This window comes from Roseixanthobacter glucoisosaccharinicivorans (assembly GCF_043195095.2).
Lineage (GTDB): Bacteria > Pseudomonadota > Alphaproteobacteria > Rhizobiales > Xanthobacteraceae > NCEH01.
On the sequence record NZ_CM195538.1, the window covers coordinates 4598632 to 4656302 of the forward strand.

The 57671-nt window shown below is 67.2% G+C and carries 45 protein-coding genes and 1 pseudogene (2 of these 46 only partly in view); 35 read left to right on the plus strand and 11 right to left on the minus strand.

Annotated elements, in window-relative coordinates; genetic code table 11:
* From truB to pnp, 3 genes are all read left to right on the plus strand, one after another.
* A protein-coding gene (gene truB / locus V5F78_RS21250) for a tRNA pseudouridine(55) synthase TruB (RefSeq protein WP_509276823.1) crosses the window boundary here: on the plus strand, positions 1 to 104 show its end. 1009 nt of this gene lie to the left of the window's left edge; only the last 104 of its 1113 coding nucleotides appear in the window; its start codon lies beyond the left edge, outside the window; the stop codon is at positions 102 to 104.
* 461 nt (positions 105 to 565) lie between these two features.
* Positions 566 to 835, plus strand: a complete 270-nt coding sequence (gene rpsO / locus V5F78_RS21255) for a 30S ribosomal protein S15 (RefSeq protein WP_394046515.1) — start codon at positions 566 to 568, stop codon at positions 833 to 835.
* A 254-nt stretch (positions 836 to 1089) separates the two neighbouring features.
* On the plus strand, positions 1090 to 3276 hold the full coding sequence (gene pnp, locus V5F78_RS21260; RefSeq protein WP_509276353.1) for a polyribonucleotide nucleotidyltransferase: 2187 nt from the start codon (positions 1090 to 1092) through the stop codon (positions 3274 to 3276).
* Positions 3277 to 3377: 101 nt separating this feature from the next.
* Here pnp and V5F78_RS21265 read toward each other — a convergent pair whose 3' ends face one another.
* Positions 3378 to 4238 (minus strand): EamA family transporter, encoded by an 861-nt coding sequence (locus V5F78_RS21265; RefSeq protein ID WP_509276354.1) that lies wholly within the window; start codon positions 4236 to 4238, stop codon positions 3378 to 3380.
* Positions 4239 to 4426: 188 nt separating this feature from the next.
* On the opposite strand from V5F78_RS21265, the gene V5F78_RS21270 reads away from it, so the two are divergent.
* Entirely contained in the window at positions 4427 to 5773 is a 1347-nt protein-coding gene (locus V5F78_RS21270) for an aminotransferase class I/II-fold pyridoxal phosphate-dependent enzyme (protein ID WP_509276824.1), read from the plus strand.
* Between the two features lie 21 nt (positions 5774 to 5794).
* Here the strand turns inward: V5F78_RS21270 and V5F78_RS21275 are convergent, their stop codons facing one another.
* Both V5F78_RS21275 and V5F78_RS21280 read right to left on the minus strand, forming a co-directional pair.
* Complete coding sequence (locus V5F78_RS21275) at positions 5795 to 7816, minus strand: methyl-accepting chemotaxis protein (RefSeq protein WP_509276355.1); 2022 nt, start codon at positions 7814 to 7816, stop codon at positions 5795 to 5797.
* Positions 7817 to 7893: 77 nt separating this feature from the next.
* On the minus strand, positions 7894 to 8670 hold the full coding sequence (locus tag V5F78_RS21280) for a bestrophin-like domain (RefSeq protein ID WP_509276356.1): 777 nt from the start codon (positions 8668 to 8670) through the stop codon (positions 7894 to 7896).
* A gap of 242 nt (positions 8671 to 8912) precedes the next feature.
* Between V5F78_RS21280 and V5F78_RS21285 the strand changes: the two genes are divergently transcribed.
* Positions 8913 to 9905, plus strand: coding sequence for a hypothetical protein (locus tag V5F78_RS21285; protein WP_509276357.1), 993 nt, complete (start codon positions 8913 to 8915; stop codon positions 9903 to 9905).
* An 86-nt stretch (positions 9906 to 9991) separates the two neighbouring features.
* Here the strand turns inward: V5F78_RS21285 and fabI are convergent, their stop codons facing one another.
* From fabI to V5F78_RS21305, 4 genes are all read right to left on the minus strand, one after another.
* On the minus strand, positions 9992 to 10840 hold the full coding sequence (fabI, locus tag V5F78_RS21290; protein ID WP_509276358.1) for an enoyl-ACP reductase FabI: 849 nt from the start codon (positions 10838 to 10840) through the stop codon (positions 9992 to 9994).
* Positions 10841 to 11020: 180 nt separating this feature from the next.
* Entirely contained in the window at positions 11021 to 12238 is a 1218-nt protein-coding gene (gene fabB / locus V5F78_RS21295) for a beta-ketoacyl-ACP synthase I (protein ID WP_394015509.1), read from the minus strand.
* A gap of 54 nt (positions 12239 to 12292) precedes the next feature.
* Positions 12293 to 12823 (minus strand): 3-hydroxyacyl-[acyl-carrier-protein] dehydratase FabA, encoded by a 531-nt coding sequence (gene fabA, locus V5F78_RS21300; RefSeq protein ID WP_394084069.1) that lies wholly within the window; start codon positions 12821 to 12823, stop codon positions 12293 to 12295.
* Positions 12824 to 13120: 297 nt separating this feature from the next.
* A complete protein-coding gene (locus V5F78_RS21305; RefSeq protein WP_509276359.1) occupies positions 13121 to 14587 on the minus strand; it encodes an oligosaccharide flippase family protein in 1467 nt (488 codons plus the stop codon).
* 179 nt (positions 14588 to 14766) lie between these two features.
* On the opposite strand from V5F78_RS21305, the gene V5F78_RS21310 reads away from it, so the two are divergent.
* Together V5F78_RS21310 and V5F78_RS21315 are read left to right on the plus strand one after the other, a co-directional pair.
* The gene (locus V5F78_RS21310; RefSeq protein ID WP_509276360.1) at positions 14767 to 15696 is read left to right on the plus strand and encodes a glycosyltransferase; all 930 of its coding nucleotides are present in this window, start codon (positions 14767 to 14769) and stop codon (positions 15694 to 15696) included.
* Positions 15697 to 15842: 146 nt separating this feature from the next.
* A pseudogene (locus V5F78_RS21315) lies at positions 15843 to 16403 on the plus strand (GntR family transcriptional regulator); the annotation flags it as partial.
* Between the two features lie 137 nt (positions 16404 to 16540).
* Here V5F78_RS21315 and V5F78_RS21320 read toward each other — a convergent pair.
* Together V5F78_RS21320 and V5F78_RS21325 are read right to left on the minus strand one after the other, a co-directional pair.
* Positions 16541 to 17605, minus strand: coding sequence for a quinone-dependent dihydroorotate dehydrogenase (locus V5F78_RS21320; protein ID WP_509276362.1), 1065 nt, complete (start codon positions 17603 to 17605; stop codon positions 16541 to 16543).
* A 10-nt stretch (positions 17606 to 17615) separates the two neighbouring features.
* Positions 17616 to 18314, minus strand: coding sequence for an orotate phosphoribosyltransferase (locus V5F78_RS21325; RefSeq protein ID WP_509276363.1), 699 nt, complete (start codon positions 18312 to 18314; stop codon positions 17616 to 17618).
* Between the two features lie 409 nt (positions 18315 to 18723).
* On the opposite strand from V5F78_RS21325, the gene V5F78_RS21330 reads away from it, so the two are divergent.
* From V5F78_RS21330 to V5F78_RS21360, 7 genes are all read left to right on the plus strand, one after another.
* Positions 18724 to 19758: a glycosyltransferase gene (locus tag V5F78_RS21330; RefSeq protein ID WP_509276365.1), complete on the plus strand. Its 1035-nt coding sequence runs from the start codon at positions 18724 to 18726 to the stop codon at positions 19756 to 19758.
* A gap of 36 nt (positions 19759 to 19794) precedes the next feature.
* Positions 19795 to 21306 (plus strand): O-antigen ligase family protein, encoded by a 1512-nt coding sequence (locus V5F78_RS21335; RefSeq protein WP_509276366.1) that lies wholly within the window; start codon positions 19795 to 19797, stop codon positions 21304 to 21306.
* Complete coding sequence (locus tag V5F78_RS21340) at positions 21296 to 22432, plus strand: glycosyltransferase (protein ID WP_509276367.1); 1137 nt, start codon at positions 21296 to 21298, stop codon at positions 22430 to 22432. Before V5F78_RS21335 ends, V5F78_RS21340 begins: the two co-directional genes overlap by 11 nt.
* 107 nt (positions 22433 to 22539) lie before the next feature.
* Positions 22540 to 23301 (plus strand): hypothetical protein, encoded by a 762-nt coding sequence (locus V5F78_RS21345; protein ID WP_509276368.1) that lies wholly within the window; start codon positions 22540 to 22542, stop codon positions 23299 to 23301.
* Entirely contained in the window at positions 23298 to 24776 is a 1479-nt protein-coding gene (locus tag V5F78_RS21350) for a GumC family protein (RefSeq protein WP_509276369.1), read from the plus strand. The genes V5F78_RS21345 and V5F78_RS21350 overlap by 4 nt, the downstream gene beginning before the upstream one ends.
* 185 nt (positions 24777 to 24961) lie before the next feature.
* A complete protein-coding gene (gene tssJ / locus V5F78_RS21355; protein ID WP_509276370.1) occupies positions 24962 to 25501 on the plus strand; it encodes a type VI secretion system lipoprotein TssJ in 540 nt (179 codons plus the stop codon).
* Between the two features lie 195 nt (positions 25502 to 25696).
* Entirely contained in the window at positions 25697 to 27628 is a 1932-nt protein-coding gene (locus tag V5F78_RS21360; protein WP_509276371.1) for a protein kinase domain-containing protein, read from the plus strand.
* Here the strand turns inward: V5F78_RS21360 and V5F78_RS21365 are convergent.
* A complete protein-coding gene (locus V5F78_RS21365; protein WP_509276825.1) occupies positions 27590 to 28405 on the minus strand; it encodes a nucleotide-binding protein in 816 nt (271 codons plus the stop codon). The genes V5F78_RS21360 and V5F78_RS21365 overlap by 39 nt on opposite strands.
* Before the next feature lie 16 nt (positions 28406 to 28421).
* The gene (locus V5F78_RS21370; RefSeq protein WP_509276373.1) at positions 28422 to 28832 is read right to left on the minus strand and encodes a hypothetical protein; all 411 of its coding nucleotides are present in this window, start codon (positions 28830 to 28832) and stop codon (positions 28422 to 28424) included.
* A gap of 484 nt (positions 28833 to 29316) precedes the next feature.
* Between V5F78_RS21370 and tssH the strand changes: the two genes are divergently transcribed.
* The 21 genes from tssH to V5F78_RS21475 form a co-directional block, all read left to right on the plus strand.
* Positions 29317 to 31950, plus strand: a complete 2634-nt coding sequence (tssH, locus tag V5F78_RS21375; protein ID WP_509276374.1) for a type VI secretion system ATPase TssH — start codon at positions 29317 to 29319, stop codon at positions 31948 to 31950.
* Positions 31951 to 32007: 57 nt separating this feature from the next.
* Positions 32008 to 32391 (plus strand): PAAR domain-containing protein, encoded by a 384-nt coding sequence (locus V5F78_RS21380; RefSeq protein ID WP_509276375.1) that lies wholly within the window; start codon positions 32008 to 32010, stop codon positions 32389 to 32391.
* 5 nt (positions 32392 to 32396) lie between these two features.
* A complete protein-coding gene (locus V5F78_RS21385) occupies positions 32397 to 33491 on the plus strand; it encodes a methyltransferase domain-containing protein (protein ID WP_509276376.1) in 1095 nt (364 codons plus the stop codon).
* Positions 33492 to 33611: 120 nt separating this feature from the next.
* Positions 33612 to 34088 carry a type VI secretion system tube protein Hcp gene (locus V5F78_RS21390; RefSeq protein WP_509276377.1) on the plus strand — a complete coding sequence of 159 codons (477 nt, stop codon included), beginning with the start codon at positions 33612 to 33614 and terminating at the stop codon, positions 34086 to 34088.
* 130 nt (positions 34089 to 34218) lie between these two features.
* Positions 34219 to 36309 carry a hypothetical protein gene (locus tag V5F78_RS21395; protein WP_509276378.1) on the plus strand — a complete coding sequence of 697 codons (2091 nt, stop codon included), beginning with the start codon at positions 34219 to 34221 and terminating at the stop codon, positions 36307 to 36309.
* A gap of 73 nt (positions 36310 to 36382) precedes the next feature.
* A complete protein-coding gene (locus V5F78_RS21400; RefSeq protein WP_509276380.1) occupies positions 36383 to 36859 on the plus strand; it encodes a type VI secretion system tube protein Hcp in 477 nt (158 codons plus the stop codon).
* Between the two features lie 175 nt (positions 36860 to 37034).
* The gene (locus V5F78_RS21405; protein ID WP_394071967.1) at positions 37035 to 39101 is read left to right on the plus strand and encodes a type VI secretion system Vgr family protein; all 2067 of its coding nucleotides are present in this window, start codon (positions 37035 to 37037) and stop codon (positions 39099 to 39101) included.
* A gap of 11 nt (positions 39102 to 39112) precedes the next feature.
* On the plus strand, positions 39113 to 39700 hold the full coding sequence (locus V5F78_RS21410) for a DUF6931 family protein (RefSeq protein ID WP_394071966.1): 588 nt from the start codon (positions 39113 to 39115) through the stop codon (positions 39698 to 39700).
* A gap of 17 nt (positions 39701 to 39717) precedes the next feature.
* Positions 39718 to 40782 carry an FHA domain-containing protein gene (locus V5F78_RS21415; RefSeq protein WP_394071965.1) on the plus strand — a complete coding sequence of 355 codons (1065 nt, stop codon included), beginning with the start codon at positions 39718 to 39720 and terminating at the stop codon, positions 40780 to 40782.
* Entirely contained in the window at positions 40779 to 42113 is a 1335-nt protein-coding gene (gene tssK / locus V5F78_RS21420; RefSeq protein WP_394071964.1) for a type VI secretion system baseplate subunit TssK, read from the plus strand. The genes V5F78_RS21415 and tssK overlap by 4 nt, the downstream gene beginning before the upstream one ends.
* Positions 42114 to 42245: 132 nt before the next feature.
* The gene (gene icmH, locus V5F78_RS21425; protein ID WP_394071963.1) at positions 42246 to 43739 is read left to right on the plus strand and encodes a type IVB secretion system protein IcmH/DotU; all 1494 of its coding nucleotides are present in this window, start codon (positions 42246 to 42248) and stop codon (positions 43737 to 43739) included.
* 34 nt (positions 43740 to 43773) lie between these two features.
* A complete protein-coding gene (tssM, locus tag V5F78_RS21430; protein WP_394071962.1) occupies positions 43774 to 47319 on the plus strand; it encodes a type VI secretion system membrane subunit TssM in 3546 nt (1181 codons plus the stop codon).
* A 182-nt stretch (positions 47320 to 47501) separates the two neighbouring features.
* The gene (tssA, locus tag V5F78_RS21435; RefSeq protein ID WP_394071961.1) at positions 47502 to 48623 is read left to right on the plus strand and encodes a type VI secretion system protein TssA; all 1122 of its coding nucleotides are present in this window, start codon (positions 47502 to 47504) and stop codon (positions 48621 to 48623) included.
* A 76-nt stretch (positions 48624 to 48699) separates the two neighbouring features.
* Positions 48700 to 49218 carry a type VI secretion system contractile sheath small subunit gene (gene tssB, locus V5F78_RS21440; RefSeq protein ID WP_394071960.1) on the plus strand — a complete coding sequence of 173 codons (519 nt, stop codon included), beginning with the start codon at positions 48700 to 48702 and terminating at the stop codon, positions 49216 to 49218.
* Between the two features lie 2 nt (positions 49219 to 49220).
* Entirely contained in the window at positions 49221 to 50717 is a 1497-nt protein-coding gene (tssC, locus tag V5F78_RS21445) for a type VI secretion system contractile sheath large subunit (protein ID WP_394071959.1), read from the plus strand.
* Positions 50718 to 50759: 42 nt separating this feature from the next.
* Positions 50760 to 52346, plus strand: a complete 1587-nt coding sequence (gene tssC / locus V5F78_RS21450) for a type VI secretion system contractile sheath large subunit (RefSeq protein ID WP_394071958.1) — start codon at positions 50760 to 50762, stop codon at positions 52344 to 52346.
* 23 nt (positions 52347 to 52369) lie between these two features.
* Positions 52370 to 53200, plus strand: a complete 831-nt coding sequence (locus V5F78_RS21455) for a type VI secretion system accessory protein TagJ (protein WP_394071957.1) — start codon at positions 52370 to 52372, stop codon at positions 53198 to 53200.
* Positions 53197 to 53661: a type VI secretion system baseplate subunit TssE gene (gene tssE / locus V5F78_RS21460; RefSeq protein WP_394071956.1), complete on the plus strand. Its 465-nt coding sequence runs from the start codon at positions 53197 to 53199 to the stop codon at positions 53659 to 53661. The genes V5F78_RS21455 and tssE overlap by 4 nt, the downstream gene beginning before the upstream one ends.
* Complete coding sequence (gene tssF, locus V5F78_RS21465; RefSeq protein WP_394071955.1) at positions 53654 to 55483, plus strand: type VI secretion system baseplate subunit TssF; 1830 nt, start codon at positions 53654 to 53656, stop codon at positions 55481 to 55483. The genes tssE and tssF overlap by 8 nt, the downstream gene beginning before the upstream one ends.
* The gene (tssG, locus tag V5F78_RS21470; RefSeq protein WP_394071954.1) at positions 55447 to 56541 is read left to right on the plus strand and encodes a type VI secretion system baseplate subunit TssG; all 1095 of its coding nucleotides are present in this window, start codon (positions 55447 to 55449) and stop codon (positions 56539 to 56541) included. Before tssF ends, tssG begins: the two co-directional genes overlap by 37 nt.
* A gap of 46 nt (positions 56542 to 56587) precedes the next feature.
* A protein-coding gene (locus V5F78_RS21475; RefSeq protein ID WP_394071953.1) for a methyltransferase regulatory domain-containing protein crosses the window boundary here: on the plus strand, positions 56588 to 57671 show its 5' portion. The gene runs 479 nt beyond the window's last position; 1084 of the gene's 1563 nt are visible here — the first part of the coding sequence; the start codon lies at positions 56588 to 56590; its stop codon lies off the right edge, out of view.

Here is a 57671-nt window from a genome sequence, read left to right on the forward strand (position 1 = left end):
GCAGCCTGATCGCCATCGGCGACATGGTGGAAGGCGAGATCCGCCCGCACCGCGTGTTCAACTGGTCCCGCGCCATGCCCCGCGCCCTGCCGCGCACGGCGTGAGGGCTCCGGCCTGAGGGGCACCGGGGATCGCGCTCTCCCTCCCCCCTTGCGGGGGAGGGCGGGGCGGGGGGTATCTCTCCGCCAGCACCGTGTCGCCGGAGGGTGGGCCGCACCCCCCCTCCCCAACCCTCCCCCACAAGGGGGGAGGGGGCTCACGGGGCTTTCGGCGCCATCATCTCGCGGCCGCACCCAATCCCCTCTCCGCTTGCCGGGAGACCTCGCGCCGCCGGTTGCAAGAACCGCTGGCGCTTGAGGGGCTTTCGTGTATGGTGCCCGCGTGCAGAGCCCTGGAGTTTTCCAGGATTTGCGCACGCCCTTCTTTTGACCGCGCTGGACGACATCCCGGCCCGGCCGAATGGGCAAGGCCCCCTCGCCACCGTGTTCCGCAGCCCGTTTTCGCAGCTGCGGCCCGTGTGCCAAGGCGGAGCCTTTCGTTTTCTTCTGACTGAAAGGATCATCCGATGTCGATCACGGTCGAGCGCAAGCAGGCGCTCATTCAGGATTTCGGTGCCAAGGCTGGCGACACGGGTTCGCCGGAGGTCCAGGTTGCGATTCTGTCCGAACGCATCTCCAACCTGACCGAGCACTTCAAGTCCCATAACAAGGACAACCATTCCCGCCGCGGCCTGCTGAAGCTGGTCTCCACCCGCCGCAGCCTTCTGGACTATCTGAAGCGCAAGGACGAAGCCCGCTACAAGGCGCTGATCGAGCGTCTGGGCCTGCGTCGCTGATGCCGGCGGAGCCTGCCGCGGTCGAAAAGGTCGGACCTTTTCCGGGGCAGGCTCCGGTGCTTCGCCCGTGAGGCGGGGCACGACGTGTCGGGCATGGGGCCCGCCGCGCAAAAGCGAAGCTCAAGGGAAAGTCATGGCAGGATCGCCGGACGCAACCGTCGCACGCCTTCCCGATGCGGGAAGCGCAGGCGCGCGGTGCGTCCGGCCGTCTTGCTCATGGCTCTCCCGCTTCGAAGGACGAGAGAGATAATTCCATGTTCGATATTCATCGCGAGGAACTGGATTGGGGTGGACGTACCCTGATTCTCGAAACCGGCAAGATGGCCCGCCAGGCCGATGGCGCGGTTCTTGTCACTTATGGCGACACCAAGGTTCTCGCCACCGCCGTTTCCGCCCGTGAGGCGAAGCCCGGCATTGATTTCTTCCCGCTGACGGTCAATTACCAGGAAAAGACCTATGCGGCCGGCCGCATTCCCGGCGGCTATTTCAAGCGCGAAGGCCGTCCGAGCGAAAAGGAGACCCTGGTCTCCCGCCTGATCGACCGCCCGATCCGCCCGCTGTTCGCCGACGGCTATCGCAACGAGACCCAGGTGGTCATCACCGTGCTGGCGCACGATCTGGAGAATGATCCGGACATCGCCGGCATCGTCGGCGCCTCCGCCGCGCTCACGCTCTCCGGCGTGCCCTTCATGGGCCCCATCGGCGGCGCCCGTGTCGGTTTCATCGACAATGAATATGTGCTGAACCCGACCACCGACGAGCTGAAGGAAAGCGCGCTCGACCTCGTGGTCGCCGGCACCGGCGATGCCGTGCTGATGGTGGAATCGGAAGCCAAGGAGCTGCCCGAGGAAATCATGCTCGGCGCGGTCATGTTCGGCCACCGCCATTTCCAGCCGGTGATCGAGGCCATCATCCGCCTCGCCGAGAAGGCCGCCAAGGAGCCGCGCGCGTTCGCGCCGGCCGACAATTCCGCGCTCGAATCCAAGATCCGCGAGATCGCGGAAGCCGATCTGCGCGCCGCCTACAAGATCGTGCAGAAGCAGTCCCGCTATGAAGCGGTCGGCGCTGCCAAGTCCAAGGTGAAGAAGTATTTCGAGGAACTGGCCATGGACGGCCAGGCGGCGCCCGCCAGCCAGCAGGTCGGCGAAGTGCTCAAGGCGCTCGAAGCCAAGATCGTGCGCTGGGCCATCCTCGACGACGGCATCCGCATCGACGGCCGCGACGTGCGCACCGTGCGCCCGATCGTCTCGGAAGTCGGCGTGCTGCCGCGCGCCCACGGCTCGGCTTTGTTCACCCGCGGCGAGACCCAGGCGCTGGTCGTCGCCACGCTGGGCACCGGCGAGGACGAGCAGTTCATCGACAGCCTGGAAGGCACCTACAAGGAGCACTTCCTGCTGCACTACAACTTCCCCCCCTTCTCGGTGGGTGAAGCCGGCCGCATGGGTTCGCCCGGCCGCCGCGAAATCGGCCACGGCAAGCTCGCATGGCGCGCCATCCGCCCCATGCTGCCGCCGAAGCATGAATTCCCCTACACCCTGCGCGTGGTCTCCGAGATCCTGGAATCCAACGGCTCGTCCTCCATGGCGACCGTCTGCGGCGCCTCGCTCTCGCTGATGGATGCGGGCGTTCCCCTGCGCCGTCCGGTGGCCGGCATCGCCATGGGCCTGATCCTGGAAGAGGGCAAGTTCGCCGTTCTTTCGGACATCCTGGGCGACGAGGATCACCTCGGTGACATGGACTTCAAGGTGGCCGGCACCGATCGCGGCGTGACCGCGCTCCAGATGGACATCAAGATCGCCGGCATCACCGAGGAGATCATGAAGGTCGCCCTCGGCCAGGCCAAGGAAGGCCGCGCCCACATCCTCGGCGAGATGGCGAAGGCGCTGACCTCCGCCCGCTCCGAGCTGGGCGAGCACGCCCCGCGCATCGAGGTGATGAACATCCCGGTGGACAAGATCCGCGAAGTGATCGGGTCCGGCGGCAAGGTGATCCGCGAGATCGTCGAGAAGACCGGCGCCAAGATCAACATCGAGGACGACGGCACCATCAAGATCGCCTCCGCCAATGGCGAGTCGATCAAGGCGGCGATCAACTGGATCAAGTCCATCGCCTCCGAGCCGGAAGTTGGCCAGATCTATGACGGCACGGTCGTGAAGGTCGTGGACTTCGGCGCCTTCGTGAACTTCTTCGGTTCCAAGGACGGCCTGGTCCACATCTCCCAGCTCGCCAAGGAGCGGGTGAACAAGACCTCCGACGTGGTCAAGGAAGGCGACAAGGTCAAGGTCAAGCTGGTCGGCTTCGACGAGCGTGGCAAGACCCGCCTGTCCATGAAGGTGGTCGACCAGACCACCGGCGAGGACCTGGAAGCCAAGGAAAAGGCCGACCGCGACGCCGCGCGCGACGCGGCCAAGGAAGAGACCGAGGCCGGCGCCGCCGAGTGATCGGCCGGTCCGCCACGGGACATCTGAACGGAAAGGGCGGCCCTCGGGCCGCCCTTTTCTTTTGCGCTGCGCTGTCGGGCTCCGCGCCGTCCGCGTCCGGCTCACCCATAGCGCCGGCTGCCGGCGACGCAGAGCACCACCACGGCGGCCGCCGCCACCATGGTCCACGCCACCGGTTCGTCCAGCAGCAGCGCCGCGAGCGCGAGCCCGAAGAAGGGCTGGAGCAATTGCAGCTGGCCCACTCCCGCGATGCCGCCCAGCGCCAGGCCCCGGTACCAGAAGACGAAGCCCACCAGCATGGAGAAGACGGAGACATAAGCGAGGCCCAGCCACGCCGGGCCACCAATGCCGCTCCAGGCCTGCGGCACGGTGAAAAGCGCAATCACCGCCATCACCGGAAGGGCGAGGACCAGCGCCCAGGAAATCACCTGCCATCCGCCGAGGCGGCGGGAGAGGCGGGCGCCTTCCGCATAGCCGAGGCCGCAGACCAGGATCGCCGCGACCATCAGCAGATCGCCGGCCAGCGAAGCCGAACTGCTGCCCGCGAGGGCGAACCCCGCGACTGAACAAGCCCCGGCCACCGAGAACAGCCAGAAGGCCGGCTTCGGCCGCTCGCCGCCCCGGATCACGCCGAACAGCGCGGTCGCCAGCGGCAAGAGGCCGATGAATACGATCGAATGGGCAGAGGTGATGTGCTGGAGCGCCAGGGCGGTGAGCAGCGGGAAGCCGATCACCACCCCGAGCGCCACCACGGCCAGGGGCGGCAGATCGCTGCGTGCGGGGCGCTTCTGGCGCAGCAGCAGCAGCAGGGCGGCGCCGAGCAGAGCGGCGATGACCGCGCGGGCCGAGGTGAGGAAGACCGGAGAAAATCCGCCCACCGCCACCCGGGTCGCCGGAAGCGAGCCGCTGAAGATGAGGACGCCGAGGAGGCCGCTGCCCCAGCCGTCGGTCGCGCGCTGCATGGTGGTGTCCCTCGCTTGTCCCGCCGCGATAGCGCGGCGGGGATTGCGGAGACAGCCACACACCCATACGCTTATACCGAACAGTATGGATCATGGAGGCCATACAGTTGGCGAACAATCCTGCGGACGGCCCGGCGGCAGACGGTGCGGCGGGGGAGGGCGCGCGCGCGCCGCGGACGGTTTCGGTGATGGCCGAGATCCGCCGCCGCATGGCCAGCCGGATCCTGACGGCGGGGGAAAAGCTGCCCTCGATCCGCAAGTTCGCCCGCGACATGCAGGTCTCGCCCTCCACCGTGGTCGAGGCTTTCGACCGCCTCGCGGCGGAAGGGCTGATCCGCTCGCGTCCCGGCTCCGGCTTTTACGTCGCCGGCGCGGTGCCGGCCGGGGCGCTGCGGGAGGTGGCGCCGACGCTCGACCGCGCCATTGATCCCTTATGGATCTCCCGCCAATCGCTGGATGCCGCACCTGCGATCCTGCGGCCGGGCTGCGGCTGGCTGCCGGCGGATTGGATGCCCGAGGCGGCGATCCGCCGGGCGATCCGCGCGCTCGCCCGCGCGGACGCGGCCGTATTGACCGATTACGGACCCACGCGCGGCTCGCTCGCCCTGCGCCGTCTGCTCGCGCGCCAGTTCGCGGCCGAGGGGATCGAGGCGGGGGCGGACCAGATCCTGCTGACGCCGTCGGGCTCGCGGGCCATGGACCTGCTCTGCCGGTTCCTGCTGAAGCCCGGCGATACGGTGCTGGTGGATGATCCCTGCTATTTCAATTTCCAGGCGGTGCTGCGCGCCCATGGCGCCCGCGTCGTCAGCGTGCCCTATACGCAAAGCGGGCCGGATGTGGCGCGCTTCGCCGAGGCGCTGGCCGCCCACCGTCCGCGCCTCTATCTCACCAATGCGGCGCTCCACAATCCCACTGGCGCGACGCTCGCGCCGAACACCGCCCATCGCATCCTGACACTTGCGGCAGCCCACGACCTGACCATCGTGGAGGACGAGATCCTCGCCGATTTCGAGCCGGAGCCATCGCCCCGCCTCGCCGCGCTCGACGGGCTTGCGCGCGTGATCCGCATCGGCAGCTTCTCCAAGACGCTCTCGGCCTCCATCCGCTGCGGCTATATCGTCGCCCGGCCGGAGTGGATCGAGGGGCTCATCGACCTCCAGGTGGCGACGAATTTCGGCGGGCCAAGCCCGGTCGCGGCCGAACTGGTGTTCGCGACCCTGAGCGATGGCAGCTATCGCAAGCATCTCGCCGGGCTGCGGACCCGGCTGGCGAAGCGGCGCCGGGAAATGGTCGGCCAGCTGGACGCGCTCGGCATCCGCCCCTGGACGCTGCCGCGCGGCGGCTTCTTTCTCTGGTGCCGCCTGCCGGACGGGCGGGACGCGGCGCAGGTCGCGCGGGTGGCACTGCGCGAGGGGGTGGTGCTCGCTCCCGGCAATGTCTTCAGTGTCGCCCAATCGGCCGGCGACCTCATGCGCTTCAATGTCGCCCAGATGAATGGCGAGGCGCTGCGGGTGATCGCGCAATCGCTCCGGTGAGCGCCGGGCGACCGCGCACGTTTACGCGGCGCGTACGGTGGTGAGGAAGGTCCGCACCTGGCCGCGCAGAAGCTCGGCCTGCTTCGACAGGTCGGTGGCGGAGGAGAGCACCTGCCCGGCGGCGCTGGCGGAGGCGTGGGCCGCCCGCTCCACGCCGGCGATGTTGCTGGTCACCTCATGGGTGCCGGTGGCCGCCTGCTGGATGCTGCGGGCGACCTCGCCGGTGGTGGCATTCTGCTCGTCCATGGCGGCGGCGATGGCCAGCGAGCCGGCGTTCAACTCGCTGATGGTGTGGCTGAAGCCGGTGATCGCGCCGAGCACGTCGCCGGTCGATTCCTGGATGCCCGAGATGCGCTCGGAGATATTGGCGGTGGCCTTTGCGGTCTGCCCGGCCAGCTGCTTCACCTCCTGCGCGACCACCGCGAAGCCGCGCCCCGCCTCTCCGGCGCGCGCGGATTCGATGGTGGCGTTCAGCGCCAGCAGATTGGTCTGCCCGGCAATGGTGTCGATGACGCTCACGATGCCGCCGATCTGATCGGCGCAGGCGCGCAATTCGCCCATCTGGCCGTTGGTGCTGTCCACTTCCGCGACGGCCCGCTCGGTCATCTGCGTGGATTGGCGCAAGCGCTCGCCGATCGCCCGCGCGGAAGCGGAAAGCTCCTCCACCGCCGAGGCGACCGACTGCACATTGGTCGTCGCAAGGCCGGCCGCAGAGGCGACGGCGGCGGCCTGGGCGGTGGTTTCCTCGGCGGTGGCGCTGAGCGTCTCCGCCGCCTGCTGCAATTCGGTCGCGGCCGAGGCGACCGTATCCACCACGACGCCGATGGCGCCTTCAAACTGATCCGCGAGCGCGCGCATCTCCGCCTTGCGGCGCTCCTCCGCCGCCTGGTCCGCGGCGCGCCGCAGTTCGCGCTGGCGCTGGGCCTCCACGAGGCTGTCGCGGAACACGGTCAGGGCGCGGGACTGGTCGCCCACCTCGTCGCCGCGACCGGCATAGGGAATGGGGGTGGAAAGATCGCCGCCGGACAGGCCCTCCATCGCCCCGCTCATGCGCTTGATGGGCGCGGCGACACCGAGCGCCGAATAGAGGGCCGCCGCGATCGCGGCGGCTATGGCGATGAGCGAGAAGACGAGGATCTGGAACATCCCGCTCTCCAACGCCTGCGCGGACTCCTGCTCCGCCCCCTCGGACTGGAGGCGGCTCTCCTCGGTGACATGCTTCAGCAGCGCCGTCGCCACCGCGAAGGCGGGTTTGCTGCGCTGGCGGATGATGTCGTCGCGCGCCTGGATTTCGCTCAGGCCGGCGCGGATGGACGCCACATAGGCTTCGAATGCCTGCCGGGCGAGGACGAGCGTGTCGCCCGCCTGCTCATCGTCGCCGGCCGCGTCCTTGATCTCGGCGAGCGTCCGCAGGCCGGACTCTTCCATGGCCTTGATCATGGTGAGCTGCTTGGGGTCCTCCTCGATGATGAAGATCGAAGAGGCGAGATTGATCTGGTCCAGCAGCGTATCGAGGGTCTGGGCCTGCTGCCCGGCCGCGCTCTTGCCGGCATTGCCGAGATCCATCGCCAGCATGGAGAAGGCCGAGCGGGCACGCAGGCGGATCGCCGGGCGGGCATCCACCGCGTCGAGTTGGGCCGCTTCGGAGCGCGCGATGTCCGCGGTCGCCTTGCCGATCTCCTCGAACCGCCGCTTGAGCTTGCGGAATTCCTCGCGATCGTCCTCGTGGGTTTCCAGCACCAGCAAGCGGTCGAGGCTGGCCTGGGCGGTGCGGACGTCGGTAAGGGCCTGCTTCAGCAGGGTCTCATTGTCAATATTGGTGAATGACAGCATCAGTTCGGTGGCGCTGGAGCGGACCGCGCTGAGCAGCGTACCGACCTTCTCGGCCTCCTTGAGGATTTCCGCCTGGAGATGAACATCCGCCGCCGCCGCCTCGATCCGCGACATGGCGATCTGGCGGCTGACGATCACGCCCCCCGATAGCAGGACCAGCAGGGTGGAGGTGATGCCGAGCTTCAGGCCGATGCCCATGCGAATGGCCATTGTGTCCGTCCAAGATTGATATCCGCGCTATCAATCCGACCGGACGCTTGCCCGAGGCTGTCGGGCCAGGCCCGCCGCTAGGTTCCGCAGCCGTGCGTGTCGATGAAGTTCAGGACGCCGACCATGGGCTGGGGCGAGATGCTGACCAGACCATCAAACGGCCCGCTCATTTCCGAAATCAGGAACAGCGCGCCGGCGATGGACGCCGCGCACAAAAGGAGCGAGCCGATCACCACCATATTGGGCGGGGAATACAGGCCGAAGCTGATGAAGATCAGCGCCAGCCAGGCCACCAACACCACCACGAAGGCGGTGGGGATGGCAGCGGCGGCATCCTGGCTGACGGTCCACCGGCTGGTCAGCACGGTGCGCAGGCCATTCTGCACATTCGTGCGCACGGCCACATCGTCGGCGGTGGTGGGCACCCAGCCGTGAACCACGCCATCGAGCTGGAGCAGGATCTGCCCCGAGGTCGCGGGATTGCGGCGCTCGGGCAGGTCGGTGGCGCCGGTCCAGGTCTCATGCAGGACGGCGCGGATATAATCCGCCAGAAGGATCTGCGCCGGACAGCTCTGCGGCTCGAAATGCCGCATGTCCGTGTCGAGCGACAGCAGGTTCAGGGCGTAGCTGCTCACATCCTTGCTGGCGTTGCTGAAATTGCCGCTGACGGAGGCGGTCATCAGGCCCAGCACCAGGGAGGCCATGGCGGCGATCATGCCGACGCCCAGCTTCACGGCGTCCTGGCTGTCCTTGCTGAGATGATGCGGCGGGAGCGACGGCGCGATCCGGATGGCGATCGCCGCACCGCCAAACAGAGCGATGAAAACGATAAAACCCAGGGTTAGAGCGTCCATTTCCGATCCATAGGTGCGATGCCCGGCGGTGAACTCCAGCTAGAACACGCACATGATCTTGGCAATAGCGGATCAGGCTACCGTCAAGGAAGGGGTTCCCCAGGCGCTGGGTACGGCGCTTCGAAATCGCGGTTTACGACGCCCGGCAACTCGGTTGTACTGCCGTTTCCTGGCACGTTTTGGTGGATGCTGCCGGAGTGTGAGCACGGCCGCTTTCAACGGCCGGCCGATGGGAGGCAGGGATGACGCAGCGGATCATATTTCTCAATCTCGCCGACATGGAGCCGAACGGGCTGGTGCAGAAGAGCGCGCAAAATCTGGCGCATAAATTCGTGCCGCGCACCTGCTTCCAGCGCTTCACCCAGCTGATCTTCGGCGATGTGGTGGTGGACGTCGTCAATCTGTTCGAATTGCTGGAGCATCGGCGCGCCGCCACGAACATGGCGCTGTCCACGCACGCGCGCATGGAGAGCCGGGTCGCCTATGACACCCAGATGGCGCAGATCCGCGAGGCCTGCCGCACGGCGCGCAAGATCCTTCTGGGCGCCCACGGCAGCCACAACGACACCGAGACCCTGAAGAAGGGGTTGGGGTGGGAAATGGGCACCGGCTATGCCGGCACCTATGACGAACTGGCGCGGATGACGGCGGATTTTCTCGACCCAGGCCAAAGCTACAAGCTTGCGCTGATCATCTGCTACGCCGCGCGCGCGCAGGATTTTCGCAAGGATCACGAAGGCGCCCTGAGCCAGGAGGATATCAAATCCAGCCTCGCCTATAAGTTCTACAAGATCTTGTGCGAGCACACGCGCGCCAATGTGGTGATGACCGCGCGCACCGGCGCGGTCCAATTCTCGGAGGACGGCTCGTCCTATGTGGAGACGGAGGAGGGCGTGCGCGCGGTGATCGAATTGGAAGATCTTTCGCGCGAGATGGATGCGCCAGCCCTGTGCCAGAAATATGATGATCTGTCAGACCACTACCACAAGGAGGGAAAGATCAGGGATTTTTACGCCCTGCGAGAGCGTATGTCCTCGCCGGAGACGCAGGCGACGACAGATCATGAGAGACTGCTGAAGGATCACTGGCGCTTAATAAATGCGGCCAACCACAAGGGGGATATTCTTCCCTCCCGCAAATATGGCAAGTTCATCTATCGGCGCGGAAGCGACGGCACCGTCACCGTCTTTCGCAAATATGCCGCTCTGGAGCCGCTCTACCACGGTCCGTTCTAGCGCCCGGCAGGGCGACGGCCCGCGGCGGATCGCACGCCTCCGCCGCCTCCGGCCGCCTTCGCCCCCATCCACGCCCTGCGGCGCGGCTATTCGGCGGCGGTGGCGGAAAGGTCGCCCGCGAGCTTCGCCTCGGCGTCTTCCTGGGTCTTCAGCACGTCGGGATGCGGCATGGAGATGATGTTGTAGCCGCTGTCCACGAAATGGGTCTCGCCGGTGACGCCGGTGGACAGGTCCGACAGGAGATACAGCGCGGAATTGCCCACTTCCTCGATGCTCACCGTGCGGCGCAGCGGGGCATGGCGCTTCTGGTAATTGAACATCAGCCGCGCATCGGCGATGCCGGCGCCCGCCAGCGTGCGCACCGGGCCGGCGGACAGGGCGTTCACGCGGATGCCGGCCGGGCCGAAATCGGCGGCCAGATAGCGCACGCTCGCCTCCAGCGCCGCCTTGGCGACGCCCATCACATTGTAATTGGGCATCACGCGCGTGGAGCCGCCGAAGGTCAGGGTCAGCAGCGCGCCGCCTTTCGGCATCAGGTCCGCCGCCCGCTTGGCGATCTCGGTGAAGGAGAAGCAGGAAATGATCATGGTGCGGGAGAAATTCTCCCGGCTGCTGTCCGCGTAGCGGCCCTTCAGCTCAGACTTGTCCGAGAAGGCGACCGCATGGACCACGAAATCCAGCGTGCCCCATTCGTCCCTTAGCCGGGAAAACAGCCCATCCACGCTGGTGAGGTCTTCCACGTCGCAGGGCGCGATGATGGTGGAGCCGAGGCTCTCCGCCAGCGGGCGCACCCGCTTGGCCATGGCCTCGCCCTGGTGGGTGAAGGCGAGTTCCGCGCCCTGACCGGCCAAGGCCTTGGCGATGCCCCATGCGATGGAATGGTCGTTGGCCACCCCCATCACGAGGCCGCGCTTGCCTTTCATCAGGTCCTGCATTGCCTGCTACCCCAGGTGCGACCCGGTCGGGTCGGAAACGTTTGAAAGGGCGATTATCAGACCTTGCCGCCAGAAACCATCGCCAAGTCGCTTCCGCGTGCTCGAACCTGATCACCTGGCATTTCAGAACCTGACGGCTTCGCCTTTGCCGTGCCGGACGGGTCGTGCCCGCCGGGCGGATCAGGCGTCGAGATGCTTCAGCACCAGGCTGGCGTTCGCGCCGCCGAAGCCGAAGCCGTTGGACAGCACATGGCCGAGCTTCGCATTGTCCACCCGCTCGCGCACGATCGGCATGTCGGCGAAGGCCGGGTCGATCTCGTCGATATGGGCGCTCTTGGTGATGAAGCCGTTCTGCATCATCAAGATGGAATAGATCGCCTCATGCACGCCGGTCGCGCCCTGGGAATGGCCGGTGAGCGACTTGGTGGCGGAGATCGGCGGGCATTTGTCGCCGAATACCGCGCGGATCGCCTCGATTTCCTTCAGGTCGCCGATCGGCGTGGAGGTGGCGTGCGGGTTGATATAGTCGATCGGCGCCTTGATGGAGGAGAGCGCCAGCTTCATCGCCCGCTCGGCGCCTTCGCCCGAGGGGGCGACCATGTCGGAACCGTCGGAGGTGGCGCCATAGCCGGCGATTTCCGCATAGATGCGGGCGCCGCGCGCCTTGGCGTGCTCCAGCTCCTCGAGCACCAGAACGCCCGCGCCGCCGGAGATGACGAAGCCGTCGCGGTCCTTGTCATAGGCGCGCGAGGCAACCGCGGGGCGGTCGTTGAAATTGGAGGACATGGCGCCCATGCCGTCGAACAGCACGGAGAGCGTCCAGTCGAGATCCTCGCAGCCGCCGGCGAAGATCATGTCCTGCTTGCCGAACTGGATCAGCTCGTAGGCATTGCCGATGCAGATGTTGGTGGTCGCGCAGGCGGCCGAGATGGAATAGCTCAGGCCCTTGATCTTGAACCAGGTCGAGAGCGTCGCCGAGGCGGTGGAGGACATGGCCTTGGGCACCGCGAACGGGCCGACGCGCTTGGGCCCCTTGGTGCGGGCGATGTCCGCGGCTTCCACGATGGTCTTGGTGGAGGAGCCGCCCGAGCCCATGATGAGGCCGGTGCGCTCGCTGGAAATCTCGGCCTGTTCCAGGCCCGCGTCGCGGATCGCCTGGTCCATGGCCACATGGTTCCACGCCGTTCCGCCGCCGTGGAAGCGCATGGCGCGCCGGTCCACGACCTCGTCCGCCTTCAGCGTCGGCGCGCCCTGCACCTGCGAGCGGAAGCCCAGCTTGGCATAGTCTTCCGCGAACGTAACGCCGCTGCGGGCTTCGTGCAGGCTGGCCAGGACTTCCTGGGTGGAATTACCGATGGACGAAACAATGCCCATTCCGGTCACGACGACGCGACGCATGTCACCTCCCTAAATCGGACCGGCACCCTGGCCGGCAATCGTGGCGCAGCGGTGTCAGCCGCCCACCGGCGCCGGGGCGTCCGCCTGGAACAAACCGACCTTCAAGTCCTTGGCGCGATAGATCACCGTGCCGTCGGCCTCCAGCCAGCCGTCGGCGATGCCGAGCACCAGCTTGGAGCGCATGACGCGCTTGAACTCGATGCCATAGACCACCTTGGAGACGGTCGGCAGCACCTGGCCGGAGAATTTCAGCTCGCCGAGGCCGAGCGCCCGCCCGCGCCCTGTGGAGCCCAGCCAGCCGAGATAAAAGCCCACCAGCTGCCACATGGCATCGAGGCCGAGGCAGCCCGGCATCACCGGATCGCCCTTGAAGTGGCAGTCGAAGAACCACAGGTCCGGCCGCACGGCGAGTTCCGCGCGCATGAAGCCCTTGCCGAATTCGCCGCCGGTCTCGGAAATCTCCGCGATGCGATCGAACATGAGCATGGGAGGCAGCGGCAATTGGGCGTTGCCGGGACCGAACAGTTCGCCGCGTCCGCATGCGAGGAGGTCTTCATACTCGAAGCTGGTCTGCCGCTCGGCCATTCTAACGGGTATCGCCATTCTGCCCACGAAGGGGTGAGTTTCGTTATACCTCAAGGTCCGGCACGGCCAGGCTCGAGGTTGCGCGCGTTGCGAGCGCGGGCACTCCCTATCATAGGAGGGGGCGCGCTCAAAGTCATGAAAGCGTCACGCCGCCACTTGGGGCAAGCGCCTGCGGCACATGAGGGCAAGCGGCTGGAGCACGTAAGGGCAATCGCCTGCGGCACATAAGGTCAAGCGGCCCGGGGCGCGAGGGGCAATCCGCCGCTGGCCGGGACCGAACGGGCGCTGCGCGCCGCCTTAGCGCCCGCCCAGGGGCGAAAACCGGCGCAGCAGCGGCCATCGCTCGCGCGCCGTGGGCACCAGGCCGAGCAGCAGGGTCAGCAGGGCGCCGAGCGCCAGCACCGGTCCCGCGAGCAGGAACAGCACCAGCGGTTCGTCAAAGGCATTGGCCGCGCCCACGGCCGCAAGCAGGAACAGCCCCACCAGGGCGAGCCGGCCGAAGGGATAGGCGATTCGCGCATAATGATAGGAAATCGCCAGGGTGAGGGCGAAGCGCAGCACCTGCGCGGCGAGCGTCGCGCCGATGGCGCCGGCGACCCCATAGCGCGGGATGAAAACGAAATAGAGTGCGATCACCACCCCCGCCGCCACCAGATTGATGGCCAGCGGGGCGAAGCCGTCCTTGCGCAGGAAGCAGCCCACCCCCACCAGCGAGGTGGATTCCTGCACCACGTAGATCAGCGCCAGCCACGGCACATAGATCGCGGCGGCATGGAAGGCGGGCGGCGTCATGAGCGTGATGACCAGCGGCCCGGCGAGCGCCACGCCCGCCGCCGCCAGAAGGGTGATGATGATGCCCACCCCCACCATGCCCGCGCTGCGCTCCGCGCCGTGGGGTTCCTCCAGCACGATGAAGCGCTTGGGCATCCACCACATGTGGAATGGCTGGAGCAGCACGGCGGTCAGCACGCCGATTCGCACCGCGACGCCGTAGAGGCCGAGGGCCGCCGGGTCCACCGTGTCCGCCAGGATCCAGCGGTCGAAGGTGCCGAGCGCGAACGCGGCGATGCCCGAGAGCAGCAGCGGCACCACATAGAGCGCCAGCCCCGGCCAATTGATGCCGCGCAGGCGGATGCCGGTGTCCTTCACCACCAACCACACCATCGCCAGGGTCTGCGCGGCGGCCGAGGCGGCGGTGGCGATCAGGATGCCGATGACCCCGAAGCCGGCATACAGGAGGCTGATGGAGAGCAGCGCGAACAGCACCGTGCGGCCGAGGCTGAGGGCGAGGAAGGTGCCGGCCTGCCCGCGAATCCGCAGCCAGGTGAGGCCCACGGCCAGCAGTCCCTCGGTGCACAGGGCGATCAGCAGCATGCGCACTTCCCAGGCCGTGGGCGTGCCCGGCAGAACGTTCGCCAGCGGCACGGCGAACGCCAGCCCGACGGCGCCGAACAGAAGAGCGGTGAGCAGCGCCACGCCGAACATTTCGGCGCACACCCGCCGCCGCTCGTCCCAGCCCGCCGCCGCCCCCACGAACCGGCTCAAGGCCGTGGGCAGGGCGAGCGCGAACAATTGCGAGCCGACGTCGGCGAAGGCGAGCAGCACTTCCAGATGGCCGTAATCGTCTGCCGAGAGAAAGCGCGTGTTGACCGGCAGCAGGATCAGCCCGATCGCCCGCACCATGATGATGCCGGTGGCGTAATACAGGCTTTCGCGCACCCCGGCCGGCAGTCTCTGGAGGCTGAAGCGGGTCCGGAACGTCATTGCGCCTCTATCCGCCCGCGATCCATTCCGGCGATCGGGCGGAAGATTCCCTTTTCCCAGATGCCGCGCAAGCCATTTCGCCGGCCCGTGACGGCCCGCGCCGCTCCGGGGTGCGCCACCTGTGCCGCTATGGACGCAGGCGGGGTCATGCTAGAGCAGGCGGGAAGTTCGGGGGGACCATGCGGCCGATCTGTTCCATCGTCATGCCGACGCGCAATTGCCTTGCCTACCTGCCGAAGGCTTTTGAGAGCATTCGTCTCCAGCAGGTCGAGGGGCTGGAAATCCTGGTGGTGGACGATGGCTCGACGGACGGCACCGACGCCTTCCTCGCGCAGGAGGCTGGCCGCTGGCCGGCGCTGCGGGTGCTGTCCACGGACGGCATCGGCCCGGCGCGGGCGCGCAACCACGCCATCGAACACGCCGAGGGCGAGCTGATCGCCTTTCTCGATGCCGACGACGTGTGGCTCGAACACAAACTGGCGCGCCAGCTCGCCTTCCACGGGGCCAATCCCGACGTGGCGCTGACCGGCACCGATTATCGCTTCGTGAACGAGGCGGGGCAGACCTTCAGCACCTTCTTCGATCTGGTGAAGCCGGACGAATTCTTCTTTGGAGCGCCCGCGTTCCAGCGTCTCGCCGATCCCTGCGCGGCGCTGCTCGGCTGCAATCTCATCGGCACCTCCACCGCGGTGGCGCGCACGGCGGTGCTGAAGGAGGTTGGCGGCTTCCCCACCGACGTGCCTTCCGCCTCCGACTGGGCCCTGTGGCTCAGAATGGCCGACCGGCACCCGGTCGCCCTTTCCGGCGCGACCCTGGTGGATTATCTCGACCGGCCGGGCAGCGTGTCCAAGAATATCGCCGCGCGCATCGCGGCGCTGCACGCGATCGTCGATGCCTATGCCGATCGCACCAGCCCGGCCATGGTGAAGTCGATCCGCCGGGTCCGCACCCAGATCGCCCTGGTGGAGGCGGAAGCCGACCTCGCGGCGGGGCGGACCTGGGCCTCGCTGGTCGGGCGACTCAGGGCGTTCGCCGGCGATCCCTCGCCGGAAATCGCGCGCGGCATCGCGGCGAGCCTGCTGGTGGGCATCGGCGCCCGCTCGATCTGATCGCATTTTGCGCGCGCCCCTGCCTGTTTGGCGGGCGCGGCGATCGCAAAAAAGGCCGATCCGCGCGAAAGCGGCCGGCGGATGCGCGCAGGGCTTGCATCGCGGCGCGGCGGCGGCAAATCTCAGTGCGCAGAAATGAGATCCTCATGTCCGACAGCGCATTGATCGTCCGCCGCAGCCTTCACGGCGCCCTGGTGCCTTTGGTGCGAGACCTGATTCTCGGCGGCGAACTTCAGCCCGGCGACAAGATTGCAGAGCAGGCGCTGTGTGCCCGGTTCGGCGTGTCGCGCACGCCGCTGCGCGAGGCGCTGAAGGTTCTGGCCGCCGAGGGGCTGCTGACGCTCACGCCCAATCGCGGCGCCATGGTCGCGCGCCTCTCCGACGGCGAGATCGACGCGCTGTTTCCGATCATGGGCGCGCTGGAGGCGCTGGCGGGGGAAATCGCCTGCACGCGCATCACCGATTTTCAGGTGGCCGAGCTGAAGGCCATGCATGAGGCGATGGTGGAGCATTATCGCGCCGGCCAGTCGGCGCCGTATCTCAATCTGAACCGCGCGTTCCACGAAGCGCTGTTCGAGATCGCCGGCAATGCGCCGCTGACCCAGCTTTATAATTCCATGATGGTGCGCATCCACGCCATCCGATTCGTGGCGCGCAAATCGCCCGCCCGCTGGCTGGAGGCGGTGGAGGACCATGAGCGCATGATGGAGGCGCTGATCGCCCGCGACGGGGCGGCGCTCGGGGCGGTGCTGCGCGAGCACCTGCGCCACAAGGCGGAGATGGTGCACGAATCCCTCGCCGGCCTCCCGCTCTTGGAGACGCGGCACGAGGACAGCGCCACGCGTCAGCGCACGTCCGCGCCGACCGCCTCGGCGACCGAGGAAAAGCCATCGGCCCGCAAATGGGCGGCCAGCTCGTCGCGCACCCGCACCACCAGGCCCGGCCCCTTGAACACCAGCGCGGAATAAAGCTGCACCAAGCTCGCCCCGGCCCGGATCTTGGCATAGGCGTCCGCCCCCGAGGCGATGCCGCCGCAGCCGATCAGCGGAATACGGCCCTTGGTGAGGCGCGCAAGCGCTGCCAGCCGCTCGGTGGAGAGCGCCATGAGCGGCTTGCCGGAGAGCCCGCCGGTCTCGCTCTTGTGGGCGCTGCGCAGGCTCGCGGGCCGCGAGAGCGTGGTGTTGCCGAGGATGATGCCGTCGGCCCCGGTCTCCAGAACCACCTCGACGATGTCGGCGAGCGCGGCGTCGTCGAGGTCCGGGGCGATCTTCACCAGCAGCGGCGGGCGGGCGGCGGGATCGGGAATGCTTTCGTTGCGGGCGGCGAGCGCATGGCCGATCAGCCGCCCCATCTCAGCGCGCGCCTGCAGGTCGCGCAGGCCCGGCGTATTGGGCGAGGAGAGGTTGCACACCAGATAATCGGCAAGCCGGCAGGTGGCCGAGATGCCGGCGGCATAATCCTCGCTGGCGTCCTCGGTATCCTTGTTCTTCCCCACATTGGCACCGACGATGCCGCCGGACCCGAGCCGCTTGCCGAGCCGATAGATGAACGGCGCCAGCCCCTCGGAATTGAAGCCGAAGCGGTTGATGACGCCGTTATCCTCATCCAGGCGGAACAGGCGCGGCTTGGGGTTTCCCGGCTGGGGGCGGGGCGTGACCGAACCCGCTTCCACGAAGCCGAAGCCCATGCGCAGCAGCGGGTCGAGCACTTCGGCGTGCTTGTCGAACCCGGCGGCGAGGCCCACCGGATTGGGGAAATCGAGGTTCCAGACCCGCGTCGCGAGAATGGGATCGCAATCGGTCCGCGCCTTCGGCCCGAACCCCGCGCGCAGGGCGCGGATCGCGAGCGAATGGGCGGTTTCGGGCGAGATGCGGCTCAGCGCGGGACGCAGGAGAGGATAGAAATCCATCGCGTTGCGGCTATTCGGCCATCTGCGCGACGCCGCCATGGGCTTTCGACCAGGCGTGCGGATCGTTGAGGAAGGATTCGATCTCGGCCACCTGGGCGGCGGGGAACAGGTTCTGCCGCTTCACCTCGGCCAGGATGTCCCACCAGGTGAGCAGGCGATGCAGCGACAGGCCGGATTCGGCGAAGACCCCCGCCGCCTCTGCGAAGATGTCGTAATAGAAGAACACGAAGCAATGCTCGCATTCCGCGCCGGCGGTGCGCAGGGCGTTGACGAAATTCACCTTGCTGCGCCCGTCGGTGGTGAGATCCTCCACCAGCAGCACCCGTTCGCCGGGCGCCAGATGGCCCTCGATCTGGGCATTGCGGCCGAAGCCCTTGGGCTTCTTGCGGATATATTGCATGGGCAACATCATGCGGTCGGAGATCCAGGCCGCGAACGGGATGCCCGCGGTCTCGCCGCCGGCGACGCTGTCGAATTTCTCGAAGCCGATCTCGCGGTAGATGGTGGAGACCGCAAAATCCACCAGCGCCTGCCGCACGCGCGGAAACGAGATCAGCCGGCGGCAGTCGATATAGACCGGGCTTGCCCAGCCCGAGGTGAAGATGAAGGGCTCGCCGGACGAAAAGCGCACCGCCTCCACTTCAAGGAACATGCGCGCCGAAAGCTCGGCGATGGTGGCCTTATCCGGGAAAGCTGTCACATTGGCCATGATCGGCGGCGCCCTTCGTTCGTTCGGTTGCGGAAAACGCATATATCAGAGCCGGCGTCCATGGGCACCCGGCGGCATAGCCGAAGATGCGCGCGATGCGCAGGGCTGGGTCCAATCCACACGCCTCGCCGCGCTGCGCGCGTCAATCCGCCCTGGAAACGGGCTGGATGCTTTTCCAGAGCGTGGATCGGACCACGCCGGCGATTTCCACCGTCATGGCCGGGCCTGTCCCGGCTCCCACGCCCTGCGGCGGGGTGTGACCTGCTAAATTATCGCTGGCGGTTCGGCATGGATACCCGGCACAAGGCCGGGCAGGACTCGGCCTGATGACTGCGGCAGATCCCGAGCGGGCAGATCCCGAGCGGGCAGGTTCCGAGCGGGTGGGTCCGGGACGGAAAGGGGAGGCGGCGTGGCGGGCGGGGAAATCTGGCAATTGGTGGATTCGCGCGGCATTGGCGGCATCGAGCGCCATGTGGCGATCCTCACGCAGGCGCTGAACGCCGCTGGCCGGCCGGCGCGCGCGGTGCTGCTGGCCGACCATGGCGAGCACGATTTCCTGCGCCAGCTGCGCGCCGCCGCCGTGCCGTTCATGGTGTTGCCCGGCGGCTTCCGGCCGCTGCAGGGGGCGTTGGCGGACGCGCGGCCCGCCTTGCTGCACACGCACGGCTATAAGGCGGGCATTCTCGGCCGGTTCGCCGCGCGCCTCGCCGGCATTCCCTGCCTCTCCACCTTCCATGCGGGGGAAAAGGGGCGGTTTCCGGTTTCGCTCTATCAGGCGCTCGATGCCGCCACCGCGCGCCTCGGCCCGCGCATCGCGGTGAGTGAACCGATCGCGCGGACCTTGCCCAAGCCCGTATCGGTGATCGGCAATTTCGTGCCGGTGCCGGACCAGGCGCCGCCGCCGCCGTCCTCCCGCACGGTCGCCTTCGTCGGCCGGCTGAGCGCGGAAAAGGGGCCGGACCTGTTCTGCGCGCTGGCGGAGCGATTCGCCGGCGCCCTGTCATTCGAAATGTTCGGCGACGGTCCGATGCGGCCCGGTCTCGAGGCCGCCCATGGCGGGCGGGTGCGGTTCCACGGCATGGTGAGCGATCCCGCCGCCATCTGGCCGCGCATCGGCCTTTTGCTCATGCCCTCGCGGGCGGAGGGCCTGCCCATGGCCGCCATCGAGGCCATGGCGGCCGGGGTGCCGGTAGCGGCGAGCCGGCTCGGCGCCCTGCCGGAGCTGATCGACGATGGGGCGAGCGGCTATCTGTTCGCGGCCGGCGATCCCGATGCCGCCTCGGCTGCGCTGGCGCGCTGGGCGAGGGCGGACGATGCAGCGCGCGCCGCACTGTCGCACCGTGCCTGGGAGAAGGTGCATGCCGGCTACGGGCCGCAGGCGCGGTTGCCTCAAATTCTCGCGCTCTATGATGCCGCCCTCGCGGGGCGGGACCGGCGCGTGTAGACTCCCCGTCATCGCCTGCTGCGCCGCGAGCCCCGTGTGACCGAACGCCTTTTCGATCCTCCCGCCGATCCGCGCCCGCGTCCCTGGCGTGACATCTCCATAGCGGTGGGCGCGGTGCTGGCTGTGTTCGCGGCCTGGCTCGGCGTGAGCGAGCCGGTGGTGCCGATCGCTTTGGCGTTCGGGCTGATTTTCCTGATCTTCGCGTTCCGCTGGCCGTTCGTGCCCTGCATCCTGTTCATCATCTTCTCCTTCCTGCGCATTCCCGAGGTGTTCCCGGTCCTGCTCAATCTGAAGATTCCGCTGCTGCTGGCCGTGCTCACCATCGCGGTGATCGGATGGCATCTGTTCTTCCTGCGGACCATGAAGGTGTTCTGGACGCGCGAATTGAAGATCTTCGCGCTGTTCTTCTTTTTCTGCACGGTGTCGGTGGTGTTCGCGAAGAGCAAGGATCTCGCCTTCACCTTCTGGTCCGACGTGTTCGTGAAGATCGGGCTGATGACCTTCGTCGTGGCCTGGGCGACGCGCAAGCCGGAGGATTTCAGCCTCATCAGCCGGTCGTTCTGCGTGTTCGGCTCGGTGGTGGCCATGGTCGCGATCTATAATTGGATGAACGGCATCGGCCTCGTGGAGGGCACGCGCGTCACCATCGGGCGCGACATCCGCTCGCTGCTTGGCGATCCCAACGATCTCGCGCTGGCGCTGCTGTTTCCCTTCTCGTTCGCCGCCGCCTTGCTGATGGGGCGCTGCGGCTGGCCCGACCGGCTGCTCGGGGCCATCGCGTGCGGCACCATCTTCTGGGGCATCATGTGCACCCAGAGCCGCGGCGGGCTGCTGGGGCTCGCGGCGGTTGCGGCGGTGATCGGCAGCCGGTTCGTGAAGAGCAAGCTGGTGCTGATCGGCGGGGGCCTCGCTTGCCTCGTTATCCTGTTCGCCGCCGCCGGCATCTCCGGCCGCTCGTCGGGTGGGGCGAGCGAGGGGGCGATCGTGGACGAATCGTCCGAGGGCCGCCTCATCGCGTGGCGCGCCGCCACCAACATGGCGATCCACAACCCGCTCACCGGCGTCGGCATCGCCAATTTCACGGCGAACTATTTCGAATATTCCGACACCTGGGACGGCAAGCCCCATGCCGTGCATTCCACCTGGTTCGGCATTCTCGGCGAGATCGGCGTACCCGGCTTCGTCACATTGATGGTGCTGGTCACCTGCATGTGGCGCATGTGCCTGCACTCGTTGAAGGCGGCACAGGCGCCGGAGGTGGATGCGCGCTTGAAAATGTCAGCGGTGGCGTTGCTGGCAGGGCTCGCCAGCTTCTGCGTCTCCGGCACCTTCCTCACGCAGGGCACCACATGGCCGCTTTATGTCATCCTCGCCCTCAGCGTCGCGCTGGATCGCGCGCTCGCACCGCCGGAAACGGACGGGACGGCGGATTTCCTCCCGCCGCCGCGCCCGGCGCCTCGTGCCGCATTTCCCCGCGCGCCCGGCCCGGCGCCGTTCGGCCGTGGGGAACGGGGCGGCCAAGGAGAGCAGGACGGCCATGGCAGCTGATCTGATCGTCTTCGGCGAGGATTGGGGCGGCCATCCCTCCTCGACCCAGCATCTCATCGGCCATCTGGCGCGCACCCATAGGATCGTCTGGGTGAATTCCATCGGCCTGCGGCGCCCGCGCCTCGGCGACATGCGGCGGGTGGCGCAAAAGCTCGCCGCGCTCGCCGGTTCGCCGGCATCCGCTGATGCATCTGCGGTCGATGCGCCGGGCGCCGCGCCGGGCTTCCGCGTGGTGGCGCCGCGCGCCGTGCCCTGGCCCGGCAATCCGCTCGCGGAAGCGGCGAACGCCCGGCTCCTGGGCGGGCAATTGCGCGCCGTGATGGCGCAGGACGACATCGTGCGGCCGATCCTGTGGACCTCGCTGCCGAGCGCCCTGCCGGTGGTGGGAACACTCGGCGAGCGGGCGGTGGTCTATTATTGCGGCGATGATTTCGGCGCGCTCTCGGGCGTCGACCATGCGCCGGTGCTGGATATGGAGCGCCGGCTGGTCGAGAAGGCGGATCTCGTGATCGCCGCGAGCCCTGTGCTCGCCGAGCGCTTTCCCGCCGAGAAGACCGTGCTGGTGCCCCATGGGGTAGATGCGCGCGTGTTCTCCAGCCCCGCCCCGCCCGCCGCCGATCTCCCGCAAGGCAAGGTGGCCGGCTTCTACGGCAGCGTTTCCGATTGGCTGGACGTGCCGATGCTGGCGCGTGCGGCGCAGGCGCTGTTCGACTGGACGTTCGTATTCATCGGGCCGGTGCGCACCGATGTTTCGGCCCTGGCGCGGCTGGAGAACGTGCGCTTTCTCGGCGCCCGGCCCCATGCGGCGCTGCCGGGCTATGTGCAACATTGGACGGTGTCGCTCATCCCGTTCCGCGACACGCCGCAGATCCGCGCCTGCAACCCGCTGAAGCTGCGGGAATACCTCGCCAGCGGCACGCCGGTGGCGGCGACCCGCTTTCCCGCGCTCGCGCCCTATGCCCATCTGGTGAGCGCCATCGACCCGGGCGGCGATCTCGCGGGCGCCATCGAAGCGGCGGCGAACCAGGCCGGCGGCGCGCTGGCGCGGTTGCGCCAGCTGGCGGTGGCGCAAGAGGGATGGGACCGGCGCGCGGAGGCGGTCGAGACCGCGCTGGGGCGCTTTTGAGCGCGCGGCGGTGAAGGGTGCGAAGGGGAATCATCTATTAAGGCCGATGACACTAAGCTTGGCGCCTGTGATCCGCCGATTCGGGGACGGGCGCTTCGGGGGAAGGGATGATGGGGAGCCGGCGTGGACCAAGACGCTTCGCCGCCGTCTTCCTGTGGGCGCTGCTCGCGGGAGGGCTGGGTGGCTGCGCGGGTCCGCGCGACCCCACCGCGCTCATTCCCGTTCCGGTGCAGAATACGGTGATGGCCGAAGACAAGCTGCGTGAGGCGCGCGCCCTCGCGGCGGCGCAGAAAGGCGAGGGGACCGCCGTGAGCGTCACCGACATTCTGGCCCGCGCCCGGGCGGTTCAGGACCAGCCGGCTGTCGCGCCGGGGTCTTCGACTGTCGCTGCCGCTTCCGCGACCCCGGGCGGCCCCGCCCCGGCGGCCTTAACGCCGGAGGCCGCTGCCGCCCGCCGCGCGCTGCTCGCCGAGACGCCGTCCTCGATGCCCGTCGGTTCGTCCGCCGCGCGCCAGGTCAGCGCGTTCGCCGCAGATCCGGCGGGGGACACCACGGGCGCCCTGCCGCGCCCCGCCACCCGCGCTGCGCTGATCGACATCGTGTTCGAACCCGGGCAGGACGCCCCGGGCGCGGCCGACGCGGCGGCGCTGGCCAAGGCGCTGAAGGCGGCCCGGCTCGGCCCCGGCCGCCCGGTGACCGTGCTGGCCGGCCCTGGCACCGCCGCCGATCCGTTCGCCCAGGCGCTGCTGGCGAACAAGCGGGCGCGCGCGGTGAAGGCCCTGCTGCCGCCGGATCTTCCCGCCACCCAGCTCTATGACCCGGATCTTGAGCCCGATACGGTGCGCATCCTCGCGGGAAGCCGCCCATGAGCGCGCTGTTCGAAACCACCTCGGACACCCTCGCCTATATCGCCCAGGTGGCATGGCGGCGCCGGTTTCTGGCGTTCATTCCGCTGCTGCTTCTACCGCCGCTCGCGGTGGTGACCGCCATGGTCGCCCCCAAGCGCTACGAGGCACGCATGACGGTGCTGGTGCAGGAACCCTCGAAGCTCAACCCGATCCTGAAGGACATCTCCATCAATCCCAATCTGAAGGAGCGCATGTCGGCCCTGGTCGCCCTGGCCCATTCGGAGGTGGTGCTCGGCAAAGTGCTGGAGGATCTCGGCCGGGTGGGACCGACCACCGATCCGCGTGACCGCGATTATATGGTGCGGGCGCTTTCGGCAGCGGTGAACATTCAGCTGGTGGGCAGCGACATCATCGAAATGCGGCTGCGCTCGGGCGATCCGCTCTCGCCGGCGGCGACCCTCACCGCCATCGCCAACCGCTTCGTGGAGCGCCTGGTCTCTCCCGAGCGCACGGCGGTGCAGGACAGCGAGCGCTTCCTCAAGCAGCAGATGGACGAGCGCCACGCCAGTCTCGACCAGGCCGAACAGGCGTTCGCCGCGTTCCGCACCGCCAATGCGGACAAGCTGCCGGCGCTCTATAACGCCACGGTCCAGCGGCTCGCCGGGCTGATCCAGCAACTGGAGGAAAAGCAGATGGCGCTGGGCAGCGCGGATGCCGCGCTCCAGGATCTGCGCAAGCGCCTCGCCAGCACCAATCCCTTGATCGGGCGCATCGAGGAATCCATCGTGCAGGTCTCCGCGGAGCTGGCGAGCCTGCGCGCGCGCTACACCGACGCGCATTCCGAGGTGCAGGCCGCCGAGCGCAAGCTCGCCCGCCTGGAGGAGGAGCGCCAGCACCTGCTCGGAGCGGCGAAGAACATCGAGACGGTGGATCTCGACCGGCTTTGGAACCTCGCCGCCGGCGTGACCCAACCTGGCGAGAACGGCCAGGCCCTCGGCTCCGCCCCGCTGCTGGTGTCGCAATTGCAGCGTCTCCAGGAGGCGCAGGCGCGCCGGGTGACGCTGGCCAAGGAGGTCGAGCAGATCAAGGAAGTGATCGCCACCCTGCAACGCGACATCGCGGCGTTCGGGCCCATCGACCGGCAGCAGCAGAAGCTGGAGCGGGACGTCAACATGGCGCGGGACAATTATGACGCCCTCGCCAAGCGCTATGAAATGGCGCGGGTGACCGGCGCCCTCGGCGTGTTCGAGGCGCCCGAGCGCGTGAAGGTGTTGGAAGATCCCGAGAGCCCGGCCCGCAAGGTCACGCCCGGCTATATTGTCTATGTCCTCGCCGGCGTGGTCGCCGGCATAGCGCTTGGAGCAGGTTTGGCCGGCATGGCGGAATTCCTCGACACCCGCCTGCGCAAGCCGGGCGATTTTGCGCGCATCTTCGGCGTTCCCGTCATCGCGCGCATTCCGCGCATCGAAGCCTCGGGCGAAGGGCTTCCGGCATGAGCGCCCGGCCGAACGGCGCGCCGTCGTCAATCTGTAACGAAGATCGTGATTTAACCCCCCATCGCGGGGATATCTCAACCCCGGCCGTGGCGCACGCCGACGCGTGCGCGCCATATCCGCAGCCCGGGAGCGAACGGATCGGCACGCACCGGACCGGGCCGGGGCCCCTTCAGCAACGAGATCAGATGGGTGAGGATCAGATGGGTCGCGATTTCGCCGCCCGCGCGCAGCAGTCCACGTTCCAGAGCGGACGCCGGGCGCTTGTGCTCGGCAGCCTGTTCACACTCGCCGGATGCAGCGCGCTGAAGCCGCCGAAATCCACCCAGGTCAGCGCCAAGATCACCGCCGACCTGTCGATCAATCCGGCGCCCGACGGCACCGCGACGCCGGTGATCATCCGCCTCTATACGCTGAAGACCGACAATGCCTTCCAGCAGGCGGACTTCTCGTCCCTGTTCAATGCCGATGCCGCGACCCTCGGCCAGGACATGCTGGGCAAGCGCGAATTCCTCATGGCTCCCGGCAAGGTGGAGGGGTACAAGGACGACGTGCCGCTGGACACCGCGTTTCTCGGTGTGGTGGTGGGCTTCCGCAATATCGACTTCGCCGATTGGCGGGCGATCGCGCCCATCCAGGAAAATGCGCTGAATGCGGCGACGGTGAACATCACCGCCTTGGCGGTCGCGATCCCGCTCGTGAAGGTTTATTATCACAACTGGTTCTAGGATTTTGCCGCGCGGGCGCACGAATGCGATCCGGGCGCGGCGGGGAAATCGCTGCCGTTCGCCGGCTCTGGTGCTAAGGTGCCGTGACATCGGGCGCGAACAGGGACGCCGGGGCAATGGCCCGGGCGATGGCGCGGAACCACTCAGGACCCGGCGGGAACAGGGCGTGTCACGGGTCAGCACAAGGGTCGGGACATGGCCGGATATTCCTCCGCAGTCGAGGCCATCGAGCTTTTCCTGACCGGCGAGATCGGTGTTCAGCACCTGGGCGAGCGGCTGGTGAACTGCGGCGTCGCGCCGGAGGAGATCGCCGCCGTCCTCACGCATTTCGTCTCTGCCGGCCGCGTGCCCGAGCGCCTCGCGGCGCTGCTGCTCGATCGCGTGCGTGCCGGCGCGCTGCCGGAGCGCCGCCGTTCGCTCCCCGCCGATCCGCGCCGCGCCGATCCCCGCCGCGCCTTGCCGTCGGCGCCGGCCGGCCTTCCCATGCGCCGGCCCGAGCCGCTGCTACCCCCCGATCCGGCGGACTTCGAGCCGGCGCCGCCTGCCGAAACCGCATCGCCCCGTCGCACCCCGCTGCCGCAGCCCCATGAGGAACGCACGCTCCGCCCCGTGGTCGATCCGCGCCGGTCCGTGCGTGCGCTCCCGCTGTCGGAGGCGCGGCCGGGGCTGGACGCGCGCCCGCTGCTGGATCGTCGCGGCCTCGCGCCCGACGCGGTGCGGGCCTTCGAGCCGCCGGAACTCGCGCCGGCCCCGCCGGCTGCGCCGGAGCGTTTCGCCCGCGACCGGACCGGTTTCGCGCCCGCGCCGCTCCAGCCGCCGGAGACGGGTGTCGCCCGACGGCCGCTGCTGCCGCCGAACGCCGCGGGTGAGCTGGCCGGGCCACTCGGTGCGCGCCCCGTCGCTGGCGGACCGCGTGCGCCCGTGCCGCGCGAGGAAGTGTCGCGGCCGGACCTGCCGCGACAGCACGTGCCGCCGGTTCCCGCGCCGCTCCCGCTGCCCACCTTGCCCACACGGCCCCGTGGCCGCACGCCGCTGGCCGCGGCGCCGGACGCCGCCTCCGCGCCTCCGCGCGCCCAGATCGATGACAGCATCACCTCGGCCTTGCTGTCCGGCCTGCGCGGTCTGCGCCACAAGGGCACGGAGGCGCACGGCCCCGGGCTCAACGAACGCCATCTCGACGGCTGGCTGTCCGGCTTCCGCAGCATGCGGGTGCGCCGGCAGGCGGATCTGGTTCACGAGGGCGAGCGGCTGGAGCCCAAGCGCCTGCCGACCGCCGCGCCAAAGCTCGCCATCGGCTTCATGCTGAAGGATCGCTTCGTGCTCGACGACGAACTCGGCCACGGCGGCATGGGCGAGGTGTTCCGCGCGGTGGATCGCCGCCGCCTGGAGGCGGGCGATCCCGATCCCTATGTGGCGCTCAAGGTGCTGTCCGCCCAGTTCCGCCTGCATCCCGACGCGCTGGCAGCGCTGGAGGCGGAGGCCCGCAAGGTGCAATTGCTCTCCCACCCCAACATCTGCCCGATCTTCGATTTCGACCGCGACGGGCCGCATGCTTTCTTCGTGATGGAGCTGCTCCAGGGCGAGACGCTCGACCTTTCGCTGCGCCGTGCGCCGGGCGAGCCGCTGGAGAGCGATCTCGCCGGACCCGTGGTCTCCGGCGTGCTGGCGGCAATGTCCCATGCCCACGCGCTCGGCATCGTGCATGGCGACCTCAAGCCGGGCAATGTGTTCATCACCCGCGAGGGCATGGCCAAGGTCCTGGATTTCGGCGTCGCCGTGGCGCTGCGGGGCGGCGGGTTCAATCCCGAGGGCCTGGCCGCCTATACGCCCGCCTTCTCCAGCCCGGAGATGATCGCCGGCGCGCCGCGCGATCCGCGCGACGACGTGTTCTCGCTCGGCTGTCTCATCTATCTGGTCTATTCGGGCGAACATCCCTACGGGCGCCGCCCGGCGGGGGAGGCGGCACAGCTGGGGCTGGTGCCTGAGCCCATTGCCGGCATGCCGGAGGCGGCATGGCGGGCCCTGGCGCGTGCACTTGCCTTCGCGCGGGAAGACCGCCCGGCCGATGCCCGGGCCCTTGCGGCGGCGCTATTGCCCAGCCTCATCGGCCGGCGCGGGGAAGACTGAGGCTTCCCGCTCCAGCGCCATCGCCAGCTGGCGCACGCCGCGCGAGAAGTCGATCTGCGGATAGAGCAGCGAAACCAGCCCGGAAGAACCGGTGCGCACCAGTTCGTCGCTCATCAGGATCATGGCGCCGACTTCCGCGCCATAGGTTTCCGAAATCCGCTCGGACAGGACCGCCGTGTCGAAATCGGGATGCACCTTGTTCACCGCCATGACGATGCGCGGCACCTCCAGCCGGCGGGCGAGCTGCATGGTCACCGCCGTGCCCTGGTAGTCCTGATGGTCCGGCCGCAGCAGGATCAGCGCGATGTCGGAAATGGCGATCGAGAGCAGGGTCTCGTTATTGAGGCCGGGATGGGTATCGAGGATCAGATAATCGAGCGCGAGCGAACGGCAGAGCGCGATCAGCCCCTCGTTCAACAGCTCCACCTCATAGCCCTCCTTCACCACGCGGGCGATATCCACCGCCTTGAGGCTTGCGGGCAGCAGGCTGAGATGGCCGAGGCCGGGCAGCTCCGCCGGCGGAACGGCGCGCGCCACCATGTGGGTCACGTCCACCGCGACCTTGTCGATTGTGCAGCGGCCCCAGAGGAAATCGTTGAGGGTGTTGACCTCGTCCACATCCACCTCGAACAGCACATGGATGCCGGGGGACTGGATGTCCGCGTCCACCAGCGCCACGCGGCGGCCGGCGCGCACCAGTTCGGCGGCGAGATTGCCGGCCACATTGGTTTTTCCAGTGCCGCCCCGATAGGAATGCAGCGCGAGGATCTGGGTCATGGAAGGCACGGTTCTCTCAAAGGGGGCGATCGCGCAGCCGCTTGGCCATGGCCTGGACGGCGCGGAACTGGTCGGTATCGACGATTTCGGCCACCGCGCGGTCGCGCTGGGAGATGTCGATGCGCAGCCGGTGCACCTCGGCGGAGAGCGCCTCGTTGCTGGCGGCGAGGTTGCGGTTGTCCTTTTCCAGAAGCGCCTGCGCCTCCTTCAGCGCGGCGAGCGTCTCTTCCAGATGCAGTTCGCGCGCTTCCACGCGCACGATCATCATGCCGAACGCCTCGGCGAGGCGCCGCACGGTGTCAGGCAGCGCGCCATCGCCGGTCATGGCGAGCAGCACGTCCACGTCCTCGTAGCGTCCGCCGGATATGGCTTCGCACAGCGTGCGCAGCTGATCGAGCGCCTGGGTTTCGCTGTCCTGCTCCGCCATGCTGGCTCCGCCGCTGCCATTTCCTCCCGGCCGGAAAGCAGCCGCGAGGGAGGGAAAGCTAAGATGTAGCATCGGAAAATGACAGAACCGTTTTCGCGATCTTGCCCTTAGAGGAGGGACCCGCGCGGGGCTCGCGTTTTCGCAACGCAGCAATTTTCAGCCGGCTCAAAACGTAACATGTGCTATATTGTCGCATGTTTCGGGTGAATTTTTACCGCCATCGCCGCCGGCGTGAACGCGCGTCGTGGGCGTAAGCGTGCGGCCATACGGGAAAACCCCGGGGTCCCGCCAAAGGGATAAGTTTGCTGCCGTGCCACAGCTTGCGCCCAGCCGGGGCTTCGCCGTCCGGTGCGCTCGCTGGCGGTCGCAAACCGACATATTGTTCTAGTCATTCGTGAATAGGTTCGCGCCGCGCGGGGGGCATCACTCCTCGGCGAGCGACCTGCGCGGGCGCGCGGGCCGGATCAGCGGCGTGGGGACGACAATGGCGGCTGTGGATCTCAAATCATTGATTCTGCGCTTGGACGATGTGTGCCGCGCGACCTTGGAAAGCGCCGCAGGCTTCGCCCTCATGCGTACGCATTACAATGTCGAGGTCGAGCACTGGATCGCCAAGCTGGCCGGCGAGAACGACGCCGATTTCATCGCCGTTCTCAATCATTACGGGGTCGAGCAGGGCCGCCTCGCCGCCGACCTCAACCGCGCCCTCGACAAGATGAAGACCGGCAATTCCCGCCCGCCGGGCCTCGCGCCCGACGTGGTGGACCTCGCTAAGCAGGCCTGGCTGCTCGCCTCGCTCGATCAGGGCCAGTCGCGGGTGCGCTCGGGGCACATCCTGTGGGCGATGGTGGCCGACGATGCGCTCGCCCGCCGCACCTATGAGATTTCCGACCAGTTCCGCCGCATCCCCGCCGATGCGCTGAAGCGCGATCTCTCCGGCCTCACCATGACCACGGGCGAAGCGAATTCCGTCGCCCGCACCGCTCAGGCGAGCGACGGCGGCGGCAATGACATGGCCCTGCCGCGCGGCAAGGGCGCGCTCGATCAGTTCACCATCGACCTCACCGCCCAGGCGCGCTCCGGCAAGATCGACCCGATCCTCGGCCGCGACGAGGAAATCCGCCAGATCATCGACATCCTGTCGCGTCGCCGGCAGAACAATCCCATCCTCACGGGCGAGGCCGGCGTCGGCAAGACGGCGGTGGTGGAGGGCTTCGCCCTGCGCATCGCCGCCGGCGACGTGCCGCCGGCGCTCAAGGACGTGACCCTGCGCACGCTCGATCTCGGCCTGCTCCAGGCCGGAGCCGGCATGAAGGGCGAGTTCGAGAACCGCCTGCGCTCGGTGATCGACGAGACCAAGGCGAGCCCCACGCCCATCATCCTGTTCATCGACGAGGCGCACACCCTGGTGGGTGCCGGCGGCGCGGCGGGGCAGGGAGATGCGGCCAATTTGCTGAAGCCGGCGCTGGCGCGCGGCGAGCTGCGCACCATCGCCGCCACCACCTGGGCCGAATATAAGAAATATTTCGAGAAGGATGCCGCGCTGACCCGCCGCTTCCAGGTGGTGAAGGTGGAGGAGCCGAGCGAGCCCACCGCCATGGCCATGATCCGCGGCCTCGTCGCGACCCTGGAAATGTACCACAAGGTGCGCATCCTGGATGAGGCGGTGGGCGATGCGGTGCGCCTCTCCGCCCGCTACATTCCGGCCCGCCAGCTGCCCGACAAGGCGGTGTCCCTGCTCGATACCGCCTGCTCGCGCGTGGCGGTGAGCCAGAGCACCATTCCCGCCCCGATCGAGGATCGCCAGCGCAAGATCTCGCTGATCGACACCGAGCTCGGCATCCTGGAGCGCGAGACCCGCTCCGGCGGCGAGCATTCCGTCCGCGCCGGCGAACTCCAGGCCGAGCGCGCCACCGCCACCACCGAGCTTGCCGCGCTGGAACAGCGCTGGGGCGAGGAAAAGGCGCTGGTGGAGGAATTCGAGGCGCTGCGGGCGAAGCTCGAAGATCCCGCCGTACTCGACGACAAAGACGCGCTGCGCGCCGCGCTCCAGGACGCGGTGGCGCGCCTCAAGGCGGTCCAGGGCGAGCAGCCGCTGGTGTTCCCGGTGGTGGACGGGCAGGCGGTGGCCGAGATCGTCCAGAGCTGGACCGGCATCCCCGCCGGCCGCATGCAGTCCAACGAGATCCGCACCGTGCTCGCCCTCAAGGAGGCGATGGAAAAGCGCATCATCGGCCAGTCGCATGCCCTCGAGGCGGTGGCGCAGGCGATCCGCACCTCGCGCGCCAAGCTCACCGACCCGCGCAAGCCGGTCGGCGTGTTCCTGATGGTCGGCCTCTCGGGCGTCGGAAAGACCGAGACGGCGCTGACGCTCGCGGACCTGCTCTATGGCGGCGAGCAGAACCTCACCACCATCAATATGAGCGAGTTCAAGGAAGAGCATAAGGTGAGCCTGCTCATGGGCTCGCCTCCCGGCTACGTGGGCTATGGCGAAGGCGGCATTCTCACCGAGGCGGTGCGTCGCAAGCCCTATTCGGTGGTGCTGCTGGACGAGATGGAAAAGGCCCATCCCGGCGTGCAGGACGTGTTCTACCAGGTGTTCGACAAGGGCAATATGAAGGACGGCGAAGGCCGCGACATCGACTTCAAGAACACCATCATCATCATGACCTCCAACGCCTGCTCGGATTTGCTGGCGAAGCTGTGCGCCGACCCGGAGACCATGCCCGAGCCGGCGGTGCTCGCCGAGGCGCTGCGGCCGGAGCTGATGAAATTCTTCAAGCCGGCCTTCCTCGGCCGCGTGACGCTGGTGCCCTATCTGCCGCTTACCGACGCCACCATCCGCACCATCGTCGGCTTGCAGCTCGGCCGCATCGCGAAGCGCGTGCGCGAGGCCTACAAGGCCGAGTTCACCTATGCCCCGGAACTGGTGGAAACCATCGCCGCCCGCTGCACCGAAAGCTCTTCGGGCGCGCGCAATGTGGAAAACATCCTCTCGCGCACGCTGCTGCCGGAAATGTCCGCGCGGGTGCTGGAAAAGCTCACCGAGGGCCTGCCCATCACCCGCATTCATGTCGGCCTCGGCGATGACGGACAGTTCACCTATGACGTCGCCTGAGCGCGGCCATCGCCTCAACCGGCCGGCGTCGGCATCGGCCCTGCGGAGGCACGCCTGATGCCCCCCGCCGCTCGCATGGGTGATCAGGTGCTGCAAACCGCGCCGCATTGCCATGCGCCGATCCATCCGCCGGCGCTGGTGCCGACGCCCGTGCCGCATCCCGCGACGCCGCTCGCGATCATGAAGGGCTGTCCCACGGTGCTGATCGGCAACATGCCCGCCGCGCGCCTCACCGACACCACCATGCCCTGCATGCTCATCGGCTGCGTGCCGGGCGGGCCCGGCATGATCATGAAGGGGTCCGCCACGGTGCTGATCGGCAGCCTGCCGGCGGCGCGGGTGGGCGATTCCTCGCTGCATTCCAGCTGCGTCGCGCCGATTCCGAGCCCGAGCGGCACGGTCCTGCCGCCGGGCTGTCCCACCGTGATCATCGGCGGCTGATCCCCATGCGCCATGCTCATTTCGAGGCGCTCCAGCCGGTCTGCCCCGCCTGTCTGCGACGCGGCATCGAATCCCCGCTCCAGCTCGCGCCGGGCGCGCTGGAGGATGCTGCCGGAGTGAGTTCCGGCCTGCTGCGCTGCGCCGTGGTGGATTGCGGCATCGCCTATCCCATCATCGACGGCGCGCCGATCCTGGTCCCCGATCTCGCCGGTTGGCTTGCGGCCAACGGCCACCTGCTGCTCCAGCGCCACGAACTGCCGGACCCGGTGGAAGCGGTGGTGGCGGCGGCGCTTGGGCCGGATGCGGCGTTCAACGTCATCCGGACCCAGCAGGCGAGCTACGCCCACGACCATTATGGCGACCTGGAGGAGCAAACCGGCGCGCCCGCCCCGCTTGGATCCGCGCCGGGGATCTGCGAGCCGCCCGCGCCCACGCCTCCGCTGCCCGGCGCGGTGCGGCGCACGCTGGCCGCCGCGTTGGCGCAGCTGCCGGCGACCACGGGTCCGGTGCTCGACATCGGCTGCGCCGTGGGCCGGACCTCGTTCGATCTCGCCGCCGCGTCCCCCGGCCTCGTTCTCGGCATCGACCTGAACTGGCCGCTGCTGGCCATCGGGCGGGGCATCCTGGATCGGGCCGTGCTGTCCTATCCGCATCGCCGCCTTGGCATGCGGTTCGAACGGCGCCGCCATGCGGTCTCCTTCGCCGGGGGGGATCGGGTGGATTTCTGGATCGCCGATGCGCTCGCCCTGCCGTTCCGCGGGCAGACCTTCGATCTCGCCACGGCGCTGAACGTGCTCGATTGCGTGAGCGCTCCACCCCGCCTGATCGCGGAGATGGCGCGGGTGCTCAAGCCCGGCGGCGGCGCGGCGATCGCGACCCCGTTCGACTGGAGCAGCCAGGTCACGGCGCCGGAGGCGTGGGTGGACGGGCCGGCGGCACTGGAGACGCTGCTGGTGCAGGTCGCCGCCCAGGCCCGGCAGGCGGGGCTGGGCGCCTTGGTTCAGACCGGTCCTGCGCGCGACCTAGACTGGCATGTACGTCTGCATGATCGTGCTGCGATGCATTACGCGGTTCATCTGCTTACGGCCTTGCTGGACTGACTTTGAATTTCAGGAGTACGCGTAAATCAGTTGTACGACTGTCAATATAGGGTGCTACAGCCAAGCCTCGATGATCTCCGCAGCCGCGCCGATCATGGGTGAAAATAGGGAGATCCCACCATGGCCATCTATGTGAATTACGACGGCATTCCGGGCGAAGCCACGCAGCAGGACCACACCAAGTGGATCGACGTGCTGTCGTTGTCCTGGGGCGTCGGCCGCGGCATCGCCACCGTTTCCGGCTCCACCAACAATCGTGAAGCCTCCGAGCCGTCCGTGAGCGAAGTGTCGATCGTGAAGATGTTCGACTCCTCCTCGCCCAAGCTATTCACGGAATCCTGCACCGGCAACACGGGCAAGACCGTCAAGATTGACCTCACCACCACCGGTAGCCCCGGCGTGACCTATTGCACCTACACGCTGACCAATGCGCTGATCTCGTCCTATTCGGTCTCCTCCGGCGGCGACCGCCCGACCGAGTCGATCTCGATCTCCTTCACGAAGCTCGAGTTCAAGTTCACCCCCTACGACGATAACAACAAGGCTGGTACCCCGGTCACCGTGTCGTACGACATGGCCACCACCAAAACCTCCTGATCCGGAGAGGGATCCGGGTCGGCGCGGTGCGCCGGCCCGGAGGCTGGCGCTTGCCAGGGACCGGGCGAACGCAACTCGGCCGGCCCATTAAGCCTGCGGCCGCGCCCGCGGTTTTTCGAAGGGGGACGTCATGGACATCAAAGAGTTCACAAGGCTCATCGAATCGACCGTGGCCGCGGCAGGTGGCGCCGATACGCTGGCGGCGTGCATGACGAAGCCGGCGGGCCCGCTGATCGCCCAGTATGGCCCCCTCACCGACAAGATCATGAAGGACAAGGCCGTCGCCAAGGCGCTCGAGCTTTACGACGAGCATATGGTGCGGGTGCCGAACCAGCAGTTCGCCAACGCGCTGGCGGAACTTGCATTGGTGGTCAACGGATTGCCCGCGCAGGCGACCACCGGTGCGACCACCGCCATGGGCGCGCTCGTGTACCAGACCCAGCGGTTCGACGCGAACCTGAGCGCCGTGCTGGCCGGTGTGAAGCCGCCGCCGGCGGGCATGATGGGCGTGCTGCTGGCGGTGATGGATACCTCGATCACCGCCGGACTTGCCTTCGTGCCGGTGGCCGGCCCGTTCCTGGTTCCGCTCTCGCAGGGTCTCGGCAGCGCCATCGGGTTCGGCATCAATGCCGGCATCCAGCGTGCTGTGGATGACCCCGCGCTCCTGTTCAATACCGGCAACGCCCAGCAGAAGGCGGACCAGAAGACCGCCATCTCCGGCAGCTCCGACGTCAATTCCGCCCAGAACCGCTCCGATGCCGCCGGCAACGCCGGCAAGGCGATCAGCAGCGGCGTCTCCAACGCGTTCGGCGCGTTCGACAAGGAAAGCACCATCGGCCAGCTGGCCGCCCAGAAGGGCATCGCCAGCCTGGTTGCGACGGGCATCGGCATGCTGGTGAAGCGCAATGAGGAATCGGTTCTCAAGAATCCCGATTCCACCAGCGGGCGTGCCTTCACCAATGTCATGATGGGGCAGGTCCAGTCGCAGAACCAGTCGGTCGCGGTGGAGATCAACAGCCTCAACAAGATCAATCTCAAGCTGCCGGACGTGCTGCGCCCCACCGCCGACCGCACCAAATTCTACCTGGACGAGAAGAAGTCGCTGGGCGATTTCCGCACCAAGACCCAGGAAATGTTTATCGCCTTCTACAAGCTGATCAGCCAGGTGATTTCGGCCGGCTTGCGGGAATCCTTCAAAAGCTCGACCGATCGGATTGATCGCCCGCTCACCAACGAGCAGAAGATCGCGCTGCTCATCCTCGGTTATTTCTATGCGAAGCGCTGGGACAAGGGTGCCCAGATGGTCACGCACACCACCGATCTCCAGCGGTTGACGGGTGAGAAGGGCGCGATCGAAACGAGCATACAAAGGAATACGGGTGATCTCGCCAATGCGCAGGGCATTGACCGCGGCCCGCTCGAGGATGCGATCAACCAGCTGAACCTCGATCTGCGCAATAAGGAAGGCCAGATCGCCTCGACCCAGCAGGCGCTGGCCCAGCTGACGTCGAAGAAAAACACGCTCACCGCTGTTCACACCTTCTGGCAGCAGGCGGGCAACCAGGACGATGCCTTGATGGCGACCAGTTTCGCCACCTACCAGAAGGCCAGCACCGCGCTCAGCAAGAAGAACTTCCTCGGTGCCACCTTCACGCGCGCCGACATCTCCATCGAGAAGCTCGACCAGGTGAAGGCGGCCTCGAAGGAATATTTCAGCGCCCTGAAGGATGCCCTCGTGTCGGACATTTCGACCGCCATGAACAAGGGCAACGAAGGGATCATGAACGACAAAGACATGGTCGAGATGTGGAAGGTCTATATCGGCGCCAACCTCATCATCAACCAGACGCTGCGGGATGCGAAGCTTAAGGAAACCAGCAAGCTCACGCGGTTCTCGCGCGCCATCACGCCCACCACCGACGCCACGTCCATCGACAGCCGCTACATCCAGATGCTGGAGGACGCCGGATTCATCGAGCGTTATGTCGGTACCTTCGGCGTGGTGACGAAGGCGAAGAAGGCGACGTTGGCCGCCACCGGTCGGCTGCGCTGGTCGGTGAGCCCGAGCAACACCGAGCGCGCGATGGTGATCGCATTCTGCACCGTGGTCGCCTTCTCCCTAGACGTCGGCAAGATTTCGTTGGGCTTCTGCAGTTGGAAAGAGACCAAGCTTGCCCTCAATGAGGTTTGCAAGACCATCTCCAACACGGCAGTCAAATGATTTGATCTCCAGCCTCACGAACGGGGCGGGAATTCGACTTTCTCTAACCAGTTAAAGCAGCAGGAGGGCAGACATGGCCATCTATGTGAATTACGACGGCATTCCGGGTGAAGCCACGCAGCAGGACCACACCAAGTGGATCGACGTGCTGTCGCTCTCCTGGGGCGTCGGCCGCGGCATCGCCACCGTTTCGGGCTCCACCAACAATCGTGAAGCCTCCGAGCCGTCCGTGAGCGAAGTGTCGATCGTGAAGATGTTCGACTCCTCCTCGCCCAAGCTGTTCACCGAAGCCTGCACCGGCAACACCGGCAAGACGGTGAAGATCGACCTCACTACCACCGGCAGCCCCGGCGTGACCTATTGCACCTACACGCTGACCAATGCGCTGATCTCGTCCTATTCGGTCTCCTCCGGCGGCGACCGCCCGACCGAGTCGATCTCGATCTCCTTCACGAAGCTCGAGTTCAAATTCACCCCCTACGACGACACCAACAAGGCCGGCACCCCGGTCACCGTGTCGTACGACCTGGCCACCACCAAGACCTCCTGATCCGGCGAGGTATCCGGGTCGGCGCGGTGCGCCGGCCCCCTCGTTGCCAGCCGGGATGCGGGGCGCGCGCCATCGCATTCCGGCTTTGCCCGTTCTGGCATCGGGTTACACTGTGCCGCGCTCAAACTGCGCCGCGGGACGCCGATCAGGCCTCGCGCGCCACGGGACCTGACCTATGAGTACCGAAGCGCCGGTGCAGACCGATCGCCTGCTGACCCTCACCACCCCGCTTGGCGGCGATGTGCTTATCGCCACGGCGTTTTCGGGGACGGAGGGGCTGTCGCAGCTGTTTCGCTTCACCCTCTCCATGGTGTCGACCAACACCGCCATCACCCCGGACAGCCTGCTGGGCAAGCCGATCACGGTGGCCATCGCACGGCCCGGCGCCGATCCGCGCTATATCAACGGCATCGTGATTTCCTTCCTGGCCGCCGACAAGACCGTGGACGGCATGCGCCGCTACGAGGCGGTGCTGGCGCCGAAATTCTGGCTGCTCACCCGCACGGCGGACTGCCGCATCTTCCAGAACCAGAGCGTCACGCAGATTGCCGATACCCTGTTCTCGGACGGCGGAATCACCGATTATCAGAAGCAGGGCCTCACCGGCTCGCACCCGGCGCGCGAGTATTGCGTCCAATATCGCGAAACCGACTTCGATTTCCTCACCCGCCTGTTCGCGGAAGAGGGGATCTATTATTATTTCCAGCACACCAACGGAAAGCACACGCTGATCCTCAGCGACAGCACCGCGGGATACACCGACTGCGCGGACAAGAGCGTGCAGCATGCCCAGCCGCAGAGCGGCGAGACGGTGGCGGTGCAACACTGGGAGTCCTCGTATCATTTCGAATCCGGCAAGACGACGCTGGACGATTATAATTTCGAGCAGCCGACCACGGATCTCACCTCCACCACCTCCACGGTGCTCACCAATTCGGCCTTCAAGTCCTGGGAAATCTACGATTATCCCGGCGACTATACGAAGAAGGACGATGGCACCTCGCTGTCGCGGGTGCGCATGGAGGCGGTGGAAGCGACCTATTCGGTGGTGCGCGGGGAGGCGACATACGCCTCATTCCAGGCGGGCTCCAAATTCACCATGGCCAAGCACGAAGTCGCCGCGGAGCAGGGCAAGCCCTATGTGCTCTCAACCGTCACCCACGAGGCGCGCGATCCCACCCATATCGGCAACCAGACCAAGGACGTGGTCTATTCCAACCGCTTCACCGCCCTGCCGGCGAGCGTGGCCTATCGCCCGCCGCCGGTGACGCGCCGCCCGCTGATCCCGGGTCCCCATACCGCCACCGTTGTCGGCCCCTCGGGCGAGGAGATCTATTGCGACAAGTACGGGCGCGTGCGGGTGCAGTTTCACTGGGACCGGCTCGGCACCAATGACGAGAAAAGCTCGTGCTGGATCCGCGTGTCGCAGGGCATGGCGGGCAACAGCTGGGGCGCCCTGTTCACGCCGCGCGTCGGCATGGAAGTCGTTGTGAGCTTCCTGGAAGGCGATCCCGACCGGCCGCTGATCACCGGCTGCGTCTACAACGCCACCAACATGCCGCCCTATACGCAGCCCGACAACAAGACCCAGAGCGGGCTGAAGACACGCTCCACCACCGGGGGCGATGCCACCACCTTCAACGAGCTGCGCTTCGACGACAAGAAGGGCGCCGAGCTGATCTACATGCACGCGCAGAAGGACCAGACGCGCGACGTGGAGAATGACGACACGCTGAACGTCAAGCACGACCAGATCATCACCATCACCAACAACCGCACCGAAACCGTGTCCGAGGGCAATGAAACGGTCACCGTCTCCAAGGGCAACCGGGCGGTGACGATCACGACCGGCAACGAGGACCTGACGGTCTCGAAGGGCAACCAGACCCTCACCGTCTCGCAGGGCAATTCCACCACCACGGTCAGCCAGGGCAATCACGCGCTGACGGTCTCGCAAGGCAATTCCACCACCGACATCAGCCAGGGCAACCAGACCGTGACGCTGGGATCGGGCAATGCGACGCTGAAATGCAACGGCGGCAGCATCACCTTGCAGGCGGCGCAGACCATCACCCTCAAGGTGGGGAGCAATTCCATCACCATCAGCCAGAGCGGCGTCGCCATCAGCGCGACACAGGTCACGATTTCCGGTACCGCCAAGGTTGCGGTCAGCGGGCCGATGGTGTCCGTGAACGGCAGCGGCACGGTGCAGGTTCAGGGCGGCCTGGTCACCATCAACTAGGGGAGGGGAACATGGAACTCGGTTTTCTCCCCAAGCTGCGCTATGCGCTGGCGGAGCATCTCACAGCCCAGCTCGAGCCGAGCGAGGAGGCGCTGGCGCTGCTGACGCCGGGTCTCACGGCCGCCGGCTTCATCCAGGCGCTCGCCGATGCCGAGCTTACCACCGAGGCACTGCGGTTCCTGGCGCTCGGCCTGCCGCGGCGCGAGGCGGTGTGGTGGGCCTGCGCGGCGCGCCAGCGCTTCCTGCCCGGTGAACTGCCGGAGAAGGAAACCACCGCGTGGAACGCGGCAGAGGCCTGGGTCTACCAGCCCACCGAAGCGAACCGGCGGGCGGCCTATCGCCCGGCGGAGGCGCTGAAGTTCGAGACCGCCGGGGCCTATGCCGCGCTCGGCACCTTCTGGTCGGGCGGCAGCCTCGCGCCGCCGGAATCGGTGCTCGTGGTGCCGCCGGGCGATGCCTTGACCGGCAGCGCGATCGGCGCCTCCCTGCTTCTGTGCTGCGTGCCCGGTCCGGCCAAAACCATCGGCGAACGCCATGTGGCGGCATTGATGATCGGCGCGGATATCGCCAATGGTGGCAGCGGACAGCCCGCCACCTGAAGGAGCGCATGAGGAGCATGGCACCGAGCCTTCGCCTGACCATCGTCGATCCGGCCAACCTGCCGCTGCACGAACGCACGCGCAGCGTCACGCAGGGGCCGTTTCGCATCGGCCGCGTGGATGACAACGATTGGGTTATCGAGGATCCGGCGCGGCTCATGTCCCGCCACCATTGCACCATCGACCTGAAGGCTGGCGTGTTCGTTGTGATCGACACGTCGGTCAACGGCCTGTTCGTCAACAGTGCCGAGCAGCCGTTGGGGCGCGGCAATTCCGTGATCCTGAACGACGGCGACCTGCTGCACCTCGCCAGCGTCACCCTCCAGGCCAGCCTCCAGGATGCCGAGGCGCAGCGCGACCCGTTCCTGGCGATCCTGCCCGGCGCCGCCGGCTCGCGTCCCGCCCCCCGTCCGCCGGCCGATGATCCGTTCGCGGAGGCGCCGCAGATCGGCGGCAGCCCGGCATTCACGCCTTATTCGCCCACCTCGCTTCTGCCCTGGACGGAAGATCCGCCGGCGCACCTGCCGGACCCGCTGTTTGCGACCAGCCCGTGGCAGAATGCCACCGAATCGGACCACGTGCCGGCCGAGCTCCAGGCGCTCGGCGCGGTGACGCCGGTGAACACCCATATTCCCGAAAGCTGGGAGGAGGAGGTGCTGGGCACCCCGGCACGCCAGAGCCCCGGCTTCGGCGCACCGATCCCGCCTTTCGACGATCCCGCCCCGCCCTTCGGCGGTGCGCGCCCGCCCGCGACCGAAGACGCGCCCGCCTTGCCGCGCGCGACCGTGCTCGCGCTGGTGGAGGCGCTCGCCCGCATTTCCGAGGCGGCGGATGCCCAGGGTGCGGAGGATATTTTCGCCGGCACGGCGGAAGAAGCCGTGGCGCGGCTCGCGGCGCTGGATCCGGAATGGGCCGGCCTGTCCCTGGTCAGCCTGTCGGTGCGGATATCGGGCCAGCTGCGCGCCGACCGCGACTTCTCGCGCGGTCCGGCCCAGCACGCGCAATCGCCGGCGGACGCATGGGAGCCCCCCGACCCCGAGGCCCCCTACCGCCGCCCCTTTGACGGAGACGACACGCGATGAACACCAACGGCAAGGTCGTCTGGTCCGAGGGCATGTTTTTGCGCGCCCAGCATTTCCAGCAGCAGGACCGCTATCTGGAGCGCTTGGTTCGATTGCGGGTGGAGGGGCTGTGCCCGTTCCCCTGGGGGCTGCGCGCGTTGTCCATCAATCGCGACCTGCTGGCGCTGGGCAAGTTCGCGCTCGACCGCTGCCAGGGGGTGTTCGAGGACGGCACGCCGTTCGACATTCCCGAGGATCATGAGCATCCCGAGCCCATCGACCTGCCGGTGAGCCTTACGGATTCCATCGTCTATCTCTGCATTCCGGTGCGCCAGCGTGGCGCGGCGGATGTGGAAGTGGGCACCATGCGCAATTCCGCCGCCCGCTTCGGCTCCGAAGAGATGGAGGTGGTGGACGAGATCAGCGGCTCCAACAACACCGCCCGCATCCGCACGGCCAAGCTGCGGCTTCAGCTGCTGCTGCACAATCAGGACCGCAGCGGCTTCCATTGCCTCGGCCTGGCGCGGGTGGCGGAGGTGGGGGCGGACCGCAAGGTGCGGCTCGATGCCAATTACATTCCCCCGTTTCTCGACGCGGCCGCCTCGCCGGCGCTTTCCGGCTTTCTCAACGAGCTGACCGCGATGCTGCACCATCGCGGCGAGGCGCTGGCCCCGCGCGTGACCGGGTCCGACAGCCACGGCGTCGCCGAGATCGCCGACTTTCTGATGCTCCAGGTGATCAACCGGGCGGAGCCGCATCTGGCCCATCTGGCGCGGCTCTCCGGCCTGCATCCCGAGCGCCTCTATGCCACCTTCCTGGAGCTTGCCGGGGAATTGTCCACCTTCACTGCCGTGCAGAAGCGCCCACGCGATTTCGCGGTCTATCGCCACGACAATCTGGAGGAGACATTCGAGCCGGTGATGGTGGAATTGCGCCGCTCGCTGAGTGCGGTGCTGGAGCAGAGCGCGGTGCAGATCCCGCTGCAGGATCGCAAATACGGCATCCGCGTCGGCACGATCCAGGACCGCACGCTGATTTCCGGCGCCAATTTCGTGCTGGTCGTGAAAGCGGAAATGCCGGGCGAGACCATCCGCCGGTCGCTGCCCGCGCTGATCAAGATCGGTCCCGTGGAGCAGATCCGCGAGCTTGTGAACGTCCAGCTTCCGGGCATCAGGGTAAGGCCGCTGGCGCTCGCGCCGCGCCAGATCCCCTACAATGCCGGCGCGGTCTATTTCGAATTGGAGCCGGCCAGTCCGCTTTGGAAGCAATTGGCCGTGTCGGGCGGTATCGCCGTCCATCTCGCGGGCGATTTTCCCGGTGTGCATATGGAGATGTGGGCGATCCGCAATTAAGGTTAAGCGGAGCTTTCAGGGCTTGGTCATAGGATCGCAACAGGAAAGCATCACAAGTTCAACGCGCACGGGGTATGATGAACCAGGCTGGAAACTGATCACATGAACCGCAACGGACCGAGCGAAGGAGATATGGATGACACCATTTTCGCTCGTCCGGCTGTTGCTGCGCGCCAGCTTGGGTCCGTGGTTCCCGCGCCCGCCGATGGTCCGGTAAAAGCCCCGCCGCCGCCCCCGGCCGGCCGCGCCCGTGCCGCGCCCAACCCGCCGTTCGAACAGACTCGCCCGTCCGCGCCGCCGCCCCAGAGCCCGGCCATCTCCGCGCCACGCGGGTCCGATGCCCGCGCCGCGCCGCGCAAGGGGCCGCCGGCCGGGACCGAGCGCTCCGATGCCCTTTATGCCGCGTTCGATGTCTATCGCGACAATCCCAGCCTTGGCCTCGCGGCGCCGATCTTCGATCTTCTCGCAAGCGTCGAGGCCACCACCCAGACCCCCGACATCGAATGGCTGCATCAGACCCTGGTGCAGGGGCTCCAGGATTTCGAGGCCCAGGCGAGCGCCAACGGCCTGAATTCCCAGCAGGTGCGCATCACCTTATATGCGCTCGCCGCGACCGTGGATGACGGCGTCCTGAAGACCAATTGGGGCAAGGACAGCTTCTGGTCCTCGAAGAGCATGATTTCCATGTTCTTCCGCGAGACCTGGGGCGGCGAGCGCTTCTTCGCCTTGCTCAACCAGATGATGGCGGCGCCGCAGCCGGTGCTGAAGGAGATCGAATTCTTCTATTATTGCCTGGAGTTCGGCTTCGAGGGCAAATATCGCCTCGCGGCGAACGGGGCGGGCGAACTCGCGCATCTGTGCGAGGAGATCTTCCAGATTCTGCGCAGCGCCCAGGGGCCGGTGAAGACCGACCTCTCGCCCAAATGGCGCGGCGTGAGCGTGGAGCAGCACCAGCTGCGTGACCTGCTGCCGATCTGGGTCGGCGGGGCGATCCTCGGCACCCTGCTGGTTGCCGCCTTCATCGCCCTCTCCGCGGTGCTGCGGCACGACAGCAGCCTCGCGGCCGAGAAGGTTTCGGCCCTGCTGGCCGCGCCGGCGCCCCATGTGGCCAAGGCGGCGGCGCCGGTTGCCGCGCCGCCGGCCCAGCCCGCGCCGGTCCCCGCCGCGCCCCCCAAGCCGGTGGTGCCCGCGCCCGATCCCTACCAGATCATCTCCACCTTCCTCGCGCCCGAGCAGAAGGCCGGGGTGCTCCAGGTGATCAAGCAGGACAACAAGGTGGTGATCCGTACCGTGGGCGAGGTGTTCGCCACCGCGAGCACCGGGATCCGTGCCCAATTCACCAGTGTGATCAACCATATCGGTCAGGCGTTGATGAAAACCCCCGGCACGATCGAAGTGATCGGCTATAGCGACAACGTGCCCATCAACACCGCGACCTATCCCAACAACCAGGTTCTCTCCCAGGCCCGCGCCGGCCGTGTGGCGGATTTCCTCTCTGCCGAGATGGGCAGCCCGGCGCGCATCAGCGCCACCGGGCGCGGATCCTCCGATCCCATCGCATCCAATGCGACCCCCGAGGGCCGCCAGGCCAACCGGCGGGTCGAAATCGTGCTGACTCCCCAATAGCGCCCCGCAGAGCCCAGGTGAGGGGACAATCTCCATGGTGAAAATGCTGACATCGCGCGCATTCTGGCGCTGGGTGGTGCTGATCGTGGTGGCCGCCCTGGTCGCCCTCGCCATCTGGTTCCTGGCCCCGCATCTCAGCATCGCCGGAGAGGCGCCGCTGGAGGACGTGACACCCCGCGTCCTCGCGCTTCTGGTGCTGGTGCTGATCTGCGTTCTGATCGTGCTGAGCTGGCGGCCGGCCGCGCCGGCACCGGCGGCGGGCGGCTTGCCGCAAGACAAGAAGGAACTCATGCCGGCCGGGGTGGTGCCCGCCCGCGATGAGCATGTGGAAGCGCAGACCTCCGCCATGGCCGAGGGCATGCAGCGCGCGCTCGGCGTGCTGCGCCGCATGCGCCTGTCGCACCGCTGGGGGCGTTCCTACGTCTATCAACTGCCCTGGTATCTCGTGACCGGAATCGCCGGCGCGGGCAAAACCTCGCTGATCCGCCGCTCAGGCCTGCGCTTTCCGGTGAACGATCGGCGCGACGGGCCGGGCGGGCAGATCGCCGCCGGCAACAGCTGCGCTTTCTTCTTCTCCGATGCGGCGGTCCTGGTGGACACCCAGGGTCCGTTTCGGGGCGACGGCGTCGCTTCCGGCAGCGACCGGCAGGTGTGGAATAATTTCATCGGCCTGCTGAAGAAGCACAGGCCGCGCCAGCCCATCAACGGCGTCATCCTGACCATCAGCCTGGAAGACCTGGAAAATTGGAGCGAGACCGACCGCCTCACCCATGGCGCCGACATCCGCCAGCAACTGGTGGGATTGCAGACCCGCCTGAAGGTCCGGTTTCCGGTCTATGTGGTCATCACCAAGGCCGACCGCATTCCCGGTTTCCATGCCTTCTTCGACGGCATCACCGTTGAAGAGCGCAACCGTGTGTTCGGCCTGACCTTCCCGCTGTGCGACGAAAACGGCCTCACCGCAGACGGCGAGACCATGTTCGCGTTTCTCAACCGCGAATACGACAATCTCCTGCAATGGCAATTGCCGCGCGTGCTGAACCGGGTGAACACCGAGGCCGAGACCGAACGGCGCTTCGACACCTTCATGTTCCTGCCCTATCTGGCGGCGGTGAAGCCGGCGATCTGCGACCTGCTGGAAGACATGTTCAAGCCCAGCGGCTATGAGCGCCCTTTGCTGCTGCGCGGCCTCTATCTCACCAGCGCGGACGCCGAGGATGCCGCGAGCGAAAGCCCTTATCGCCTGATCCCGCAGGAGCGTCCGGAAGGCGGCACGGCGGTGGTGGAGCGCCGCCGCACCGGCTTCTTCATCCATGATGCGCTGGAGAAGGTGATTTTCGGCGAGGCCGGCCTCGTCGGAGTGGATGCCGAGCTGAAGCGACGCCAGAAGCGCATGACCTGGGCCCTCACCGCGCTCACGGCCTTCCTGGCGGCGGGGCTCTCGCTCTGGTGGGCGACCAGCTTCGTCGGCAATCGCCACCTGATCGAGCAGGTGGATCGGGCCGCCGACAAGGCGAAGGTGGTGATCGCACCGCTCCGCAACAGCACCAATGTGAAGCCCGATGACGGGGACCTGTCCGTCACGATCCCGGCGTTGACCACGCTCGCCGCGATGCCGACAGGGTGGAACGACCGCAACCGGGACGTTCCGCTGAACCTGACGGCCGGGCTGAGCCAGACCTCGATCCTCGCGGCCGCCACCCGCTCGGAATATACCGACGCCCTGGAAACGCTGTTCCTGCCCCGTCTCGACCTGCGCCTTCAGGGGCAGATCGAGGCCAACATGGGCAAGCCCAGCGCGCTCTATGGCGCGCTCATGGTCTATCTGATGTTCGGCGGCGTCGCGCCCATCGACAAGGACCTGGTGATCGCCTGGATGCGGCAGGATTGGGCGAACGCCTATCCCGGCCCGGCCCAGGCGCCGTTGCGGGCGGCGCTGGTGACGCAGCTGACCAATCTGTTGCAGGCCGGATTTCCCAAGCTAGATCTCAACAACAATCTGGTGGCCCGCGCCCGGGCGGTGCTGAACCAGTATCCCGCGGCCGAGCGCGGCCTGGCGATCCTGGAAGACCTGCCGGAAGTGAAGGACCTGACACCCTGGACCCTGGCGGAAGCGGCGGGGCCCCTTGCCCCGTATGCCCTGGTGCGGCGCAGCGGCAAGTCGCTCTCCGACGGGATCGCGGGCATGTATACGGCGGCGAACTTCTTCACCATCGTGCTGCCGGCCATATCCAAGGTGGCGGAAGCCCTGGTGCGCGAGGATTGGGTGCGCACGCCGGCCAATCCCAACACGCCCACCCTGGTGCGCACGGACCAGCTGAAGAAGGACATGCTGGCGCTCTACACCAGCGATTATGCCGCCCAGTGGGAAGACCTGCTGAGCGACGTCACCATCGCGCCCTTCAGCACGCTCCAGCAGGAAATGGCGGTGCTTCAGGCGCTGATCGGGCCGCCGTCGCCGTTGAAGATGTATCTGAGCGCGGTGGCCCAGCAGACGACGCTCGCCCCGCCGGCCAAACCCACGACGGTGCAGAACGCTTCCGCCGCCAAGGCGGAGCTGGAAAGCCTGCTCGGCGGCGGTCCCTCGCCCGGCCAGCCGGTGACGGACCGTTTCGCCGGGTTGCAGAAATTCGTCTCCGGCACTCCAAGTCCGGTGGACGATGTGGTGAAGGCGCTGACCCAGCTGCGCATGGCCATCGGCCCGGCCGCCAGCGCGGGCGACGCCAGCCCCTCGCAGGTCACCGAACTGACCTCTGGCCCTGCGTTCGCGCAGATTCTCGGGCAGTTGAGGATGAGCACGCTGACCGCCCCACCGGCGCTGGCGGAATCCATCATGGCCCTGGTCCGGCAGACCTCCACCATCACCAATGCGGGCGTGCGTGAAGACATGAACGCGGCATGGAAGGCGCAGGTGCTGCCGTTCTGCCAGGTGGCGATCAACGGGCGCTATCCGTTCGAGAATTCGCAGAACGAGGCGACCTTGCCGGACTTCACCCGCATGTTCGCGCCCGGCGGCCTGCTGGAGCAGTTCTTCGACAAGCAGCTGAAGCCGTTTGTGGATACCAGCATCGCGCCGTGGAAGCTTCTGTCCAATGCCAGCGCACGGCCCGATATCACGGTCGCCGCGCTCGGCTATTTCGAGCAGGCGGCGCGCATCCGGGCCATGTTCTTTCCCGCCGGCGCCACCGCGCCACAGCTCAATTTTGATGTGACGCCGACCCGCCTCGATCCCGGCGCCATGCGCGTGAAGCTGGAGATCGACGGCCAGTCGATCATCTACCAATACGGGCCGCCGCAGGCGCTGGCGGTGAAATGGCCGGGCGCCACCGGCATCATGCGGGTCGAGTTCGGCGCCCAGGAAAGCGGCCAGCCGTCCTCGATCACCGTGAACGGGCCTTGGGCGCTGTTCCGGTTCCTGAATGCGCGCGGGCTCAGCCGCATCTCCGCGAATCGGTTCTCCTTCAACGTGAATCTCGGCCCCCGCTCGGCCGGATTCACACTCGACGCCGCGAGCGTGAACAATCCTTTCCGCCAGAACCCGATGACGGGCTTCAAGTGCCTACCCTCGTTGGTGCCATGATAACTTCTGCTTGCACTGCACAATTCCACGCCCGCACAAATATTGCGCTGTCACAATGGTGTTTTGGTCTCCGGCCTAGCTTCCAGCCGACACATCCGATAGCGTATTTCCCGATGCGACGGCGATGCGACTGCGCGCATCGACAATCGGGTGCAGCACATCTAGGGCACGCTCGGTAACCCATGGCCATTACAACCACTTTTGATCCTGAAGTTCTGCTTCAGCCCATCAGCGAGGAGGCGCCTTGCGGCACCGATCCGCGCGCCGATATCTCGGTGACTTCGCGCTATCTGCGGGTGAAGGACGCGCGCGCCATGGCCCGGCGCACCGAGCGCGCCAACGATGTCGACAATGACGGCGCGCCCCCCATCCAAGAGTGGAGCGACGTGGTCGATCTGTCGGGGGAGATCCTGTCCGTGGAGGGCAAGGACCTCGAGGTCATGGCCTGGATGATCGAAGGCATGGTGCGGATCGACGGCTTTAGCGGCCTCTATACCGCGCTGAAGGCGGCCGAAGGCTTGGTGAGCACCTTCTGGGAGGGCATCCACCCGCTGCCCGACGAGGATGGGAACGAGGCCCGACTCGCGCCGTTCATCGGCCTCAATGGCGTGGACGGCCAGGGCACGCTGATCCAGCCGCTGCGTAAGCTGCCGATCACCGCCGGCGATCCGGCCTATGCCTTCTGGCAGTATGAGCAGGCGAACGATATCGTCCACATTGCCGACCAGGCCAAGCGCGATGCGCGGCTCGCGGCGGGCGGGCTGACGCTCGACGCCTTCACCGCTTCGGTGCAGGCGACGCCGGCCTCCTTCTATTCCAATCTCGTGGCCGAGCTCGAAGCCTGCCTGGAGGCGCTGAACGCGCTGTCCGAGGCGTTCAGCGTCCATGTGGGGCGCGATGCTCCCCCGGCCGGCACCATTCGCGGCGTGCTCACCGGCATCCTGGAAGCGGTGCGGGTGTTCGCCTCTGACAAGCTGGCGCAGGCCGCGCAGCAGAACGAGATGCACCCCTCCCAATCCGAGGCTCCTGGGGAAGAGGGCGCCGCCGGCGCCACGCCAAGCGGCACACCGGCGGCTTTCGGCACGCCCTCGAACCGCGAGGACGCGTTGCGGCAGATCTTGCGGATCGCCGCCTATTTCCGCGAGCATGAGCCGCATTCGCCGATTTCCTACACGCTGGAGGAGATCGTGCGGCGCGGGCGGATGCCGCTCGCCCAGCTCCTGGACGAGCTGATCATCGACCATGATGCCCGCCGGTATTTCTACATTGCCTCCGGCCTGAAGGCGCCGGAAGTGGAGAGTTGACCGCGCCCGGCCGCAGCGCCGGATGTCGGAAATCGTAACGCCAACTGCGTAGCCGAGAACAAGGGGTTGAAGCGCAATGCCCAGCATTCACGAAAAGCTAAACCGCGTGCGCAAGCCGCGTGTCCACATCACCTATGATGTCGAGACCGAGGGCGCGGTCGTCCAGAAGGAACTGCCCTTCGTTGTCGGCGTGCTCGGCGATTTCTCGGGCGATCCCACCGAGCCGCTGAAGCCGCTGAATGATCGCAAGTTCATCCAGATCGACCGGGACAATTTCGACCAGATCCTGGCGCGCATGACCCCTGGCCTGAAGATCAAGGTGGACAACACCCTCGCCGACGACGGCAGCCAGATGATGGTCGAGCTCGGCTTCAAGTCGATGGACGATTTCGATCCGGCCTCCGTGGTCCAGCGCGTCGAGCCCCTGCGCAAGCTGATGGAAGCGCGCGACCAGCTGCGCGACCTGCTCTCCAAGGCCGATCGCTCGGAAAACCTGGAAAGCCTGCTTGAGCAGATCCTGACCAAGGAAGAAGATCTGAAGACGCTGAGCAGCCAGCTCGGGCTCGAAGCCGAAACCGAAAAGAAGGAGGGCTGATCATGGCCGACGCTCAGACCCAGGACGGCGCCGCCCCGGAGGGCGCAGTCGCCGAAGCCGGTACCCCCTCCTTCCTCGACCAGGCGATCGCTGCCACCAAGCAGACTGATCCCGACCGCACCGCCGAACTGCTGCGCACCTTCACCCGCGAAGCCATGTCCGGCACGGTCACCTATTCCAAGAATCTGTCGCAGACCATCAACAATGCCATCAAGGGCATTGACGCGAAGATCTCGACCCAGCTCAACGCCATCATGCACCACCCCGACTTCCAGAAGCTGGAAGGCACCTGGCGTGGCCTGAACTATCTGGTGATGAATTCGGAAACCGGCGCGGGCATGAAGATCCGCGTCATGAACTGCACCAAGAAAGAGCTCTACAAGAGCCTCACCAAGTCTTCCGAATTCGACCAGAGCACGATCTTCAAGAAGATCTACGAGACCGAGTTCGGCAGCCCCGGCGGCGAGCCCTATGGCGCGCTCATCGGCGATTACGAATTCTCCAACCATCCCGAGGACATCGAGCTGCTGACGCAGATGTCCTCCGTGGCGGCCGCGGCGTTCGCCCCGTTCATCGCCGCCTCCAGCCCCAAGCTGTTCGGCTTCGATGATTACACCGAGCTGTCCAAGCCGCGCGACCTGGAGAAGATTTTCGACTCCATCGAATATGCCAAGTGGCGCTCGTTCCGCGACAGCGAGGATTCCCGCTTCGTCACGCTGACCCTGCCGCGCACGCTCGCCCGCCTGCCCTACGGCGCCGACACCAAGCCGGTGGAAGCGTTCGATTATGAGGAGGCCCCGGTGGTCAATGGCGTGCCGCGCGCCATGAACCATTCCGACTACACCTGGATGAACTCGGCCTATGTGCTCGGCGTGCGCCTGACCGACGCGTTCGCCCAGCACGGCTGGTGCACCGCCATCCGCGGCGCCGAGGGCGGCGGCAAGGTGGAGAACCTGCCGAGCCACGTGTTCGTCTCCGACGACGGCGACAGCGACCAGCAGTGCCCGACGGAAATCGGCATCACCGATCGCCGCGAGGCTGAACTGTCCAAGCTCGGCTTCCTGCCGCTCTGCCACTATAAGGGCACGGACTATGCCGTGTTCTTCGGCGCGCAGACGACCCAGAAGCCCAAGAAGTACGACCGCCCCGAGGCGACCGCCAATGCGGCGATCTCGGCGCGCCTGCCGTACATGATGGCCACCTCGCGCTTCGCCCATTATCTGAAGATCATGGGACGCGACAAGGTCGGCTCGTTCATGGAAGCCAGCGATTGCGAGAAGTGGCTGAACCGCTGGATCATCAATTACGTCAACGGCAATCCCGATGCCGGCCAGGACATGAAGGCCAAGTATCCGCTCGCCGAAGCCAAGGTCGAAGTGCGCGAGATCCCTGGCAAGCCCGGTTCCTACAACGCGGTCGCCTGGTTGCGTCCGTGGCTGCAGATGGAAGAGCTGACCACCTCGCTGCGCATGGTGGCCCGCATCCCGACCGCGTCCTGAACGAACTGAGCGCCACGGGAGGACACCCGTTTGGACTCCCTGGTGGACCAACTGCACCCGGGCCCGGAGGCATCGCCTTCCGGGCCCGGCCCCATGCCGGGCGCGGGACGGGCGTCGGATCTCGACCTGTTGGTCCCGCTGCCGTCGCCGCTGCGCCGCCACGCCATCGACATGGCGCTCGGACGCGCCGATGACGCGCGCCTGACCGCGTTTCTGGCCGAGGACGATCCCCTGCGCGCCCTCATCGCCTGGTTCGGCGAGGACCTGGCGCAGATGCCCAAGGGCACGGCCCTCGCCGGCCTGATCGACCGCGACATCGCGTTTCTCGACGAATTGCTCACCGACCAGTTGAACGCGGTGCTGCACCACGAGCGCTTCCGCGCGCTCGAGGCCTCCTGGAGGGGGCTGGCCTATCTCGCCTCCTGCGCCGCCTCGGCCCAGAAGGTCGTGGTGCGTGTGCTCAACCTGTCGTGGAGCGAGGTGTGCGCCGATTTCGACCGCGCCTCGGATTTCGACCAGAGCCACCTGTTCGGCAAGGTCTATAACGAAGAATTCGGCATGCCGGGCGGCCTGCCCTATGGCGTGCTGCTGTGCGACTACCAGGTGCAGCACCGCCCGACGCTCGATCACCCCACCGACGATGTGGCCGGGCTCGCAGGGCTGGCGGGCGTCGCCGCGGCCGCCTTTGCGCCGGCGATCCTTGGTGCCTCCCCGCGGATGCTGGGCCTCGACAGTTTTTCCGAGCTGAGCCACCTGCCCAGCCTGAGCGGGCTCTATCGCGGCGCCGAATACGCCCGTTTCGAGCGGCTGCGCGCCACCGACGATGTGCGATTCCTCGGGCTGGTGCTGCCGCGCGTGCTCATGCGCAAGCCCTATACCCAGGATGGCGTCAGCGGGGTCGGCTTTCGCTATCGCGAGGATCTGCGCGGCCTCACCGAGGACGACATGTGCTGGGGCAGCGCGATCTATCCCTTCGGCGAAGTCCTGATCCGCGCTTTCGACCTGCATGGCTGGTTCGCGGACATCTGCGGCACGCGACGCGACGAGATCGACAACGGCCTCGTCACCGGCATCGAGGCGCCGAGCGCGGAAACCGATACGCCGGGCGTGGTGGATCGCTTCGGCAGCGAGCTTGCGATCGCCAACCAGACCGAGTTCGATCTCTGGCAGATGGGCTTCATGACGGTGAATGTCTGCAAGGACACGCCCTATCTGGTGTTCCATTCCAGCCCGTCGATCCAGAAGGTGCCGGCGGGCGGACATTCGGCGGCGAATGTGAACGCGCGCCTCTCGGCCATGCTGCGCTATATCCTGTGCGTCTCGCGCTTCGCCCATTATGCCAAGGTGAAAATCCGCGATCGCATCGGCGCCTATGTCAATGCCGAGGCGTGCGAGCGCGACCTCCAGACCTGGCTGCACTCCTATTGCCTCGGCAATGACGATGCCGGCCCCGACATGAAGGCCCGCTTCCCGCTGCGCGAGGCGAGCGTCGAGGTGAAGGCGGTGCCGAGCCGCCCCGGCACGTTCGCCTGCGTCATGCATCTGCGCCCGCATTTCCAGCTCGACCAGATCTTCACCACCTTCAAGCTCGTGACGGACGTGGCCATCGCCGCGTCGCGGACCGGCTGAACCGACGTCCAGGAGAGTCTCCCATGACCGAATCCGCGCTGAAGCTTTTTGAAGCCGGCCGTCTGAGCGACGCCATCGCCGCCGGCAACGCCGAGGTCAAGGCCGCCCCGCAGGACATTCAGCGGCGCAGCCTGCTGGCCGAGCTGCTGTGCGTGGCCGGCGATCTGGAGCGGGCCGAACGCCAGTTCGACGCCATCTCCACCCAGGATCCCACCACCGCCGTGCGCGTCGCGGCGTTGCGCCAGCTCGTGCGCGCCGACATGGCGCGCCGCCAGGTGTGGACCGAAGGCCGCCTGCCGGAATTCGCCGGCACGCCGCCCGAGCATGTGACCTTGCGCCTGGAAGCCTTGATGCATCTGCGCGAGGGCCGCGCCGATGAAGCCGGCGCCTGCCTCGCGCGCGCCGAGGAGGCCCGCCCGGTGGTCGGCGGCACGCATGACGGCGCGCCGTTCGAGGATTTCCGCGACCTCGACGATCTCACCGCCGGCATCTTCGAAGTGATGACCGTGACCGGCAAATATTTCTGGATTCCCCTTGAGCAGGTGGACGAGGCGGTGTTCACCGTGCCGAGCCGTCCGCTCGACAGCGCTTGGCGCACGGTCCAGATGAGCGTGCGCGGCGGGCCGGAAGGCGAGGTCGTGGTTCCCGCCACCTATCCCGTGCTTTCCGGCGAGCTGCGCGAGGCGCTGCGGCTCGGCCGCGAGACCGATTGGATCGAGGACCGCGCCGGCTTTGTCACCGGCCAGGGCCTGCGCTGCTTCCTGGTGGGTGAGGAGAGCGTCTCGATCCTCGATCTGCGCGCGCTCGCCTTCACCTCGGCGGTTTCCGCGCAGCAGGACGCTCCCGCCGCATGAGGCGCCCGGAGCAGCTCGCCCCGCTCGGTCTCTCGCTGGTGGACCGCCTGCTCGACACGGACCGGCCCACCGTGGCCGCGTTCCGCGACGGCTTGCGGCGCGACCTGGAGGAATTGCTGAACACCGACCGGCGGGTGATCGGCTGGGCGGCGGATCTGACCGAGCTTGACACCTCGCTGGTCAATTTCGGCGTCATGTGCCTGTCCACCGTCAATCTCTCCACGGAACAGCGGCGCGCGCAGGTGGTGGAGGAGATCGGCGACATCATCCGGCAATGGGAGCCGCGGCTCGCGAACATGCGCGTCAGTGCGGTGCCCAATGTGGATTCCAGCGACCGGTCGCTGCGCATGCGCATCGAGGCGGAGATCCTGATCGAGCCCTCCCCCGAGCCCATGATCTTCGATACCCTCATCGACCCGCTCGGCAATACGGTCTCCCTTACGAGTGCACGCAGTGACTGACGATCTTCTGTCCTATTACAACCGCGAGATCGCTTATCTGCGGCAGATGGCGAGCGAGTTCGCCAGCGCCAATCCGAAGATCGCGGGCCATCTGCGCCTGTCGGGCGATGCCATCGACGATCCCCATGTGGCGCGCCTCATGGAGGGCGTCGCCTTCCTCAACGCCCGCATCGGCCGCAAGCTCGACGACGAATTTCCCGAGCTGGTGAATGCGCTGCTGGAAGTGCTCTACCCGCATTATCTCGCGCCCATCCCTTCCATGGCGACGGTGCAGTTCCAACCCAAGGCGGAGATGACCGGGCCGCAGCTCATTCCCGCCGACACCGAATTGGAATCGGAGGCGGTGCAGGGCGAGGTCTGCCGCTTCCGCACCCGCTATCCCGTGACGCTCTGGCCGATCGTGCTGAACGACGCCTCGATGACCGGCCGCCCGCTGGTGGCGCCGCCCAATCCCGCCGCAGAAGGTGCGGCCGCCGTGCTGCGTCTCTCGCTTGCCTGCACCACGCCCGGCGTCACCTTCACCCAGCTTCAGCCCGACAAGCTGCGGGTGTATCTGCGCGGCCAGCCGCATCAGGTCTACACGCTCCAGCAATTCATCCTGAACAACACCGTCTCCATCGCCCTGGCGGACGGGGTGGGCGACCAGAATCCGGTGATCCTGCCGCCAAGCGCGGTCTCGCCGGTGGGATTCGCCGCCGAAGACAACATGCTGCCCTATCCTCCGCAGTCCCAACATGCCTATCGCCTGTTGACCGAATTCTTCGTCTTCCCCGAGAAGTTCCTGTTCTTCGACATCGACCTTTCCGCCAAGGTGCTGCGCGACGCGGGCGCGGCGATGGATGTGTTCTTTTATTTCGACCGCACCGACGTGACGCTGGAGCGCACCGTCTCGCGCGAATTGTTCGCGCTCGGCTGCACCCCCATCATCAATCTGTTTCCCCAGCGCGCGGAGCCGATGGTGCTCTCGCAGAACCGCTATGAGCATCGCGTCATTCCCGATGCCCGCCGGCAGGGGGTGCTAGAGGTGCACTCCATCCTCTCGGTCATCGGCACCGACGCCGATGGCGAGCAGCGGCCCGTGCTGCCGTTCTATGCCCGCCGTCGCTCCGGCCGCGAGGTGAATGCCCCGGCCTATTGGGCCGCATCCCGCCGGCCCGCCGGTGGGCGCGATCCGGGCACGGAGGTGTTTCTCTCGTTCGTCGATCTCGATCGCGACCCGACCGGACAGCAGGATTGGGTGGTCTCGCTGGAGACGCTGTGCCTCAACCGCGACCTGCCCTCCAAGCTGCCCTATGGCGGCGGACATCCTTACCTCAAGCCTGTGCACGGCATCGGCACGGTGGGCGAGATCAGCTGCATTTCGCCCCCCACGCGCACGCTGCGCCTTGGGCCAGGGCAGGGGCATCGCTGGCAGCTGGTGTCGCATCTGCTGCTCAATCATCTCTCGATTTCCGGCGCCCATGGCCTGGAAGCGCTGAAGGAAATCCTGCGGCTCTATGATTTCCGCGATTCCGCCGAGAGCTACCGGCTGATCGACGGCATCGTCGAGCTGACCGCCCAGCGCGGCACGGCGCGCGCGCCGGTGCGGCCGGGTGATGTGGCCTGGGGCGACGCCATCTGTCGCGGCATCGACATCGGCATCGAGTTCGATCCCGCCAATTTCAGCGGCAGCTCCATGTTCCTCTTCGCCATGGTGCTGGACCAGTTCTTCGGGCTCTATGCCTCCATCAATTCCTTCACGCGGCTGACCGCCACGATCAAGGGACAGTCAGGAACCCTGTGCACATGGCCCGCTCGCGCCGGATACCGTCCGCTACTGTAATCGAGCAGCTCATCGCCGCGCCGGAGAGCTTCGACCTGATCCAGGCGGTGCGCGTGCTGGAGCGGCGGTGGCGCGACAAACAGGGGCCGCGGCACGATCAGCGCGGCAGCTGGTCGTCCGCCTTCGGCGACGAGCGGGATGTGCATCTGGACGCGGTGCGCTTCGTTTCCGAGCCCTCGCTCAAATATCCCACCGCCACCATCACCCGTGCGGTCGCCCCGCAGGGCGAAGGGCCGGTGCAGCTCACGGTCGCCCTGTTTGGCCTCATCGGGCCGCTCGGCGTGATGCCCTACGGCTACACTAATCTCGCGACCCAGAGCCTGCACGAGAAGAATCCCGCCTTCGCCGCCTTCCTGGACATCTTCCAGCACCGGGCGGTGACCCAATTCTATCGTGCCTCCACCAAGTACCGGCTCGCCGCCTCCCACGAGCAGCGCACGCCCAAGGCGCCCGACCCCTTCACTATCGTCCTGCGCGCTTTGGTGGGGCTCAGCCCGCCGGCGCTGCACGACCGTCTCGCGCTGGCGGACGAGGTGGTGTTGCACCATGCGGGCCTGTTCGCGAGCGAGGCGCGGCCCATGTCCGGGCTCGAGGCGCTGCTGGTGAATGAACTGGCGCACCCGGTCTCGATCGTCTCCTTCGTCGGCGGCTGGCTGTCCGTGGCCCCGTCCGAACAGACGCGCCTGCCGTCCGCGGGCGCGCCGCAGGGTCTCCACTGCCGGCTCGATTCCAGCGCCATGCTCGGGTCGCGCGCCTGGGCGGCGCAGGATTGCTTCCGCGTGGTGATCGGCCCGGTGGACGGCGACGGCCTGCAGGACCTGCTGCCCGGCGGGCCGGAATCCAACCGCATCGTGGATCTGGTGCGGCTCTATTGCGGGCTGGAGTTCGATTTCGACATCAATGTCATCATCAAGGCCGATGCTGTGCCGGCGGCGCGCCTTGCCAGCGCCGCGCACGATGCGGGCGCCGCCCGCCTCGGGCAGACCGCATGGATCCTGTCCGCGCCGAGCCCGGTCGATCGCTCGGACGCCATATTCCCCGCTGGCCGGCTTGGCTGATTCGCGCCGGTTCGCTCCTTCTCCTCCCCATCGAAGCGTGCACCTCATGACCTCCTGGGCTTCCGGCTATGTCAGCGACATTGAATATCTTCCCGGCATGTATGTGGAACAGGCGCCGGGCCATCTGATCCTCGCGTGCCTGATCAACGGCATCGAACCGCCCCAGCTCGGCGACACGTTCGATTATTGCGAATTGGGCTGCGGGCAGGGGGTGACGGCCAATGTGGTTGCCGCGTCCAACCCGTCGGCGCGCGTGGTGGCGGTGGATTTCAACCCGGCCCATATCGCCCGGGCCTCCGGCGTCGCGCGGGCGGCGGGGCTTGAGAATGTGGAATTCCTCGAGCTCAGCTTCGAGGAAATGCTCGATTCTGAGAAGGCCGACCTGCCGGCGTTCGACATGGTGACGCTGCACGGGGTGTGGTCTTGGGTGAGCGCCGAACACCGCGCCGCCATCACCGCGTTCCTGGCCCGGCGGGTCAAGCCGGGCGGCATCGTCTCGCTCAGCTATAATGCCATGCCCGGCTGGACCGCCATTCTGCCGCTCCAGCGGCTGATGCTGGAGCATGCGGCGCTGAGCCACGAACGCAGCGATGTGCAGGTGCTGCGGGCTTTGGATTTCGCGGAGACCTTGCAGAAGGCCGGGTCCGGCGTGCTTGGTTCGCCCACCTTGTTCGAGCAGCTGCGCGCCGGTTCCGCCAAGCATGCGGGCGACGAGAAGGCGGTCTATCTCGCCCATGAATATCTCAACGCCAATTGGCAGCCGCTCTACCACATGGATACCGCGCGCCTACTGGGCGAGGCCAAGCTGACCTATGTCGGCTCGGCCACCCTGACCGAGAATTTCCCCGACCTCGTGTTCAATCCCGCCCAGCGGGACATTCTCGCCACCGTGCCCGCCGGGCCGCTGCGGGAGAGCGTGAAGGATTATCTGGTGAACCGGCCGTTCCGCCGCGACATCTTCGTGCGCGGCGCCCGCCGCATGCCGGACGTGCTGCGCGACGCGCGGCTGCGGGATTTCGGGCTCGCGCTCAGCGTGCCGCTCGCCGACACCAAGACCGCGCTCGACGTTCCGGCCGGCAAGGCGCAACTGGAGGCGCGCTTCTATCGCCCCGTCTTCGAGGCGCTGGCGG

Excerpts from the sequence above, each read along its gene's own strand:
- rpsO (WP_394046515.1), top strand. The coding sequence starts at position 566 with ATGTCGATCACGGTCGAGCGCAAGCAGGCGCTCATTCAGGATTTCGGT.
- pnp (WP_509276353.1), top strand. The coding sequence starts at position 1,090 with ATGTTCGATATTCATCGCGAGGAACTGGATTGGGGTGGACGTACCCTG.
- V5F78_RS21265 (WP_509276354.1), bottom strand. The coding sequence starts at position 4,238 with ATGCAGCGCGCGACCGACGGCTGGGGCAGCGGCCTCCTCGGCGTCCTC.
- V5F78_RS21270 (WP_509276824.1), top strand. The coding sequence starts at position 4,427 with ATGGCCGAGATCCGCCGCCGCATGGCCAGCCGGATCCTGACGGCGGGG.
- V5F78_RS21275 (WP_509276355.1), bottom strand. The coding sequence starts at position 7,816 with ATGGCCATTCGCATGGGCATCGGCCTGAAGCTCGGCATCACCTCCACC.
- V5F78_RS21280 (WP_509276356.1), bottom strand. The coding sequence starts at position 8,670 with ATGGACGCTCTAACCCTGGGTTTTATCGTTTTCATCGCTCTGTTTGGC.
- V5F78_RS21285 (WP_509276357.1), top strand. The coding sequence starts at position 8,913 with ATGACGCAGCGGATCATATTTCTCAATCTCGCCGACATGGAGCCGAAC.
- fabI (WP_509276358.1), bottom strand. The coding sequence starts at position 10,840 with ATGCAGGACCTGATGAAAGGCAAGCGCGGCCTCGTGATGGGGGTGGCC.
- fabB (WP_394015509.1), bottom strand. The coding sequence starts at position 12,238 with ATGCGTCGCGTCGTCGTGACCGGAATGGGCATTGTTTCGTCCATCGGT.
- fabA (WP_394084069.1), bottom strand. The coding sequence starts at position 12,823 with ATGGCCGAGCGGCAGACCAGCTTCGAGTATGAAGACCTCCTCGCATGC.
- V5F78_RS21305 (WP_509276359.1), bottom strand. The coding sequence starts at position 14,587 with ATGACGTTCCGGACCCGCTTCAGCCTCCAGAGACTGCCGGCCGGGGTG.
- V5F78_RS21310 (WP_509276360.1), top strand. The coding sequence starts at position 14,767 with ATGCGGCCGATCTGTTCCATCGTCATGCCGACGCGCAATTGCCTTGCC.
- V5F78_RS21320 (WP_509276362.1), bottom strand. The coding sequence starts at position 17,605 with ATGGATTTCTATCCTCTCCTGCGTCCCGCGCTGAGCCGCATCTCGCCC.
- V5F78_RS21325 (WP_509276363.1), bottom strand. The coding sequence starts at position 18,314 with ATGGCCAATGTGACAGCTTTCCCGGATAAGGCCACCATCGCCGAGCTT.
- V5F78_RS21340 (WP_509276367.1), top strand. The coding sequence starts at position 21,296 with ATGGCAGCTGATCTGATCGTCTTCGGCGAGGATTGGGGCGGCCATCCC.
- V5F78_RS21345 (WP_509276368.1), top strand. The coding sequence starts at position 22,540 with ATGATGGGGAGCCGGCGTGGACCAAGACGCTTCGCCGCCGTCTTCCTG.
- V5F78_RS21350 (WP_509276369.1), top strand. The coding sequence starts at position 23,298 with ATGAGCGCGCTGTTCGAAACCACCTCGGACACCCTCGCCTATATCGCC.
- tssJ (WP_509276370.1), top strand. The coding sequence starts at position 24,962 with ATGGGTGAGGATCAGATGGGTCGCGATTTCGCCGCCCGCGCGCAGCAG.
- V5F78_RS21360 (WP_509276371.1), top strand. The coding sequence starts at position 25,697 with ATGGCCGGATATTCCTCCGCAGTCGAGGCCATCGAGCTTTTCCTGACC.
- V5F78_RS21365 (WP_509276825.1), bottom strand. The coding sequence starts at position 28,405 with ATGACCCAGATCCTCGCGCTGCATTCCTATCGGGGCGGCACTGGAAAA.
- V5F78_RS21370 (WP_509276373.1), bottom strand. The coding sequence starts at position 28,832 with ATGGCGGAGCAGGACAGCGAAACCCAGGCGCTCGATCAGCTGCGCACG.
- tssH (WP_509276374.1), top strand. The coding sequence starts at position 29,317 with ATGGCGGCTGTGGATCTCAAATCATTGATTCTGCGCTTGGACGATGTG.
- V5F78_RS21380 (WP_509276375.1), top strand. The coding sequence starts at position 32,008 with ATGCCCCCCGCCGCTCGCATGGGTGATCAGGTGCTGCAAACCGCGCCG.
- V5F78_RS21385 (WP_509276376.1), top strand. The coding sequence starts at position 32,397 with ATGCGCCATGCTCATTTCGAGGCGCTCCAGCCGGTCTGCCCCGCCTGT.
- V5F78_RS21390 (WP_509276377.1), top strand. The coding sequence starts at position 33,612 with ATGGCCATCTATGTGAATTACGACGGCATTCCGGGCGAAGCCACGCAG.
- V5F78_RS21395 (WP_509276378.1), top strand. The coding sequence starts at position 34,219 with ATGGACATCAAAGAGTTCACAAGGCTCATCGAATCGACCGTGGCCGCG.
- V5F78_RS21400 (WP_509276380.1), top strand. The coding sequence starts at position 36,383 with ATGGCCATCTATGTGAATTACGACGGCATTCCGGGTGAAGCCACGCAG.
- V5F78_RS21405 (WP_394071967.1), top strand. The coding sequence starts at position 37,035 with ATGAGTACCGAAGCGCCGGTGCAGACCGATCGCCTGCTGACCCTCACC.
- V5F78_RS21410 (WP_394071966.1), top strand. The coding sequence starts at position 39,113 with ATGGAACTCGGTTTTCTCCCCAAGCTGCGCTATGCGCTGGCGGAGCAT.
- V5F78_RS21415 (WP_394071965.1), top strand. The coding sequence starts at position 39,718 with ATGGCACCGAGCCTTCGCCTGACCATCGTCGATCCGGCCAACCTGCCG.
- tssK (WP_394071964.1), top strand. The coding sequence starts at position 40,779 with ATGAACACCAACGGCAAGGTCGTCTGGTCCGAGGGCATGTTTTTGCGC.
- icmH (WP_394071963.1), top strand. The coding sequence starts at position 42,246 with ATGGATGACACCATTTTCGCTCGTCCGGCTGTTGCTGCGCGCCAGCTT.
- tssM (WP_394071962.1), top strand. The coding sequence starts at position 43,774 with ATGGTGAAAATGCTGACATCGCGCGCATTCTGGCGCTGGGTGGTGCTG.
- tssA (WP_394071961.1), top strand. The coding sequence starts at position 47,502 with ATGGCCATTACAACCACTTTTGATCCTGAAGTTCTGCTTCAGCCCATC.
- tssB (WP_394071960.1), top strand. The coding sequence starts at position 48,700 with ATGCCCAGCATTCACGAAAAGCTAAACCGCGTGCGCAAGCCGCGTGTC.
- tssC (WP_394071959.1), top strand. The coding sequence starts at position 49,221 with ATGGCCGACGCTCAGACCCAGGACGGCGCCGCCCCGGAGGGCGCAGTC.
- V5F78_RS21455 (WP_394071957.1), top strand. The coding sequence starts at position 52,370 with ATGACCGAATCCGCGCTGAAGCTTTTTGAAGCCGGCCGTCTGAGCGAC.
- tssE (WP_394071956.1), top strand. The coding sequence starts at position 53,197 with ATGAGGCGCCCGGAGCAGCTCGCCCCGCTCGGTCTCTCGCTGGTGGAC.
- tssG (WP_394071954.1), top strand. The coding sequence starts at position 55,447 with ATGGCCCGCTCGCGCCGGATACCGTCCGCTACTGTAATCGAGCAGCTC.